Here is a 57,671-nt window from a genome sequence, read left to right as displayed (position 1 = left end):
CATCACGTACCGAGTTACCATCTGTAGTTACAACCGTTACATTGGCAACCGTTGGGTTAGATGGAGACACTTGCTCGGTAGAAGAACCTTTAACACCATCAGACTCAAAGCCATTGTTACCCATGTTAACTACAGTGCCGTCGTTTAGTGTTACAGTACCGTGTTGAATAAATAAGTACTGAGCTTTACCTTGCCAACCTGCGTCAAAGTCAAACGAATCATCTTGTGTATCTGTTACCGCTACGTGTTTTAGCGTTGTAGCACCACCAAAAATTTCAATACCGTCATCAAAACCTTGGTGAATGTGTAGGTAATCAAACTCAGAACCAGAGCCAACTGCATTTAGTGTTAGTGAATTCAAATCATCGCCTTCACCACCAACGCGAGGGCCTGAACCTGCGTACCAAATTTTAGCCCATTTAATATTACCGCTAGAGTCTGCATTATCGTTACCACCAAAGTAGCTTGTAATACCTTCAGAGGCTACGTTACACGTACCACCGTCACGCTCTGCATCAGTACATTGGTCAGTAATGCCGTTACCATTAATGATGATACCGCCCCAATCTGCGTAGCGTGCGCCTTCGCCTGCTGTATCAAAACGGTCAAACGCATTTGCAGAAGTAAATACAACCGGCTTTTCTTCAGTACCTACCGCTTGAATTTTTGCACCACGTGCAATGCGTACAATTGCTTCACCTGAGCCAAATGCTAAAACGGCACCTGGTTCAACAGTCATTGTTGGACCATTTGATGGTACTTCAAAGCCATCTACAGTGCTGCCATCTTCGCCAATTTGTAATGCATCTTCAAAAACGTGAACACCGCCATCAGGTAGCTCAGCGAAAGTAATGTTGCTTGTGATAGAAATTGTTTTGCTTGCAAACGAGTCGTTGTATAAACAATCAATGCCACTTACTACGCCTGTTACCGTACCTGCATCTGATTCGTAGCTTGCACAAACAGCTTCTTCTTCAGTTGTTGAACCAGTTGTATTGTTTGAATTATTAACACTGTTATCTGTTGACGAGCTGTTATCGTTTACAGTAGGTGTAATTTCGATATCGCCGCCACAGCCAGCTAGTGTCATTGCAGTTGCTACTAGGCTGACCTTAAATAAATCAGATAATTTCATTGTTCACTCCGTTAAAGTATTTAATTATTTTGTTAGTGCATTAAGTAAAAACTTAAGTCACTTTAAGGCACGATACTCATGCATTAAGGTGACCTGAGTTATCGGATGCAAATAAGATACTGTAGAGATATGACAAACCAGTTACAGTTTAGTAACCATAAGATGACAATAGTAATTAATTTAAATTCAACGACTTAAATATTTTAACAACGAAAAAAACCGCCCTAAGGCGGTTTTGGTGTTGCGATTATGAAATAGGTAAACGCTTTATTATTTGTAAAATAGCGTTAGGGTATAAAGTTAAAGTAACGCGGCTTTAAGTGTTTGCGCATGCACTTTTTCACGCTTAACATATTTAATCCACTGCTTTGCTAAACGTTGTGATTTATCATGCTTTTGGGCTTGTTCAAACGCTAAAATAGACGCATCAAAATTTTGCATATTGTACTGTGCCATACCTAGCGCAACGTAAGCGTTTGATTCAAAATCAAGGCCGCCTTTATCAAGCGCCTTACGCGCAGCATCAGCCGCTTCTTCGTATTGCTCAGTGTTAACAAACACTTCTGCTAGGCGTTGATCGTACATACCATGCTCTGATAGGTCAGCCGCTTTTGCAAAGTAGCTAATCGATTTTTCATCTTCTTTAGCTTGGATCATGGCCTCTGCAATAAAGGCATAGTTTTTCGCTGATTTTTCTACAATGCCTTTTTCTATCGCATCACTCATTGTTTTAGCTGCTTTGTATGCCAGGCCGTTATAAAGGTAAGTTTGCGATAATTGTCTTAAATCAGACTTGGTTTTTAAAAAGCCTTGTTGATACGCCGCTTCGATTACTGCTAGTTGCTCTTTTTCTTTGCCGGTTTCTCCGTACATACCAGCTAGCTGAACCCAATACTCTGGTTTATTGTAAAGTTTAACCATGCGCTCAAGCACTGCAACTACTTTATCTGTTTGATTAAGTGAGTAATACATAGCGCGCTGTAGTACCAGCCAGTTTTCTTTAGGGGTTTTACCTTCGCTGTCGCTAAGAGCAATAACTTGATTAATGTACTCAAGCCCCTTTGGGTATTCTTTTAACTGGTAGTAAGTTTGCGCTCTAAGTAAGTAATACCCTTCTGTAATAGGTTTGGTATTTATTTCATCCCACTTATCTAAAAACGCGATAACTTTTTTATACTCGCCGTTGGCCATTGCAAGCTGCGCTAGGCTAAACGTGGTACTTAAACGTAATGATTCAGGAATAGCCTCCTCGGCTACCACTTTTTCAAACGAGGCTATGGCTTTTGGTAAATCATTTTCGTTGTAATAAATAAAGCCATAAAAGTTATGCATCATGGCAATTTCGTACGAGTTCATACTTGAAGCTCGCTCTTGAATGCTATCAAGTGCTTCAAGGCCGCCTTTTACATCGCCATCATCAGCGAGCTTTTGCGCACGAGCAAGCTGGCTATAAACCTTTTCGCGCAGTGCGGGTACACGCTTTGTTTTTTGCTCTTGCTCTGCATGGGCAGTTGCTACGTTTAGCCCCGGCACAAGGCTTAGCGTACTTGGCACAACAATACTTGCACTGATCGCGGCAGTGCAAAATAATGCCAGTTTTAAATTTTTAGCTGTAGGTAGTAATTTCATAATCGCCTCGCTATTTCATCCAATTAAGATAAGTTAACCATTAATTTGGAAAGATATTTTGTTTTGAACACCCGCCACTTCAACGGCTTCACCATTTACTACGCGCGGTTTATATTTAAATTTAAGTGCGGCATCCATCGCTGCTCTATCAAACAGTGACTCAGGAACCGCTTTTACTACTTGCGGGTCACGTACAGTACCTTGCTTAGTTACTGTAAATTCAACAATTACATAGCCTTCAATACCACGCGACAAAGCACGACGTGGATACACTGGAGCTACTTTTACAATGGGTAGGTATTCACCATCACTTGTTTCAAGCGCTAAGCCACCCGCTAGGTCAACGTCGCTGCCTACATCCGCACCAAAATCAAAATTATTACTGGCCGCGTTTGCATCATTATTTTGAATTTGCGGCGACTCCATAGGCGGTGGTGGCTCTTTTGGTGTAGGTGGCTTTTGCGGTTTACGCTCTTTCTTTTGTACCGTTTCTTCTTTTTTCAAACGTACAAAGTCTAAAACGTTTCCTTTTACTGGCTCCGACATGGCACCTTCACCACCGGTGATCAGTGCCTGCATGCCTAAAAACAGCATAAAGGTCACTACACCCGCTACTATTAATGCTACTAAATATCGCAACATGGCTAACCCTTAAGACGCATCTTGTGCAGCAATTGAAACATCAAACGCACCTGCAGCACGCGACGCATCCATTACTTTGATTAACATATCAGTGGTGGCTTTTTTATCAGCTTGAATAACCACGCTCCCTTGTGGGTTTTCTGCTTTTAAGCGTTCGATATTGGCTTGCACTGCACGTACATCGATTTTACGTTTATTAATCCAAATCTCGCCTGTATCAGAAATAGCCACTAAAATATTAGCGCGTTCTTTTTTAACCGCTGTTGCGGCTTCTGGGCGGTTTACATCAATACCGGCTTCTTTAACAAACGAGGCGGTAACGATGAAGAAAATAAGCATGATAAATACAACGTCTAACATTGGGGTCATGTTAATTTCTTCTGCTTCGTCTTCTTGTAATAGGTTTCCTAACGGGGCTCTCATTTTTATTCTCCTAGGATGAGCGACTCTATAAGCCGCTTATCAAAATGTTACTTAATGGTCTAAAACCATGCTGTCTTCAAGTAGTTCAACTTCGCGCTTGGCTCTGCGCTGTAAAAACGTAGAGGCAAATACACCAGAAAGTGCACCAACCATACCTGCCATGGTTGGAATAGTTGCTTTAGAAACACCTGATGCCATAGAGCGCGCACTACCCGTACCGGTAATTGCCATTACATCAAATACTTCAATCATTCCCGTTACTGTGCCTAACAGGCCAAGTAGCGGACACAATGCAACCATTACATTTATCAGTGCTAAGTTGGTGTCTAAACGCATTGAAGCACGTGAAATCATCGCCTGGCGTATTTGCTCAGCATTCCAGCTATTGCGCTCTGCACGGTTTTTCCACTGCGCTTTTACGTTTTGCTTGTAACTACGAAAACCTTTGAAAAAATAAATAAATCGCTCGAGTATCAATAACCACATCGCGAAGATTAACACCCCGATGACCAAGAGGACTTGGCCACCAGTGTCGAGAAAATCACGGATAGCATTGATTGAGTCAATCAATAGCACCATGGTTTATGCTCCCTTCTCGCTTCGCTGTGCGATAATACCTGCGCTTTGCTCTTGAATAGTAAGCAAAATGTTTTTAGCGCGTGTATTAAGTAGGGTGTATAAAAATACCGTAGGAATTGCCACAACTAAGCCTAGCACCGTTGTTACCAATGCTTGCGAAATACCACCAGCCATTAGTTTAGGGTCACCTGTACCAAATAATGTGATTGCTTGGAAGGTGTTGATCATACCGGTTACTGTACCTAGTAAACCTAGCAGCGGCGCCACCACCGAGATGATTTTAATAAGCGTTAAATTACGCGTTACTTTTGGCATTTCACGTAAAATAGCTTCGCTTAATTTAAGCTCTAATGTGTCGTGGGCAACATCAGGGAATTGATCTTTAACTTTCATTACGCGGCCAAGTGGGTTGTCATCCCGTGCTACATCATCTTTAAGTTGACGACGAATTTTACCGCCCATAATCAGTAATGAGAAAAAACGTTCAAGTGAGATAAGTAAAGCAATAACACCTACACCTAAAATAACGTAACCGACTGTGCCACCTTGGTGTACGCGCTCTTCGGTATCTGGTGCTTGCACTAATAAACCTAAAATTGAGCCACCCGTTGGGTCAAGTGCAAACTGCACAACACCATTTTTTGCATTTTGTAACTCTTCTGCAGTTGCAGTAAAACGTGCTACAGGCTGGCGATTTAACTCGCTTAAGGTATTTGTTACTGGGTTAAATTCTAGGTATTTACCGTTAGAGATTAAGTTAAAAGCACCTACACGTACCACTTCTTGCTGTGCTTTTTCACCACCTTGTACAATTACATCGGTAGTAAAGCGGCTTACTTTACCTTGCTCTGTCATTTCGCGTTGTAGCTCAAACCATACTTTTTCAATATCTTCGATAGAGGCAAGCTTTGAAGTAGAGCCCATTTTTTGTGCTAGCTCATCCATAAATGTGCTACGACCCGCAATTTCAGCTGATACCACAGAGGTAGCGAACTTATTGCTAGAATCACCAGCAACTTGCTGAAGCACACCAAATAGCTCTTTTAGAGAACCCATTCGTTTAGACAGTGTATCTGTTAAGTTAGCAAGTTTAATTTCGTTTTCTTCAAACTGTGTTTCTAAGCGCTCAGACTCAGCAAGCATTTGATTACGTTTTGCTTGTGTGTTGTTAAGCATTTGCACTTGTTCGTTTTGGCGCGCCATAAATTCTTGTTCGCGTTGCTTGTTTTGCGCGCTTTGAGCCGATTTGCCTTCTTCAAGTGTTTTTAATAGTGAGTCTAAGTCCATAGGCTCAGCTGCCACACTTGCGCCTGCAAAGCTTAGGCTTGCAGCAAAAAGGGCCATTTTTGTCATTTGAGTAAACAGTTTCATCTTCAACCTCTTATTCTGCTGCGTGTACTGGCAGAGTTAACATATCTGGGGCAAGTTGCTTACGTGCGATACGTAAACCTTTGTTGATTTGGCTAATTGTTGAGTCTGGTAAAGTAACAAACGATTTTGTTTCTTCATCCCAGCTACCAGCTTGCTTACCATCACGTGTTAAATAAATAAGCTCTAAGCGGCCAATGCGTAAAAAGTCTACTTCACGCTCTTTACCGTCTACCGTTAACAGTGAGGTGTAGGCTTCAATAGTGCGTCCATAATCAACTTCTACTTGGTATGCTTCTAATACGCGGCGGAATTTTTCGCTTGAGTTAATATCTGCACGGTCCATCATGGCGTTTAAAGAGCTAATACGCTTAGTGCGCTCTTCTTGCAAAAATGGCACATCAAGTGCTACAAATTGCTCAAGCCCTTCAATCATGCGCAGCATTAGTGGTGTGATCTGACGCTCAATAATAGAGACCTGATCCATTGAAAGGTTAAGTGACTCCATTTCTTCAATTTGGTTATTTAACTGTTTAGTTAATTGCGCGTTATAAACAGTTAAACCATCAATTTCTTTATTAAGGGTTTTAAACTGTTGAAGACGTCCTTGCATTGAATCAGCAATCTTGTCTATTTTTGTTTGTGATTGCGCAGCTGATTTATTTATTTCACTGCTTTTATCGATAACCTTTTCTAAATCATTGGCATGTACTGCAGCACTTGCTGCTACAATACCAGCTAAGATCAATGGTTTAACGCCTTTCATCGCATACACCTTTACTCGTTAATTAGCGGATTTGCTAGTTTGTTGTTTTAGCCTAAACTGACTTGTTTTAGGCTAAAGATTTTCAATGAGTGAAATTGTATAGATGAATAATGACAGGCATGTTGCGCAAAAAAGTCTATTTTGTTACAGCTGTAACATTTGCGTCTTATATCGGAGTGTTTATATGCAAAGCGTGTATTAAAGCAGCAAATACACGCATTTTGGCTAGTTGTTAAGCTAATAAAGCGCTAATTGTGTTTAGTGTTTGCTGGTGATCGGTGTAATTTATTTTAATTGCAATGGCTTTATTATCAGTTATTAATACTAACGAAGGAAAGCCTTGTATTGGCAAGCTTGCACTAAATGCTAACTCCTCATGTAATTTTTGATTCAAAGCCTCAGAGCAAAGTTCCTCGGTAAACTGTTGTTTATCTATGCCTATTTTTTCAGCTAAGGTAATTAGAGTACTTTCATCAGATGGGTTTTGAGCATGTAGATAATAAGCATGTTGAATTGCCTCTATCATTTGTGGCTCTTTATTATGCGCTCTGGCAATAATCGCCGCTCTGCAGGCTGGGTAAGTAGAGCGCCTTGGCTGACAAACCTGCCAAAAATCAAAATTAAACTGTGTGCCCAACATCGCACTAATTTTATGCCACGTGCTTTGGAGCATGGCGCGCATATTTTCTGGCATGGGCTCTTGGCTATCTGGAGCAAGCCCCCCTACTTTGTATTCTATAGTCAGCTGCGAAGCTAATGCGGCTTTTAGTTTTAACCACGTCGGTTTATATCCCCAGCACCAACTGCACATAGGGTCGTGTACATATATAAGTTTAGTTTGAGTCATAGTGTTCCTGTGTGATTTGATACAACTTTGTTACGCCCTTGCTCTTTAGCTAGGTACAGGTATTCGTCTGCTTGTTTAAGTGCACGGCTGTAATGATCCACATCATCAACCTGTGCCACCCCAATACTACAGGTAATAAATACCCGTTTATTATCGCTGGTTAAAATAGCTTGTTTTGCGACACATTGTCTAAAATCATCGGCTAATTTTATAGCCACTGGGGCTGTTTCTTTAGGTAAAATCACCACAAACTCTTCGCCTCCATAACGGGCTTTAACTGCGGAGTTTGGAAATTGTGAATCAAGTAATTTGGTAAATTCTATCAACACTGTATCGCCAAAATCATGACCATAGGTGTCGTTTAGTCGTTTAAAATAATCTAAATCAAGTAATAAAATAGAAAACGGCAGGTAGTTTTCGGGCGTTTTAGCGGCTAATTTTAAAAAGTGAGCGGTGATGAAACGCCTGTTCGCGCCACCCGTTAACTGATCTGTATAAGCATCTTGCGTTTGCGCAAGGGTTATATCAGCAATTGCCAGGTGACTTTTATGCCTGAAATATTCACCTATAAACGAAAAAATAAACACCAGTGTAAAAGAGGCTAAAAAACGAGACTTTTCAATACTGCCATAGTTAACTTGGCCAAAATCAGGCCCGTATAAAATAATACTGCAGCACAGTAATAAGCATAAGCCAAGCCTGCAGCCATGCTTTACACCTAAAGAGGCAAAACACACTACAGGGTAAAACATTAGCCAATAAAGCGCGGTATTTTCTTTTCCGCCGGTATACGTAAGGGCCACACACATAATAAACACTATACACATACTTATAAGTGCAACCATTTCAAGCTTGGCTGTTTTTATAAAATAAAAAGTGCCGCTAATAAGGGTAATATCAACCGCGATTAACGACGCGGTAAGAATAGGCGAATACACCGTGTAGTTAAACACCACCAACATAGAGATAACAATAATAGCAATGGCTATCATGGTGAATAGTGAAAATGCTTGGCGCTGTTTATCCGAGCTATACACCTTATCTATGTTAATAAGGCTTAACCAACTTTGTCCTGTAATCGATTTTTTTGGCATATTTTAAACTCTAAACTTTTGAACCATTTGCTCTAAATCACTAAATTGTTGTTTAAGTTTAGTACATTCATTGAGGGTGTTTTTTAAATTTTCTTGGCTTTGTACCGATAACTCACTCATGCTTGTAATGTCTGCGTCGAGCACTTTAACAAGGTCGTTTTGCTCAACAGTGGCATTGGCAACACTATGATTAGCATTGCTAATTTGTTTTATTGACTCTATTATTTGGCCCATTAACACGCTCACACCTTCAGCGTGCTCTACGCTTTTTTCACTGTCTTGAATGCTTGTTTTCATCAGCTCTACCGCTTGGTTTGAGCCTCTTTGTAATTGCCCTACGGTATCTTCAATCTCTTGGGTTGATTGCTGAGTACGATGAGCTAACTGGCGTACCTCATCAGCAACAACAGCAAAACCGCGCCCAGCTTCGCCTGCTCTTGCAGCTTCAATTGCCGCATTTAATGCAAGTAAGTTGGTTTGCTCGCTCACACCTTTTATCACCTCAAGCACTTGCCCAATGCTAATTGTATGCGCGTTAAGGCTATTAATAGTGTGTTGCGCTTGTTCCATATTGGCTGATAACTGATGAATACTATTAACGCTGTGCAATAAGGTTTGCTGGTTTTGTGTTGAATGCTCATCTGCATTTTTAGCAATTACAGAAGCGTCACTGGCGTTATTAGCAATAGCCATAGCCGATTGTGAAAAATTATTAACCGCCATGGCAACACTATCAGTACGTTTTGTTTGGTCATGGTGCATGGCTAGTGAAGAATGTGTCTGCGACACCACGCTGGCTATTACGCTATCGAGTTGTTCGGTCGTTAATTTAACGTGTTCTATAGAGTGCTGAATTTTTTCAATAAAAATGTTAAACGAGTGACTAATTTGGCCAAACTCATCATTGTTTTCAACCTTTAAACGTTTGGTTAAATCGCCTTCGCCTTTTGCAATATCTTCTAGTGCATCATTTAGGCGCGCCATAGGTTGCATTAAGTAACGCAGTAAAAATTGCATAAACACAATAATGGCCACAATTCCCACTAACATATAAATAAGCGCGTTAATACCAAAACGAGACACCTCTGCATAGGCTTGGTTTTTATCAATAACGACACCTAAATACCAGTCAACATTGTCTATGCCACGTATTTTAGTAAACGATATCAACTGCGGCTCACCCGCTATATCATATTGTGTAAATTCACTATTAAGCGCGGTAGGTTGGCCAAATAATTCGGCGGTGTTTTTTAAATTAAGTTCGCTATTAGGATGGCTCAGCACTTGGCCATTTTTATCTACTAAAAAAGCATACCCTAACCCTAAAAAATCAATATCGTTAATTATTTCAGTTACTGTGTGCATGTCTATATCTGCACCCGCTACACCACTAAAGCGGCCATTGCTTTGAATGGGCACAACGGCAGATATAGTCAGCTCGTTGGTGGTTACATCAATATACGGGGTGGTAAATGCGGTATAGCTTTTATTTTCAACTAACTTATACCAAGGGCGCGAGGTGGCATCAAAATCAGAGGGCAATACAATGCTTTGATCGTTAAGTATAAATAAACCACTTGGTTTACCTATATACGTATTTTTAAAGCCACCAGCGTATTTAGCAGTATTAAGCTGGGCAAGGGTTAACTGTTTTGGATCACTGTTTTTGTGAGTTTGCGCAATCGATTTTACTATGGTGAGTTTGGCGTTAAGCCAGCTTGCAATGTTTTGTGAGGTAGATTCTGAATTTTGCTTAAGGACTAAATCGAGCTGCTGTTGCGTTTGGTTTCGCATGGCGATGTAATTATTTATAGCAAATAAACCCAGTACAATAACCAGTACCATAGATGCTGCAATAGTCACTTTTGAGGTGAATTTAAGTGAGTTAAGCATGACTGCCCTTTTTTATTTTTTTGTTATTAATTATATTTTTAGCAAAAATTTAAAGGTATGTCGTCGTTAATGAGGTAGATAAGCAGGTTATGTACTTAAAATAAGAATAAAGAACCAGCTCTGTTCGGTATATAGTTGTAACGACTCTATTTTTTTAAAAAACAAGCCATCGTTTGGAACGTTCCTATAAAATGGTAATAAAAAAGCGACTGAATACGTATTCAGTCGCTTTTTCATCGGGGAGTATTTACCACTTTTTAGCTAAACGAACCACGTTTAAGCCATACCAAGCAATAAATACATAACATACTAGCGGAACAAAAAAGCTTTGCTGAATATTAACAACATCAGCAATGTAACCTTGTAATAAAGGCACCAAGGCACCCCCTACTATTGCCAAACACAACCAACCAGAACCTTTACTAGTTAATGAGCCTAAGCGCTCTATCGCTACAGAAAATATAGTCGGGAACATAATTGAGTTAAATAAACCAATGGCCAATACCGCGTACAGGGCTACATTGCCCTGCGTAAATATAGTCACAAGTAACAAGGCAATTACCATGCAGGCATTAAATGCCAATGCTTTAGATGGCGCTATTTTTTGTAGCGCAGCAGAGCCAATAAAGCGGCCAACCATTGCTCCGCCCCAATAGTAGCTGATCAGTGCAGCAGCAGTGTGCTCTTCAAGCCCAGCTATATGTGCTTCACCAAAAAAGTTAACTAAAAAACTACCTATAGCTACTTCACCACCGACATAACAAAATATAGCAAATACGCCCATTGTTAAATGAGGTGCCTGTGTTAGTGAGCGAGTTTCATTAACCGGGTTATTTTCTTCTTTATGGCCCTCTATTTCAGGAAGCTTAATAAAGGCAAATACGATAGCAATAATAAGTAAGGCCGCTGCTAACATTAAATAAGGTACTTTTACAGATTCAGCAGTAGCAGCACTTGCCGCTAATGTACCTGCGGTACCAAAAAACAGGATACCCCCAACATACGGGCCTACTGTTGTCCCTAAGGCATTAAGTGCTTGCGCTAAATTTAGCCTAGATGAGGCGGTTTTTTCTGGCCCTAAAGCAGCTACATACGGGTTCGCAGAAACCTGCAAAACAGTTACACCAGCAGCCAATACAAATAAAGCACCTAAAAACAACCAGTATTCATGCACCACCACCGCAGGGTAGAACAACATACAGCCAATTGAGGCAACCACTAGGCCAGTGAGTATGCCTTTTTTATAACCTAATTGTTTAACCAAAATTCCAGCTGGAATAGAGACAATAAAATAGGCGCCAAAAAAGCAAAACTGTACGAGCATTGCTTCAAAGTAAGTTAGGTCAAAAACGCCTTTCAGACGAGGGATTAGTACGTCGTTTAAAACGGTAATAAAACCCCATAAAAAAAACAGTGTGGTCATTGCAGTCAGCGGTAACAGGTAATTTTTATTTTGTTGCTCTTTGACCGCAAATGATTGATTGGTATTTATTTCACTCACGTCATTTTCACTCCATTAACAAGTTGAAAATGATTTTACACGTTTGCGACATAATATAAGTACAAAATAATTGGAACGTTACAATTAATCACATTCATTTAATAAGGCCTGTTTCATCCTTTGGGTTTCGCCGCTATTTTTAAATTTGTATAAAGCTGTATTAATATCTTCTAAAACAGTGAGCCAGTTTGGTGTTTTTTTACTTATCGCAAAATATAAAGGGTTATATTGAATTACCTTACTTTCTGGCTCTACGGCACTGAGTAAAGCGCGTTTTTCATTTTCCGCTAAAGAGGCATACTTTACAGAGTAAGTTAGCACTTCAGGGTCACCTATAATTAAATCTACACGTCCTGCAGCGAGTAATTTTACAAGTTGTAAATCGTCTACGGCATGAATAATAATAAACTCATTATTATCCATCATAGCATCAAACTCAGGGGTGTTTTGGTACCCTCTTACAACACCAATACGCGAGCCTTTAAGCGACTTTAAATTGCCATTGAACCTGTTGGGCTCGCCTTTGCGTTTTAAAAAACCGATATTGCCGCCCGAAAACGAATTTGAAAGGCCAAGTAATTTTCGACGAGTATGATTTGGTACGTAATCAGAAGGGGCTGTATCTTCAATAAAGTACTCTGGCAATAAAATATCCGCTTTGCCTAGTTCAACGGCTCTAACAGCTCTAGCCCAGGGTACAAATTCAATATAAATATTATAGCCAGCACTGTTAAATGTAGATACCGCAAATTGGTATACCCACCCTTTGTTACAAAGTTTGTTCCCAATGTAAGGCGGCCAATCTTCGGTTACCACATGGATAGTGCCTTTACTGTTAGGCGCGCTAAATAGGTAACCCGATTTATAGCGCTCGCCTATTACAGTGTGACGAGTATCATCTTGCATGTAGGTCACAGGAACCTCAGCAAAACAATAAGATGAAAAGAGTATGAGGATTAAAAATAAACGCATAATTAAATTTCATTTACAATATGTTCCTAAAGTGTAGAACTTAGTACATAAAGTAAAAGAAATTTTAATTAAAATTACAGCAGTGGGTGCTTAAGCTTTTACCCACTTCATTTTATTATTGGTATCGCGAGAATTAATAATAGTTGAGTCGCTGCTCTCCACCCCGCCAAGTTTGGCTAAACGGTCGTAAAGTACCACATTACAGGTGGCCGCAAGGTTCATACAACCAATTGTAGGTACGTAAACCACTTCATCGCACCATTTTAAAACCTCTTTTGGTACTGAGCCGTCTTCTGGCCCAAATACATAAAATGCGTTTTCAGGGTGTTTAAAATCAGGTAACGCCGTGGCGCCTTCAATCAGCTCAATAACCACAACCTTTGCGCCTTCAGGTTTTACACTGAGTAGGTTATCTGTGCCGGTAAGTGCAATACGCTCAACAACATTTTTAGTATCGGTATGAAACTTTTTAGCATTTAAGTAGCGACTACCGGTAAAAAATACTTGTTTAGCGTCATAGCAACCCGCGGCACGTAAAACGCCGCCAACATTTGTCGGGCTTTTTGGGTTAATTAAACCTATTACAGCCTTAAACTCGCTCATTAGTCGCAATCCTTTGTTGGCCACTCAGCAATGTATAAATCAAAGTCATCGAGCTTTACGTCACAGTCTTTTACGGTTTTATCTTTAACAGAAATACCAAGCGCATGCATTTGGGTTTTGTCACCCTGATTTAATAGCGGATGCCAAGAGGCTAAACCTCGCCCCTCGTGAAGACGGCGATAACTACAGCTTTGCGGCATAAAAAAGATATCTTTAAGGTTGGCTTTGGTCAGTTTAACGCAAGAAGGGACTAGCGTTTGGCGGTTTTCGTATTCGCTACAACCACAGGTATTGTTATCAAGATATTGGCAAACAATATTGGTGAAAATAAGCTCTTCGCCTTCACGTAGTTGATCGGTGGCGGTAAATTCATCTTCATCTTCACTGTCAATAAAGGTATTTAAACAGCATTTTCCGCAACCATCACAAATCGCTTCCCATTCGTTTTGGTTCATATTGGCTAAGCTTTTTTTAAGCCAAAACTGTGTATTTGCTAACTCTTGATCAAACATAATTTACTCGCGCCCCTAAAGAGCGCGCATTCTAACGTATTGCTACAGCGTGCGCAAAGCCCGTGCCTTTATTTGTACGGGCTTTGCGCATTTTGCTATTTACTGGCAGTAACCCAACGTTTAATTTTTTCCTCTAAAATAGGCATCGGCAAGGCACCATCAATCAATATTTGCGTATGAAACGCTTTAATATCAAACTTATCACCTAACTCTTTTTTAGAGTAGTCACGTAATTGTTGAATTTTAAATTGCCCCAATTTGTACGAAAGAGCTTGGCCAGGCCATGCAATATAACGCTCAACTTCTGCTATCACATCGCTTTTAGCCATTGACGAATTTGCCAGCATGTAATCGATACCTTGCTTTCGAGTCCAGCCTTTTGCATGAAAGCCAGTATCAAGCACTAAGCGCATTGCTCTAAGTTGCTCATCGGCCAAACGCCCATACCACATATAAGGGTCGGTAAATAAGCCCAGCTCTTTTCCTAGGCTTTCTGCGTACAACGCCCAGCCCTCTGCAAATACCGTGTAGCCGCCAAACTTTCTAAAATCTGGAAGGCCATCTATTTCTTGCTGTAAAGCAATTTGAAAGTGGTGACCTGGCGCGGCTTCGTGTATAGAGAGTGTTTCTAATAAAAATTTTGGCTGCGCTTTAAGGTTATAAGTATTGATGTAAAAAATACCTGGTCGAGAGCCATCAGGTGCCGGCGCTGCATAAGATGCACCCGCTGCAGATTGGGCTCGGTAAGGTTCAACCGCTTTTACAACATAAGGGGCTTTAGGCGCAACATCGAACAGTAAAGGGACGCGCGCATCTATTTTTTGTTTTATATCTTCATATGCTGCAATTAATGCCTCTGGCGTATCGTAATAAAATTGGTCCGAATCACGTAAGTGCTGAAAAAATTCATCCAAAGTGCCGTTAAAACCTACCTCGTGTTTTACTTTTTTCATCTGGCTTAAAATACGCGAAACTTCACTTAAACCAATCTCATGTATTTCATCTGCAGAAAGGCTCAACGTGGTATTTTTTTTAATTTGATATTCATACCAAGCTTTACCATTAGGCAAGTCACTATAACCTACCGTTTCTCGGCTTTGAGGAATGTATTGATTGGCTAAAAAGTCGCTCATACTTTTATATGCAGGCACTAATTGCTGCATAATAAGTGCTTTATATTGCGCCGTTATTTGCTGCTTTTGCTGTGCAGTAAATGAGGCTGGTAAGTTTTTAATTGGCCCCCAAAATAACGAATCCTCTGCATTTTTAACCACATGCGCAGCAAATTGTGGCTGAAGCTTTTTAGCTAATGGTTTTGGTAAGGTAATGCCCGCTTTAATCCCTTTCGCCATCGCGCGCTCTACACTGCTGAGCCACGAAATAAAGCCTTCGCTTCGTTTTATAAAATTATTGTAACCTTCTACGGTATTAAATGGCTGCGCACTTTGTCCCGAGCCAAAACCTGCAAAGGTATTATGCGCTCCCGCCATTTGGTTAATAGGCAGCATATAGCTTGGAAATTGCATTCCCTCTAAATTAAGTGCTAGGTCTCTTTGTAATATTTCATAGCTGAGTAACGCTTGCCCTGTTAACTGCGACTTATCAATAAGTGTTAAACGTTGTTGATACTTTTTGTAAAACGCGGCTTTTTTTGCCCTATTCTTTTGGGTAATAGCGGGGGTATACTTATCATTAAATTCACTGCGACCACTATAAGTTGCATTAATAGGTTTAAAGCTGAGTAACTCGTTGTAGTACTGTGCTACAAGTACATCTAATTGCTGCTCATAAGAGAGCTCTGAAACAATAGCTGCAGGTGCGGTTGACGTGTTTAGCTGTGCACTATTGCCAGTGTTATTACTGGTTTGTGTGTTCATACAGCCACTTAAAGCAAACATAACGCCACTGGCAACTAAGGCTAATTTAATTGATTTCATGGTAATCCTTTTTAGTATCGTCAGCCGATTATGCGCATTTAACCTGCGTTAATAAAGAAATTACGATAAGTGGCGATTAACCTATTATATTTACACTTTTATATTAGGTTGTTACATTTCAATTAATTAAACCGCCACCAGAAGAAAAAACAATGAAAAAAAAGCTACTCAGCGCCTCCATTGCAGTTATGTGTTTAGGAAGCTTTAACGCGCAAGCCCTTACTTATATATCTGCTAAAGCCATGATAGATGTACACACAGGCGAGGTTGTTCAATCGCCGCTGATCACCATTGATAATGGGGTGATCACTAACGTTACACAAAACAAAAAGCCGAGCATGAGCAAAAACGATCAGCATATTGATTTACCCGAGCTCACTTTAATGCCGGGCCTTATGGATATGCATGTACATTTGACCAGCGACCCTACGGTATCTCGAAGTGAGCGTTTAAGTCAGTCGGTACCGCGCATGGCCATTAAAGCCGCGCACTTTGCTAAAAAAACATTACTTGCTGGTTTTACAACCCTCAGAAATGTAGGGGCCGAGGGCTATAGCGTGATTGCAGTGCGTGATGGTATTAACGCCGGAGATATTGTAGGCCCGCGTATTTGGGCAGCTGGCCCTTCGCTTGGGATCACAGGCGGACATTGCGATAATAACCGTTTACCACCGGAGCTAAAATACACTTCAACAGGGGTAGCCGATGGCCCATGGGCTGCACGAGTAAAAGTACGAGAAAACATAAAGTATGGCGCTAATGCCATTAAGTTTTGCGCCACGGGGGGCGTTTTTTCTAAAGGTACAAAAGTGGGTGTACAGCAGTATTCATTTGAAGAAATGAAAGCCATTGTAGATGAAGCCCACATGCGTGATTTACCTGTAGCCGCTCACGCACATGGCACAAGTGGTATTAAAACAGCTATAAAAGCCGGCGTAGATAGTATTGAACATGCCAGCTTTTTAGATGATGAAGCCATCGCACTTGCTAAAAAACATGGCACGTGGTTATCAATGGACATTTATAATACAGAATACACACTGAGTTTTGGTGAGCAAAATGGGGTAGATGAAGAAAACCTCAATAAAGAACGTCAAGTGTCTAAAAAGCAACGCGACAGCTTTAACCGCGCAGTAAAAGCCGGTGTAAATATGGTATTTGGTACCGATGCTGCTATTTACCCTCATGGCGATAACGCCAAACAATTTAGCCGTATGGTTAAATTTGGCATGAGCGAACTACAAGCAATACAGGCTGCCACCATTAACAGTGCAAAGCTATTAAAAATGGATAATAAACTGGGTCAGCTAAAATCAGGGTTTGCAGCCGACATTATTGCCGTAAAAGGTAATCCACTTAAAAATATCTCTGTGCTTGAGCGCATTCCTTTTGTTATGAAAGCAGGCGTTGTTTATAAAAAATAGTCATTAATTAATGTATTATTTTACAAAAGCATGAAAGCTTACACTTTCATGCTTTTTATTTACCGCATTAATTTAACCTTAAATTTACTTTTTAGAACAATAACTCACCTACTACGCAATTAATTTCACTTTTTTAGAATTTTTTATTCACTTAACGAATAATAACTATTACTATTCGCACACTTTATGGAATGCGAATAATTATCAATATGAAAAAGTTCAAATACTCTCTTGTTACACTTGCGTGTTTAAACGCATCATTAGTGGTTGCTGCAACAACGGCTGAAAAAGACATTGAGCGCATCAGCGTTTACGAAAAGCAAAACCAAGTTGTAATGAGCTCAGGCCTTGCAACTAAATCAGACATGTCGTTAATGGAAACACCGGCACCGGTTGTTATTATTGACCGTGAACTTATAGAGTCACAAGGTGTAGACAGCCTACAAGAGCTTGTACGTAATGTAAGTGGTTTAACTCAAGCCGGTAATAACTACGGTATAGGCGACAATTTAGTCATTCGTGGTCTTGATGCTAATTACACTTACGATGGTATGTATGGCGGTGCAGGCTTAGGTAATACCTTTAACCCAACTCGTTCACTCACTAATGTTGAGTCGGTTGAAGTACTTAAAGGCCCTGCTACCGGTTTATATGGTATAGGCAGTGCTGGTGGTGTTATTAATCTGATTGAAAAAAAGCCTGAGTTTGAAGAAAAACATAAAATATCTGCCGAACTTGGCCAATGGGATAGTTATTCACTTGCCTTTGATAGCACCAATGCGATTACCGATGACCTAGCGTATCGCGTAATGGCTAAAACGGCCTCAAGCGATGGCTTTCGTGATTTAAAAGAAGACCGCGACGAAATTTATACCTCGCTTAAATACATACTAAGCGACAAGCAAGATATCATGCTCTCTGCTGCCTATATTAAAGACTCAATTGCAGTAGATTCTATTGGCCACCCTATTCGAATTTATAATGCAGAAACCGCCAATGGTTTAACTGCAGGTGAAGTAACTGGCGCAGATTTAGTAAATGACCCATCTGGTAATGGTGTGCAATTAACTGCGGCTCAACAAACACAATTGGCAGATTCGCTTTCATCAACCGATGGCCTTACCCCGTACGATTTTGGTACTAACGGTATTATCTCTCCTATGGCGGATGATAATGAAGGTGAAGAGCTTCGCTTTAAGCTAACCCATAATTACTTTATTACAGATGATTTATTTTTAAATCAGCAGTTACAGTACCGTAACTACACATCAAGCTTTGCTCGTCAAACTGGCGCGTTTAATTACGTGTATTCAACACGCGATGGCATTATAAATAACGACCCGCGCGCCCCGTTAGTTGAAGACGGTGTGCTTTACCCATTTGCAGCGCGACGCCAAGAATACCGCCAAGTAGAAGCTGATGAAAAGTCATGGCAGTATTTCTTAGATTTACGCTATGACTTTATGTTAGGCGACGTGGATAACGAATTACTGGTTAATGCAAACTACGAAGACAGAGACATTCGCTTTAAACAGTATTCTATTTACGATGCAGACAAAGTTATTTACGATAGCGAAGGAAATGTACTGTATCAAGGCACGCTGCCATATATTTATGATATGCGCTCGCCAAATTGGCCAACAGGCAGTTTTGATGACTACGACCCGCTAAAAACCAGTGACTACAACAAAAAAGTACAAGCGTGGGGCTTAGGTATTCAGCACGTAGGGTATATTACTGAGCAGCTTACAACTCGAGTTGGTGTTGCTTATAATCGCATTAAGCAAACATATGAGCACTATGGTGTAGATGAGCGTTATAGCTCAAGCCGCGCTGAGCCAACGCCTGAAGCAAACACATCAGACAGTGGCTTAACTTATAACTTAGGCGCAACCTATCAACCTACTGAAAACTTTAGCGTGTTTATAAACCACGCGAAAGGCCGTACTGCCTACAGTGTATTAGGCTCAGTAGCAGGTACAGAGGCCGACCGTGAAGACTCTGAGTCTATCAGTAACGATTTAGGCTTTAGATTTAAAGCATTTGATGATCAGCTTTTAGCATCACTGGTAGTATTTGAAAGCGCGCGTACAAACCTTGAATACACAAACCCACTGTATGAAGCCGGTGTGTCTGGGCCTGATGTAGTAGAGAGCTACTACGATGGTGAAGAGCAAACCAAAGGCGTTGAACTCGATTTAAATGCGCACTTAAACGAGCAATGGAAAGTAAATGTAAACGGCGTATACCAAGATGCCCGCGATAAATCTAACCCAAATAGCAGCAGTTACGATACACGCCAAAAAGGCGTACCGTATGTAACGGCAAGTACGTGGGTTACCTACTATGCCGATATGTTTAACCTACCTGAAGCTGTTAATATAAGTGGCGGTGTTACTTTTGTAGATAACAGAAGCACAAACTCTAGCTCGTTTAGTATTCCTGATGGCTATGTACCAAGCTACACGGTGTACGACGCAGCAGTTTCGTACACCACTGATAAATGGCACATGCAGCTTAATTTAAACAATTTGTTTAATAAAAAGTACTACTCTAAAGCCATGTTTTTAGGTGGTATGCCAGGCGAAGAGCGCAACGCTAAGCTCAGCTTTAGCTACACACTTTAACCCTGCCTAAGCAATTAATTTACTCCTACAAAAAGTAGGAGTAAATTAAACCTAATCTTGATTTAATACTCTACAAAAGATACCAGGCTAAACGTTGCTATAATTTATAAGCGTGCTAGCATTACTTTCTGAATTTACTGAAACTTAAAAAGCTATGAGTCTATCTGAAAAAAACTTAGCCTTTGTTATGCACTGTGGTGAAATGGGCAGCCGTTGGGGTTTCAATCGTACGATTGGCCAAATGTGCGGTTTGCTGATCATCACCAAAGAGCCCATGACCGCAAATGAGATTGCCGATGCGTTAAGTATCTCGCGTGGCAATGTAAGCATGGGAATTAAAGAGCTCCAGTCATGGCAATTAATTAAAGTGCATCATATCCCTGGTGATCGTAAAGAATATTACGCCCCAGCGGGTGAAATTTGGGATATGGCTAATCGCGTATTTGAAGAGCGTAAAAAGCGTGAAATAGACCCTACCCTAAGTTTGCTGCGTGATAACCTTTTAGACGAAGCAAACAACGAAGAAGAGCGCTATGCACAAAAGCAAATGGGCGAAATCCACAACTTACTCGAAACGGTCACTAAGTGGTCTTCAGAATTACAACGCTTAAGCCCAGAGCAACTTAATAAGTTAATGAAGCTTGGTTCAGGAATTGGCAAGGTTATCGATTTAAAAGATAAAATATTTAAAAAAGAACATGATTAAACAAATAAAAAAGCCGCATAGCGGCTTTTTTTATTATACAACAGCGTATAAATTATATTTTTGGATACCCAATTCTATCTGATAGATAGCCCACGCTGGTGGCAAAGTAATATGAGCGGTTCCAGTGCATAAACACTTTGTAATTATCGTACGCTAAGTACATACGCCCATTAATGTCATCTGGCATTACCAGTGCAGCGCGTACATCAACATTAGGTAAGTCAGAGCCGTCAGCTTTACGCACACCCAGAGCCTGCCAGTCTGCAAGCGAGCGCTCTGAGTCGTTCCAATATTCTAACCATTGCTTACGTGTTTTAGTGCCACGTTTTAGCACGTATTTACTGTCAAAATTTTCAGGTAATTTTACCTGGCGACCCCAAGTTAGTGAGTCATTCCAGCCTTCTTGTTTTAAATAATTGGCAATAGATGCAAATGCATCCTCTTTTGTGGTCCAAATATCTTTACGGCCGTCGTTATTGTAATCAACAGCGTAGGCGTTAAAAGAGGTAGGCATAAACTGAGTTTGGCCCATTGCTCCAGCCCAAGAGCCTTTAAATTTATCAAGCGTAATATGGCCTGACTTTAAAATATCTAATGCTGCCCAAAGCTGGCGCTTATAAAGTGCTTCACGACGACCATCAAAGGCAAGCGTCACAAGCGATGAAATAACATTATGGCCACCTTGTATTGTGCCAAAGTTACTTTCAAGGCCCCATAATGCCACTATAAAGCGTGCTTGTACGCCAAACTCTTTTGCAACTTGTTCAAGTACATCTTTATTTTCTGCGTAGAGTTTACGTGCACGATCAATTTTCCATTGCGGTACACGTTTCGGTAAGTAGGTTTCGAGGGTTTCTTTAACCTCTGGCTGGTTTTTATCAGCCGATACAACTTTTTCTTTGTATGAGGCAGTCGCAAATGCATCGTCTATTAACTTGCTATCGTACCCTTTAGCAATGGCCTCTTGTTTTAAGTCACTTAAATAAGTTTGAAATTCGGCCTGCGTTTTAGCAACTACAGAGCCACTTAAACACACTGAGCATAAAATTACGGCTAACTTTTTAATCACTATCAACTCCGTTTTCTTTTCGTAATTGGCTAAGTAAATTTTCTTCCGGCGGTGGAATTTGCAAATAGTAACCCTTGTCTGGGTCAGCTAACGCTGCTTTTACTGTTTCAAGGTCGGCACCGCCTAAATGATCACGCTTTGCTAAATTGATAATCATTACATAAATAGGTTGACCAAACATAGCCAGTAAAGGTTCAGGCACTTTACTAAAATCATCTCTTTTTTCAACAAATAAGAAGGTATCCGCTTTTTTCTTACTTTTATATACCGCAGTGAGCATAATGGCCCTATTTAATCTTGCTTAACATTGCCGCACACTATAACATGAGAGTAATAATAAGTTAGAAAAATTAGATTAGAAATTTCATTAAAGGCCTTATTCAGCCTACGTTTATCTAAAATTAATTTCTAATCAGACAAATCAATTGAGCGTGTATGTCGGAACAAATTTTTGAGCTAAAAGGGAACCTTTTCACGTTGTCAGTATTGCATCTTTATAGCACTGATATCGCCCTTCTAGCAGAACAGTTGTATGTAAAAATAGCCCAAGCTCCTCGTTTTTTTGAAGGAGCGCCTATTGTTGTTAATTTAGAAGAAATTAAAAACAGCTCACTTGATTTTGTACATTTAAAATCTCTCATTGAGCGTATGAGCTTTAATGCTGTAGGTGTTTGTAATGGCTCAGATGAGCAACACACGCAAGCTAAAGCCGCTGGCCTTTCTGTACTAAATTACTCGCAAGATGCTAAAAGTGCACCCGTTAAACAAGAGGCGCCAAATACCTCTATTGTTGAAAAAAACGTGTACCTACCTGCGCAAGTAATTAATGGCACGGTACGCTCAGGGCAGCAAGTTTATGCAAAAGACAGAGACTTAATTGTACTTGGTGCAGTTAGCCATGGTGCAGAAGTAATAGCCGATGGTAATGTGCATATTTATGGCACCTTACGCGGGCGTGCTATTGCAGGTGCAAAAGGGATTAAAGACGCCTGCATTTATTGCCAAAAACTCGAAGCCGAATTGGTTTCAATTGATGGCAATTACTGGATCAGCGACTCATTACAAGGTGAGCACTGGGGCAATGCAGTACAAATACAACAAAAAAACGAATCATTAGAAATTTCAGCTTTGGTTAAAGGATAAATCTCATGGCAAAAGTAATTGTCGTTACCTCTGGTAAAGGCGGTGTTGGTAAAACAACATCAAGTGCTGCAATAGGCACCGGTTTAGCTTTAAAAGGCTATAAAACAGTTATTATCGATTTTGATATTGGCTTACGTAATCTAGATTTAATTATGGGGTGTGAGCGCCGCGTAGTATACGATTTTGTAAACGTAATAAACGGCGAAGCCAACCTTAATCAAGCGCTTATTAAAGATAAACGCGTTGAAAAATTATTTTTACTACCCGCATCACAAACACGTGATAAAGACGCCCTTACCCGCGAAGGCGTAGAGCGCGTTTTAAACGAACTAAAAGAAGACTTTGACTACATTGTGTGTGATTCACCTGCAGGTATTGAAGCCGGCGCAATGATGGCGATGTACTTTGCTGATGAAGCAATTGTAACAACAAACCCTGAAGTATCTTCGGTTCGAGATTCAGACAGAATTTTAGGTATTTTACACAGCAAATCAAAACGTGCTGAAGAAGGCCTAGAAAATATTAAAGAACACTTATTATTAACACGCTACAACCCTGAGCGAGTTGAAAAAGGTGAAATGTTATCGGTAGAAGATGTTAAAGATATTCTGTCGATTCCTTTACTTGGTGTTATTCCTGAGTCGCAAGCGGTATTAAGTGCGTCTAATTCAGGCCAGCCAGTAATACTTGATGGTGATTCAGATGCAGGGCAAGCATACGCTGATGCAATCAATCGCTTACTCGGTGAAACAGTCGATTTTCGCTTCTTAGATGTTGAGAAAAAAGGCTTATTTAAACGGATTTTTGGAGGTTAATGTGTCTTTACTTGACTACTTCCGCTCAGAAAAGAAAAATAGCGCGTCATTAGCAAAAGAGCGATTGCAGATCATTGTCGCGCACGAGCGTTCGCAACGCGGAACACCGGATTACTTACCACAATTAAAACAAGATATTTTAGATGTGATCCGTAAGTACGTGAATGTAAACACTGATGCAGTGCAGGTACAGTTTGATCAAAACGAAGATGATTTAGCGGTACTTGAGCTCAACGTGACATTACCTGACGAAGAAAAAAAGTAGCACAACTAAAAGCGGCATTTTAAATGCCGCTTTTTGCTTTACACACTTACTACACGTATGTGGTGCAATATTTTGTGTTTTAAATTTAAAAGTTTACACGTAAACCAAGTAAAAACTCATGGCTTGCTGCACTGTCAATTTTAAAGCCATCGGTAAATGCATCTTGCCCCGTTTGCACGTCACCAAATTCAATGTATTGATACTCAGTGTATAACGACATAGTTTTAGTTATTTGATAGTTAACCCCTGCACCAATATTCCATGTAAATTCAGTTGAATCGTCATCAGCATACGCATCGTAATAGCCATCAACATTTCCATCGAATGCGTCAAAGGCGCTAATGCCTGCACCACCTAATTTTGCAGAATAGCTGTTATCAGCAACCCCTAACCCTGCTTTAATATAAGGCGTAAACGCGGTGCTGTTATCAAAATCGTAAAAGCCTTCAATTGTATAAGTGGTGGTTTTTAAATCCCCCTTTAATACATACTGCTCACCTTCGCGTGCACCCACACCTACTTTTGTATCGCTATAGTCAGTATTATGATAGCTAATACGCGCCTCTACTCTAAACTGAGGATTGAACTGATAACCTAAACCAATACTGCCTACACTGCCCTCACCGGCATCAAATTCAGATGGAAAATCGGCATCTACGGCAATATTGTTACCAATGGCTTGAGAGTCATTTGCTTGCGAACTATAGCCTACATGTGCAGTTCCATAAACCCCCTCTGCACTAGCTAAAGTAGGCGCGGTACACGCTAAAGCAATTGCGGCAACTATAGTTTTTTGTAATGTGTTCATTGTCATTCCTGATTTTTTTAACAACCAAATTATTGGGCTGTAAGGCTAATGTTGAATTCGCGGTTAATATAACTTTTAGATACACAAGCGAATAGATACAATAACGGCACAATACAATTCCGACTTTCAGAACAATGATTAACTATTTACGACACATGGCTATTTTTGCCAAAGTGGTTGCTGGCGGTTCATTTCGTATTGCAGCTAAGGAGCTTGGCATAGCACCTTCACGTGTTAGCCATAGTGTTTCTGACTTAGAACAGTTTTTAGGCGTCACTTTATTACATAGAACAACCCGTAAATTGTCGCTTACCCCTGAAGGTGAAAAATTTTACGCCCACGTAGAAAACATAACAAAACACGCAGAGGCAGGTTTGAACGAAATTAACTCTGTGGGTGATGAGCCTATAGGGTCTTTAAAAATATCGCTGCCCGCCTTTTTAGCAAGCTCCGAAATTTCAGCCGCGATAGCAGAATTTGTGCAAACCTACCCAAAAGTGAACTTGTCTCTTAATTACACAGACCAAGTAATAAATATAATGGATGAAGGACTCGATTTAAGTATTCGAGTTGGCTGGCTAGAAGACAGCTCACTCATGGCGCGTAAAATTGGAGAGAGTAAACGCTTTTTAGTTGCCTCAAGTAAGTACGCGAGTAAGCATCAACCCCCTACGCACCCAAACGATTTAAAACAGTGGGATTGGGTTCATTTTAGTATGCGCGGCAGCACTGTAGATTTTACATCCCCAAATGGCGAAGTGGTGTGTATTTGTGAAAAGTCGCGCGTAAATGTAAATAGTGCGCTTGCAATAAGTCACTTTGTATCTGAAAACTTGGGCCTTGGCATATTGCCCGAAAACCTAGTAAAAAAACAATTAGCACGAGAAGAGTTCATTCACATTTTACCTAACTGGCAACTCAAGCCGCTTGGTTACTATGCGGTATGGCCAAATAATGCACGCAGAGAAAACCTAACACTATTATTAGTGCGCTTTTTAGCTAAGCGCGGTTTAATAACCGCAGAGGATTAAGCAAGTACCCCTTAAGTGAATATGTTATTATGGGCCCATTACTTTGCTTTATGCCTGCTATTACTTTGCTATGTTAAATCACGCTTCTTGTTTTACTTTATTTGATTGCTCTGTAGATTCTATAGCGCTTCCAGATAAATTTACGTTTCCGTTTTACTACCAGCCTCATCCGTTATCTGTTTTAGCCGCAACACAATTGCAGCAGCAACTTGAAACGCATTTACCGTATAACGAAAATGACAGCAGTAATACAGCAACGAATGATGGCAAAATGTTTGGTGTACTGGTTGTACAAAACCAGCAACAACAACTTGGCTTTTTAGCGGCGTATTCAGGCCAGCTTGAAAATTTAAATACCGATATAAAATGCGTGCCTAATGTATCTACAATGGCACTGGAAGATGTGAGTTATTTAAAAGAAAGTAAAATAATTAACGACATAAATGCGCAAATACATGCCCTAGAAAATGCAAGTACATTGAATAAATTAACAGCGTCATTAAATGCGGATAAAGCCGCGTTTGATCAGCAGTTACACGCTCAACAAAGCGTAATGCAAGCCAATAGAAAAGCACGTAAAAAGGCGCGCAGTGCACTTGCAATTAAGCAAAGCCAAGCGATAACGCCTGAGCAACAAGCAAACTTGAATGAATTGGCCAAACAAAGCATAGAAGATAAAAAACACTATCAAAGCATAAAAGATCACTGGCACGATAAAATAACTCAGCAACAGCAGGCACTTAATGCCCTACACGACGAAATAAAACAGTTAAAAAAACGACGTAAGGTTTTATCTAAAAACCTACAAAAGCAAGTGTTTGCACAGTACCAGTTTTTAAATGCAGAGCATGAAGTTAAAGATCTCAATGCCATATTTGCAGCATTGCCAGAGCATACTCCGCCATCAGGTGCGGGAGATTGCGCTGCGCCCAAGCTATTACAATACGCTTACCTTAATAATTTAAAGCCAGTGGCTATGGCTGAGTTTTGGTGGGGGGCCGCACCTAAATCGGCAATACGCCAACATAAAAACTATTACCCTTCTTGCTACAGTAAGTGCCAACCTATTTTATCGCACATGTTAAAAGGCCTCAGCATAGAAGATAACCCGCTACTCGTTAACCCTGCTGAAGGTAAAACGCTGCCGATAGTCTATCAAGACGCTGATATTGTTATTGTAAACAAGCCCAGCGAGTTTTTATCTGTACCAGGTGTCAATATAGAAGATTCTGTGTATTTACGTATTCAAACGCAATTTCCACACGCTACAGGCCCGTTAATTGTGCACAGACTAGATATGTCTACATCAGGTTTATTAGTGGTGGCGCTCAATAAACGAGCCCACAAAGCACTACAAAAGCAATTTATTGCCCGCACTATTGATAAACGTTACATTGCGCTGGTTGATGGTATTGTGCCTAAGGACAGTGGCAAGATAGAGCTGCCATTGCGACTTGATTTTGACGATAAACCACGCCAGCTTGTTTGTTATAAAAACGGCAAACCCGCACTTACTACATGGCAGGTGCTTGAACGTAAAGACAATATTACACGCCTACAGCTCTACCCTAAAACGGGCCGCACTCACCAATTAAGGGTACACTGCGCTCATCACTTAGGGCTGAATATGCCTATTATTGGTGACACACATTACGGTAAAAAAGCCAACAGGTTACACTTACATGCCGAGTATTTGGCGCTAGATCACCCAATTACACATAAGCGTTTAACGTTCAGCGTAGCGCCCGATTTTTAATACCAATTCGCATAATTAAGTGATCTATTTTGAGGATGGAAAAACGTGTTGATAGCAAGGCAAAAAAATCGCTATTTAGTTGTTCTAAATGAGAATTTTTTAACGCAGATAGCGACACGTTTAGCCCCTAAAAATGATTAAATATTATTGCGAATTGGTATAACATAGCCTGTTAGCTTAAAAAGTGGGTTTAATTATCCCACTCTTTAAGCGCGTCTTTAACAAAACTGTAGCGCCAAGAATTAAGTAAATCAGGTTTAATATGATTTACCTTTTGCTCATCGGTGAGTTTCCAATTCCAGCTAATAAGCTGATTAATTTGCTTTTTAGAGGCCATTACATCCTCTGGTATACCCTGCTCTTTTGCCACTTTAGTGATTTTTTGCTTAATATCTTTAGCTACTTTTTTATAAGCCGGAAAATCAATTAAACGTTTAAGCACTGGCGGATGCTCATCAACCGGGAGTGCTTTGGCCTTTTCAATACACTTTAGTATTTCGACTCCAGAGCGGTTTACTTCCATTGACTCAACACCCGGAATTTGTCTCAGCGTATTTAAACTCGAAGGCCCACGTTTAGCAATTTCCGTCATGTTGTGCTCTTTAAGCACAAAGTTAAGCGCTAAATTTTTACGAATAGCTTTATTACGACGCCATACAGCTAATTCTTTTAATACCGCGAGCTCGTGCGGTTTTAGTTGCCATGCGTTTTTTATATCTTTGTAAAGCAGCTCATCTGGGGTTTGAAAGGCGCGTTTATTTGCAATTAACTCGCTCTCATTTATTACAATATCAAATAACTCAGCTTTATTTATACGCTCAATTATTAGTTCAAAACAAGGCAGTAAATGAAACGTATCAGCGGCTGCATAATCGAGCTGCTTTTTAGTTAATGGGCGCTGTAGCCAATTAGTTCGCGATTCACTTTTGTCTATTTCTATGCCTAATAGCTCTTTTACCATTAGTGCAAAGCCCATACAGTTGCCTTCGCCTAAAAGCTGAAGAGCAAATTGTGTATCAAACAATGGAGCAGGTACAAAGCCTGCATATTTTTGAAATACTTCAATATCTTCTGAGGGTGAATGCAACACTTTCAGTACTGATGGATCGTGTAATATTTGCCAAAATTCAAATAACGACAGTTCCGCAAGTGGATCTATAAGGGCGAGATGCTCACCATCATATACTTGAATAAGTGCAACTTCAGGGTACAAAGTACGGCGGCGCATAAACTCTGTGTCTATGGCTAAAATAGGCTTGTTTTTTATTTGCTCAACAAAGGTATTGAGTTGATTTTGTGTTTCGATCAATTGGTATTGCACTTAATCTCCTACAATAAAAAAGCCGGCTAATGCCGGCTTTTTTATAGTTTACTAATCTTTTAGGGCTCTTCTGAGAATTTTACCTACATTTGTTTTAGGTAACTCATCCTTAAACTCAACGAGTTTAGGCACCTTATAATTAGTTAAATTATCACGACAGTGATTTATTATATCTTTTTCAGTTAAAGAAGGGTCTTTTTTAACAACAAAAACTTTAACTTGTTCGCCACTTACATCGTGCGGGATACCAATAGCCGCGACTTCTAGTACGCCGTCGTGCATGGCAACCACTTCTTCTATCTCATTTGGGAACACATTAAAGCCCGATACAATGATCATGTCTTTTTTGCGGTCAACAATATAGAAGAAACCTTCATCGTCGTATGTGGCAATATCGCCGGTAGCAAACCAGCCATCTTGCAAACATTCTGCGGTTGCATCTGGGCGGTTATAGTAACCTAGCATAACTTGTGGGCCTTTAACCCATAGCTCACCGGGTTCACCTTTTGCCGCTTCTTCACCGTTTTCAAGCATTAGCTTAATTTCGGTATTAGGAGCAGGTAAACCAATAGAGCCATTATAAGCTTCTAAATCGTACGGGCTTACAGTTACAAGCGGTGCACACTCAGTTAAACCGTAACCTTCCATTAATTTAGAATTAGTCACTTTTTGCCATTTTTCAGCTACAGGACGTTGTACCGCCATACCGCCACCTAATGACATTTTTAAATGACTAAAATCAAGCTCTGCAAACCCTGGTGTATTAAGTAACCCGTTAAACAGGGTATTTACACCGGTAATAGCAGTAAATTTATGCTGATTAAGCTCTTTAACAAATGCTGGCATATCACGTGGGTTTGTAATTAATACATTCAAACCACCGTATTTCATAAACGTTAAGCAGTTAGCCGTTAACGCAAATATATGATAAAGCGGTAATGCAGTAACAACAACTTCAGTACCACGGTCTAATACTTTATCTAAACAGCCCGATACTTGCTCAAGGTTACCAACCATGTTGCCATGACTTAACATCGCCCCTTTAGATACGCCGGTTGTACCACCCGTGTATTGTAAAAAGGCCAGATCAGATAAGCTCATTTCTGGACGCGTATACTTTGCAGGGTCACCTGCTAACACATCTGAAAACTTAATTGTATTTGGCAGGTTGTAGCTGGGTACCATTTTTTTTATGTATTTAACCACAAAATTAACGATATGCTTTTTAATACCACCCACCATGTCGCCCACTTGGGTAACAACAATGTGTTTTACATCAGTTTTTGCAAGTGCTTTTTCAAGCGTGTCTGCAAAGTTAGCCAATATAAAAATAGCTGACGCGTCAGAGTCTTTTAATTGATGCTCAAGCTCTCGTACTGTGTAAAGTGGGTTTACGTTAACCACCACACAACCTGCACGTAAAATACCTAAAATAGCGATAGGCGTTTGTAACAAGTTAGGCATCATTACGGCAACTTTGTCGCCTTTTTTAAGACCTAAATCATTTTGAATATACGAGGCAACACGTTGTGTCGCTGTATCTATTTCATCATACGATAATGTTTTACCCATATTCGTAAATGCAGGTAAATTTTTGTAATCGGTAAAACTTTTTTCGAACACTTCGAGTAACGAGTTGTAATGCTCAGGATCGATTGTTTCAGGCATACCTTCTGGGTAGCGCTTAAGCCAGATTTTTTCCACTCTTAGCCCCTGTTTATAATTATATTTTTATTAACCTTAATCTAAGTAAGGCACTTTAACAATTGAGCAAATACTCTAATGCAGGAATAATCCCACATTTGGCGCTAATTTACAATTAACATGCACCATTTTGCAGCATAAAGGCTTGAATATGCTCAAAACATAACCCACTGCTTTGCATATGGCAATGATGCCCGCCATCTACATTAATTACCTTCAAGTTGTTGTAATAGCTAATATACTTGGCCAAATTTTGTTTTACAAACGAATAACCTTGGTTACCTAAAATTAATTGGCTTGGTGCAATTAATTGTTTTATTGCACCAATACATTGCGCTTCATCAAACCTAAAACCTGAGTGATTTTTAAGCTTAGGGTCTGTTGTTAACTCATACCCTAGTTCACTTTGCTTAATATTACGACTCATCAATAAGGTGATCAGTTCGTTATTTAAATCGGTTGTATTTGCACGCGCTTCGATAATCGCTGATTGCGATTTATAAACGCGCTTTTTTTTATTGTAGGCGCGCTCTCTGTTCAGTATCGCCCCTTTTAATTGCTCACATACTTCATCACTGGGGGTTGTAACACAGCCAATCCCTTCAATAAAGGTAACTGAATACACATACTCACTAAAACAACTTGCAAATAAACCTGCCACCATTGCGCCCATTGAATGGCCGACTAAATGTACCTTTTTTGCCCCTAAGCTCTTTATAAGTTGGTACACATCGTCAATATAATCAACAAAATAATAATGAGCGTCCTGTGCGCGCCAATCAGATAGCCCATGCCCAGCAAAGTCAACACAATACCAAGTATGCTGCGGATTAACTTTATCTAGCATAGGTGTAAAACTATTACTGTTATCTAGCCACCCATGCAAGGCTATAATCAGCTCATCGCCAGTGCCTTTTTGTAAGCCACGCAATGTTATATTTCTTGTTTTTATTTCAAATGGCTGCAACAGACACCTCTTTTTTACGTGCGACATTATTTATAACATACTAGTTGTCAGACCTCTAATACCAAAAGTTTTTATATTTTTTATATTTATAAAGACCACTTGATTTGTAAGGTTAACTTTCGAACTTTAATTATATATTTAATTTCAATAACTTAACCTATTTTAAGTTTCATTAATTCAATAAATAATTACAAACAGAGCTTAAATACTCTTCAGGTAAGTAATGTATACCACTATATTCATTACACTATAATTAACATAAGCTAAAAAAATGGCTGTATTGTTTTAGTGACAATTAGCCAAACCTGTTTATCTACTTTGCTTTTTATTCTTACTTCATTTCATTATTATACGAGGGCGTATTGAACTTTGTGGATTGAAACTTGTTCAATCTACGGGCGGTTAAATCATGTTACGAGGTTTGTAACCTTGTGGGCTAAGTAAAAACCTAGCAAAAAACTTAATCGCCTTAGAAAGAATTTTTGGGCAGCGCATGTTTGGTATTTATGCTGCAAATTCAACACGCCGTAACCATATACAATTGTGGTGCTATTTAAACAGCACATTCATAGGGATAAAAATGAAAAACCAACTTAGCTTATTAGCGCTTTTATGTGCATCTACCAGTGTTTATGCAAGCGATGCACCTAAAAATGTAATTTATATGATTGGTGACGGAATGGGTCCTGCCTATACAACCGCTTATCGTTATTTTAAAGATGATCCAACCACCAAGCAGATTGAAACTACCGTATTTGATACTATTTTAACCGGCATGGCGCGTACTTACCCTGACGATCACACTTATGTTACCGACAGTGCTGCAGGTGCAACCGCACTGAGTAGCGGCCACAAAAGTTATAATGGTGCTATTGCAGTCGATACAGACAAAAAGCCCGTTAAAACCATGCTAGAAATAGCAAAAGAACGCGGTATGACAACAGCATTAGTCGCTACCTCGCAAATTAACCATGCCACCCCAGCAAGTTTTGCTACACATAACGAATCACGTCGAAATTACGATGCGATTGCTAATGAATACATAGATAACAAAATTGCCGGTAAACTCCCTGTTGATTTAATGCTAGGGGGCGGTACGCAGTATTTTATTAGAGAAGACCGTAACCTCGTTGATGAATTTAAAGCAGCTGGTTATCAATATAGCGATAATATAAAAAACCTTGGTCAGATCACACAAGTACCGGCACTTGGCTTATACGCCCCAATGGGCCTGCCATTTGCACTTGATGCTAATTCAAACCACTTAACGCAACTAACAGCTAAAGCATTTGATTTACTCGACGGCCAAAATAAAGACGGCTTTTTTGTCATGATTGAAGGCAGCCAAATTGATTGGTGTGGACATGCTAACGATGTAGCCTGTGCCATGGCCGAAATGGATGACTTTGCACAGTCTATTGAAAAAGCAAAAGCCTATATTGATAAAAACCCTGATACTTTATTAGTGGTTACTGCAGATCATTCAACTGGTGGGTTAACCCTCGGTGCGCACGGACAATATAAGTGGGATACAGAAGTTATTAAAGGTGTTAAAGCAACAGCCGTTGAGCTAACAAAGCAATTACTCGCTGCTGATGACCTAGAGCCTATTTGGCGCGCCAACACAGGTATTGAATACACACCGGCTAATAAAGTAAAACTTGAACAAGCGAAAAAAATGGGCGAAACAGCGCTTAATTTAGCCATTAAAAGTATTATTAGTGACGCCAGCTTTACTGGTTGGACAACAGGCGGACACACCGCTGTAGATGTACAAGTATTTGCCTACGGTAAAGGCAGTGAACACTTTAACGGTGCTCAAAATAATACAGATATTGCCGATAAACTAATTGGCTTTATTAAACAGTAGCTATAAGCTTACGAAAAAGCCCGAACCTGTGTTCGGGCTTTTTATTTTTTACTATTACTGGGGCTAAGCGTATATATCGACGCCTATTAAATCTTGTACTTCGGCGCGACGCTCTAAATTTGCAAATTCAGTATATGTTGAAATTGCTTTACTCACCGTTGGGCTTGGTTGGTCATAAATAGTTTGGCTGTACTTTGCGTTACTAGTGTTTTGACTAAAGTATTGATTAGCAAGCTCTACACCCGCTTTACTAGTTTTTACATAATCTGTGTTTGTTTTTTGACTGGCGCTATCATCCGCTAAACCTTGTGGTTTAGAGGGTATAATTTTTGTAGAGGTAACCTTTGCAGGAATATCCCCCGTAAAAAAACCAGCGCCAATTGGCAAAGTCATAGATAACTTCCAACAACAAACATATTAAAAATTATGATTTAAAAACACCCAATTTGCAACTCTTGTGCTTATTCGCGACCCGGTAGTTTTTTCCATGTTACTGTATCGCGCACATATTTAGGTTGCGCATCACTTGCTTTAACAACCTCGCCCTTTAAAAAGGCCGTATCTACATGGCTAAGCATATAGCGAGCATCTGGCAAAGTAATGGCTGTATTTATGGTTATATTGCTAACGTTTTTAAGTGCATCAGGGTAACTTTTAAATCCCGTGCCAACGGCAATCGCGTGTAACTCTTCACTGCTTATATGCTCTTTGCTTAATAACTCTGGTTTTATAACACACTCTTCATTTACTAACTCCATGCGTGCGTTATTTACCTGGCATCGGGCAAAATAAATTTCTCCCATGCGCGCATCTATAGCTGAATACACGACTGGCGCCTGCGTTTGTTCGTACGCTTGCTGGGCCATAATTGCCAAGGTTGATACGCCCACTAATGGTAAATTGGCCGAATAAGCTAACCCTTGTGCAATAGCAACACTAATGCGTACACCGGTAAAGCTACCTGGCCCTTGGCCAAAGCCAATAACGTCTAAGTCTTTTAATTTACACTGTGCTTTATTAAGAAGCTCATCAACTAAAGGGAGTATTTTTTGACTATGTTGCTGTGGGCATTCTTCAAAATGATGAAATGTTTGGCCCTCAAAGTGTAAAACTATAGATAACGCTTCGGTTGAGGCGTCTAGGGCAAGAATATTACTTTTAATCATTTTAGTACTCTAGTTAATGTGTTTTAAAAATGTGTTTGCATCTTCTAAGCTTCGCGTGCGGCGCATCGGCGGTAAGCTTTTTAAAAATACTTGGCCATATTGGCGCGTTACTAATCGGTTGTCGCAAATAACCAGCACGCCTTTATCTTTGTTATCTCGTATTAAACGCCCCACGCCCTGCTTGAGCGCAATAACAGCTTGCGGTAACTGTATATGAGCAAACGGGTCTATGCCTTGCATTTGGCAATCTTGCATTTTGGCTTGCAGTAATGGGTCATCCGGTGCTGCAAAAGGTAACTTGTCGATAATAACACAGCTTAGCGTGCTACCACGTACATCAACCCCTTCCCAGAACGTGGCAGTACCTAACAATACCGCATTACCATGGCGCGTAAATTTTTCCAGTATTATACGCTTAGACATTTGCCCTTGCATATAAACTGGGTAGTCCATTTGTGTGGTTAACCCCTCAGCCACCAAATGCATCATTCGGTAACTTGTAAACAGCACAAAGCAACGCCCTTTAGCCGATTTAATCAGCTCTAGGGTTAATTTTATAATTGCATGAGGCATGTTCTCTGCGTGCGATTCTGGCAAATATCGTGGTAAGCATAAAAGCGCCTGATTAGGATAATCAAAGGGGCTATCAACCATCATACTTTGCGCAGGAGTAATACCTAAGCTTGCATTAAAGTGATCGAGCTTATTATCAACCGATAACGTGGCTGAGGTAAATACAAACCCTGCGCCGGTGTCTTTCATCATTTGAGCAAATTTAGCAGAGACATTAAGGGGCGTAATATTAACCGTTAAATAGCGCCGCGTGGTTTCGTACCAATAGCTAAAGCCCGTTTGTGCGGTATCAAAAACACGCTCTAACTGACCTTTAAACGCTAATGTACGCTCAAACGGATGCTCTATTTTATCACTTCGCTCTAGGCACAGTTTTAATACCTGATAAACAAAGTCTAAATCGCTAATTACCCGATGCAGCGCTGCGCAAATTAATTTATCACTGAGCTTTTCGCGCCAATCACCTCGGCTACCATCTACACCAAACTGTAAACGTAAATCAGCCACACTGGTTTCTAGCTTATTAAGGCTTTTCCCAAGCTGCAGCATATCGGGAATTTCTGCACGGTAAATAGCGCGTAAATCGTTAATTAAATCCACCAGCTTTTTAGTGCTAATACTTTCACCAAAGTAGTCACTGGCAATTTCGCTAAGCTGGTGTGCTTCGTCAAAAATATAAGCGTCGGCGGTGGGCATAAGTTCGGCAAAACCGGAGTCTTTTACTGCCATATCAGCAAAAAATAAATGATGGTTTATAACCACTACATCCGCTTCGGCTGCATTTAAACGCGCTTTGCGTATATAACATGATTGAAAGTCTGGACACTCTTTGCCTAAACAATTATCGGCTGTCGAATTAACATAGGGCAGTACCTTGGCGTCTTCTTCAATACCAATACAATCAGCTAAATCACCCGAGTGTGTTTCACTGGCAAATTTTGCAACCATAGCAAGTTGATGCATTACATCAGGATCGTCTGTTGGTACATGGGCTACATGTTGGTTTAGCCTATAAGTGCACAGATAATTAGCGCGCCCTTTTAACAATGCGGTTTTTTTAGAGGCATTAAGTGCTTTTACTAGCTGAGGTAAATCGCGGTGGTATAACTGCTCTTGCAAGGCCTTAGAGCCTGTAGAGATAATTGTTTTACCATTAGATTTAAGGGCAGGCGCTAAATAGGCAAACGTTTTACCTGTACCAGTGCCCGCTTCAACCACTAACTGCGTGCTATTTTTTAATGCATCGTTAACGGCAACGGCCATATCAATTTGAGGTTGGCGAGGCGTGTATCCATCTAAAGATAACGCTAACGGCCCGGTTGCACTAAACAGCTGTTTGATAATACCAGTCACTTTACAAAAAATAATAGCGAGATTTTACGTAAGCCTGGCTATAAGGGCAAGCCAATTGAAATTAGAGTGTCTTAAAAAATGAAGAAAAAACCAACCACACAATTTGTATACATATATTTACACTAAATTACACTATTACACCCGCAAAATAGCCGCGTTTACTTTATTCAATTAACGGCATTAATTAGCCACTACGTTGCCTAGGCAACTTTGTATTAATCTCTTCATTACAAGCAATAACACCAGTAAATTTGCATTAACTATATGTCTCCTAAAGACATAAAAAAAGTGCTAAAAGCCCCATAAATACTGTGACACAGCCTAGTCACAGGAGTAATATACGGCTCGTTTAATTCGCTCTTTTTTGTTCTCTAAAATAAATTTAAGGTTAGCCAATGAATGCTTGGTATCTCATTTGTTTTCTCTCTGCTATCGCAATTTTTATTGCTTATGCAAACCAGTATGTTCTTAAAATGCAAACAACGATTGCTATAACAACGGGCTCGGTTGTTATATCGTTGTTATTAATTATTTCAGTTAAGTTATTAGGCGATACAACTGCATTAGAAATGACGCAAATTGTAGCCAGTATAAATTTTAATGAATTGCTTTTAAAAGGCATGCTTGGATTTTTGTTATTTGCAGGTGCTTTAGAAATTAACCTGTTGGCACTGCGTAAACAACGATGGGAAATAACCGCTTTAGTTTTGTTCTCTACCGTAGTCTCTACTTTTTTAATTGGCTATTTAAGTTTTTATATTTTTGCCGCTCTTGGCTGGCCCGTCCCTTTTATTTATTGTTTACTTTTTGGCGCCTTAATAAGCCCAACCGATCCAATTGCTGTACTAGCAATTATTAAACAATTACGCGCCCCTGAAGGTATTTCGGTACAGGTAGAAGGCGAGTCTTTATTTAACGATGGTATTGGTTTGGTAATTTTTACTACGCTGTTTTCTGTTGCATTTTTTGGCACCGATGCCAACCCAGCCGACATTGCAGAGCTGTTTTTTGTTGATGCCATAGGCGGGATCGTGTTTGGCTTAGCAATGGCCCTTGTGGGTCACTTTTTAATTATTAACTGTAAAGATGTAAATATACGCCTATTAATAACCTTAACCATTCCAACTGCGGGTTTTGCCGCTGCCAATGTATGGGAAATATCTGGTGCGCTTGCCATGGTAACCAGTGGTATTATTTTAGGTAATATTACTCGCGCAAAAGCAACCGAGCGCACAGGGCCTGAAAACACGCGCTATATTAAAGACTTTTGGCACGCCACCGACAGCTTTTTAAACGCTTTGTTGTTTTTGATTATTGGTATGCTGATTGTCACTATGCCAGTAACAATGGGTGAAATTGGCTTAGGCCTTGTTATGATCCCTGCTATTTTATTAGCACGTTTTATTAGTGTTGGTGCGCCATTTGTAATATTTAAGCGCTTTAAAAACTACGACAAACACAGCGTTAAAATTTTAACATGGGGTGGTTTACGTGGCGGTTTAGCATTAGCTATGGCTGCAGCTATTCCTCGGGATCAAGTATTTATATCAGGCAGTGATCTGCATGATTTAATCGTTATTGTGACCTATGTTGTGGTTATATTTTCTATTATTGTGCAAGGTTTAACTATCTCTCCTCTCATTCAAAGTAGTATTAAATCTGCCGAGCAAAGTCACTAAGTTTTCTTTATTAAACCCGCAGTCTATTCACTGCGGGTTAGTTATTTATGGGGGATTATTTTTAGCACGGTTTTATTTATTTTAAGCGTAATAAAAATAGTTTTAATTTTAAATATTTTTTATAGGGCTAATTATGTCCAGTAAGTATACAAGTGTTTTTTCGTTATTTTATGGCATTACACGTCGCCACGTTTTTCTCTTTCCTTTGTTCTTACTCACTTTTTTATGTTTTTCTGCTTTTGCCTCAACACCTGCTGAGCAAGCTAAGATTAAACAAATATCACAACTTGCAGAGTACGTAGGGGTTGATTACGTTGGCGCGGTGCAAAAAGGCGAGGTAGTCAGTAAAGACGAATTTCAAGAAATGTCTGAGTTTGCAAATTTAATAAGCACGCTAGCCACACAGTTAAGCAGTGCTAATAATCAATACAGTCATATAAAAATACAAGCTGGCGCCTTACATAACGCCATTATAAATAAACAAAGCGTACAAAGTGTACGTGCTGCGAGCTCAAAGCTTAGGGAGTCTTTGCTTGAATTTATGCCGCAGCTTTCTTTGCCTTCATCTTTATTACCCCTAAAACAAACAAAGGCACTTTTTTCAGAAAACTGCTCTATGTGCCATGGCATAAATGGACAAGGTGATGGACCACTTGCTAAAGGTTTAACACCACAGCCCACCAACTTTATGGATAAAGAGCGAGCCACAAATCGCACAATTATGGGATTATATGAAGCTGTATCCAATGGCATAGACGATACGCCAATGGTTGCTTTTAGGCAATTTAATGAGCAACAACGTTGGTCACTCGCCTTTTATGTAGGCAGTTTAGCTTTTCAAGATATAACTAAGCCGCAACACAATAACCAGACAATCAGCACTTCAGACATCATTAATCTTAACCCTGCGCAGCTTTCACAAAATCAATCCCCTGCCCAAGTTCAATTTATTAAGTGGCTACGCGGTAATCCAGAACACTTATTTAAAAACAAAGCTCAGCCACTTAGCGTTGCACGCTCGCAACTTATTGCAGCGCAAAATGCACATGCTAATGGTGAATATGCAAAAGCCAGCGAACTGGCTATCAGTGCCTATTTAGATGGTTTTGAGCTGATAGAAAATAACTTAAATGCATACGATGAAAGCTTGCGTAAAAGCATTGAAGTACAATTGATGAACTTACGTAACACATTCAAAAATGAAAAAAACACCGAGCTTGTCGGTGCGCAAGTTAATGCTGTACTTGCACAATTAACAAAAGCAAACAACCTACTTAATGACACCACACTTAGTGATGGCGCCTTGCTATCAACCAGTTTACTTATTTTGCTGCGCGAAGGCCTAGAGGCACTATTAGTTGTTATTGCGCTAATGACGGTGCTTATAAAAACCAAACGCCAGGATGCGCTTAAATACGTTCATATTGGCTGGGTAATGGCCCTCATAGCAGGTGGTTTAACATGGGCAGCAGCGCAAACATTAATACAAATAAGTGGTGCCAGCCGCGAAGTAATGGAAGGGATAGGCGCCTTATTTGCAGCTATTATTTTGCTATATGTTGGGGTATGGATGCACAGTAAAACCAGTGCTCAGCAGTGGCAGGCATATATTCAGCAAAATATTAATACGCGATTAGAGTCTGGCACACTATGGGGGCTCGCGGGCCTCTCGTTTATAGCGGTATATCGTGAAGTGTTCGAAACGGTATTATTTTATCAGTCGTTATTAACGCAAAGCTCGCAAGCACAGTATTCATCGGTTGCGATGGGCTTTGCATTGGGTGTGGTTTTATTAGCGCTTATTGCATGGGTGTTAGTTAAATATTCGATTAAGTTACCTATTGCTAAGTTTTTTGCTTATACAACTTATTTATTATTTGCACTTGCCTTTGTATTAATGGGTAAAGCTGTCATTGCATTACAAGAGGCTGATTTAGTCGCGATTAGTGTAATGCCGATAAACTTTGATATTGCACTACTGGGTTTAAAATCTACGTGGCAAGGCTTTATAGCGCAACTTACCGTAGCTGTTATATTTAGCTTTTACATTATTAAAGCTAAAAAACACTAAAAAATGTATAAAACGTAAAGAACAACACGCCCTTAATAGTGAAAAGTTGTGCGTGGCTTTTTACTATTAAGGGTTTAGCTCATGCCCACGTATCTAAATGTTTATTCCCTTCATCATCTACGGTGATTGCTTTTTCATTAGCTGCACTTGCACTTTTTTTGCCCTGCGCCTGCGCTAATCTTTTTTTGTTGAGCGTCTGCTTTTTTTCATTTTCAAGCTTAATTTTTTGCGCTTGTGGCATATTTTGCACACCTGCAATATGAAATGTACTTTTTGGTTCAAGCTCTAACCGTGAAATTTTCCCTAAAAAAGGGATCATTATATCCATACTCCCCTCCTTAACTTGTTTATTAAAAATTAGATAAATTGACCAATAAAGCCCAATTTGCCTACAATTTAAACATTAAAACAACTAAAAATACTGTTTAGCTCTCAATATTATCGGCAGTTATAAGATATGCTTTAATTTGGTAAAAAAAAACTTGCCTAAGCTAGGCGGTTTATGTTTTTATGAATGCGAAATTTATTGAAACAGATTAAAGCTTAACGCTCACTAAATAGCGGTAAGTAAAATAGGATACAAAAATGCGCTTAAACCTGACAACAGTACATCATCACCACCATTCACCGGAATAACCTGTCAGGTCTTTCGCTGAGAGGTTATTCCTAAAAGGAACCTCTGGCGATTCAAAACACATTGATTCATTTTCGCCCTGAGGTTCCCCTCGGGGTTTTTAGTTTTTAAATTAAAGGAAAATGAATAATGAGTAACACAAATCGTCTACGTATCGCCATCCAAAAAGGCGGTCGCCTGTCTAAAGATTGTCAAGATTTACTAAAGCAACTAGGTGTTAAATTAAACCTACGTGAGCAACGCTTAATTGCACACTCAACCAATATGCCAATTGACGTGCTTCGTGTGCGCGATGACGATATTCCGGGCTTAGTAATGGACGGTGTTTGTGATTTAGGTATTGTTGGCGAAAACGTACTAGTAGAAGTACAAGCAGAACGTGAACGCCAAGGTGTACCAAGCGAAGTTAGCAAACTAGCAAAACTAGACTTTGGTTACTGCCGCCTTGCACTTGCATGGCCACAAGAGCTTGGCCCACGTGATAAAAGCTGGTTTGAAGGCAAACGTATTGCAACAACCTACCCAGAAATTTTAACGCAGTGGTTAAAGCGTGAAGGCATTAATGCAAGCACTGTAATGCTTACAGGCTCAGTAGAAGTAGCCCCACGTGCCGGTCTTTCAGATGCAATTTGTGATTTAGTTTCAACCGGTGCAACGCTTGAAGCGAACGGCTTGATTCAAGGTGATACAATTTTAGAATCAAACGCGTGTTTAATTCAAAATAAAGACCTGCAAGATGAAGACAAACTAGCGCTAATCAATAAGCTTATGCCGCGCCTTCGTGGTGTTAAACAAGCTAAAGAAAGCAAATACATTATGCTACACGCGCCAAAAACTAAACTTGATGAAATTTGCGAAATTTTACCAGGCTCTGGCCAACCTACTCTACTTGCACTTGCTGGTAACGAAGAGTACGTAGCGCTTCACATGGTAAGCAGCGAAACATTATTTTGGGAAACAATGGAGCAGCTTAAAGCCCTAGGCGCTAACTCTATTTTAGTAATGCCAATTGAAAAAATGATGGAGTAAGTACCATGCTTCGTTGGAATGAGGAATCTTCACAAGTACAAGCAGCGGCGCTAATGCGCCCTGCGGTTTCTGCCAGCGCAAAGGTTGAAGCTATATGCCAAACAATTATGAGCGATGTGAAAGAGCAAGGTGATAAAGCCTTACTTGATATGGCTAAAAAGTTTGATAATAGAGCTAACCCTCGTTTACGTGTACCGCTTGATGAAATAAACGCATCAGAGCAAGCACTAAGCGCAGAGCTTAAATACGCAATTGACACCGCTTATGCAAACGTTAAACGTTTTCACGAAGCGCAATTGCCTAAAGATATTAAGTTATCAACCCAACCTGGCGTTGAATGTGAACTGAAATATCAGGCCATCGAAGCTGTGGGTATTTATGTACCTGGTGGCAGTGCTCCACTTCCATCATCGGTTATTATGCAAGGTGTACTTGCACAATTAAGTGGTGCCAAAACCGTCGTACTTGCCACCCCTGTGCAAGGTGATGAAAGCATTAACCCTGCGATATTATATGCAGCTAAGTTATGTGGCATTACAACTTTAATTGAAAGTGGTGGCGCAGGTGCTATAGCCGCAATGGCCTACGGCACCGAATCAGTCCCTAAAGTGAACAAAATTTTTGGCCCAGGTAATAGCTTTGTAACGATGGCAAAACAGCTTGTTGCGCAAACAATTCCTGGTATGGCAATCGATATGCCAGCAGGTCCCTCTGAAGTATTAGTGATTGCAGATGAGCGCGCAAACCCAGAATTTATAGCCGCAGATTTACTCTCGCAAGCTGAGCACGGCGCAGACTCGCAAGTTATTTTATTGTGTAACAGCGAAAGTATCATTGAGCAAACGCAGCAGGCACTTACACGCCAACTTGCTAAGTTAAGCCGCAAAGATACAGCCGAGCAAGCTCTGGCTAATTCATCACTTATTTTAGTGGACTCTGTTGAGCAAGCATTTGACGTATCAGCGCAATATGGCCCTGAGCACTTAATTTTACAATTAGCAGATTCAACACCTTACTTAGATAAAGTAAAAAATGCAGGCTCGGTATTTGTTGGCGACTACACGCCAGAATCAGCGGGCGATTACGCATCGGGTACTAACCACGTGTTACCTACCTACGGTTACAGTGCAACCTATTCAAGCTTAAACTTGCTTGATTTTTTCCGCACTTACACAGTACAAACTATAAGTAAAAGTGGCCTAACACAGCTGTCAAAAGCTATTTTGCCACTAGCAGATGCAGAAGGCCTTGATGCACACGCAAATGCGGTTTCAATTCGTTTAGAGGCAATTAAAAATGAGCAATGAGAGCGCACAAGCGACTAGCTTATTACCACAAAATATTGCAGCTCTTGCTGCCTACAGCTCTGCTAAAAGTGAAAAGCTAACAGGGTCAACGTGGTTAAATGCCAATGAAAGCCCGTACGCTAAAAATATTAAACTGAGTATTGAAGATTTAAATCGCTACCCAGATCCACAACCGCAACTGGTTATTGACCGCTATGCTGCGTATGCAGAGCTTGAAAGCGAAAACGTATTAATGACGCGCGGCGCCGATGAAGGCATTGAGCTTTTAGTACGTACCTACTGCGAACCTGCAAAAGACAGTATCGCGTTATTTTTGCCAACCTACGGTATGTACAAAGTAACCGCTGATACGCACAACGTTGCAATCAATGGCTTAACCCAAGCGTTATTACTTGATGGCAGTGTTGATGAAATAGTTGAGGCAGTGGGCAGCTCAAAATTGGTGTTTATTTGTAATCCAAATAACCCAACCGGTAGCTTAACCCCCCTTGAAAAAGTAAAAGCAATTGCAACAGCGCTTACCGGTAAAGCTTTAGTTATTGTTGATGAAGCCTATATTGAATTTTGCCCTGAGCAAAGTGCTACAGCGCTGATTAACGAATATAGTAATGTAGTGGTACTGCGCACTTTATCTAAAGCGTTTGCGCTTGCAGGGCTAAGAACCGGTTTTACACTTGCACAAGAAACTGTACTTGCACCTATTCGTAAAGTGATTGCGCCGTATCCGGTATCGGGTGTGGTAGCAAGTATTGCAGCACAAGCCATAGCACCTGATGCAATTACATCAATGCGCCGCCAAGTGACTATTTTAAATAGTTTAAAAGCTAAACTTGTACGGTGGTTAAACGCATCCCCTGCTGCATTAAAAATTCTCACTGGTGAAGGTAACTTTGTTACCTTAAAATTAGCCGACAAAAACTACTTTAAAGTAGCACTTGAACAAGGTTTAGTGATGCGCGCGTTTGCCCTATACGGTGAAGACGATTGGCTACGTATCTCCATTGGTAATGAGCAAGAACTTGAGCAAGTAAAAATTTGGTTAGATGGCCTTGATAAGCCAGCAACCTCACCTCTTTTATCAGGACAAGAAGTATCATGAGTAACCCCTATTTATTTATTGACCGTGACGGCACCATAATTGAAGAGCCAATCACCGACAAACAGGTAGACAGCCTAGAAAAATTAGCGTTTTTACCTGGTGTTATCCCGGCTTTATTACAATTACAAGCCGCAGGGTATCGCTTAGTAATGGTATCTAACCAAGATGGCTTAGGCACAGACAGCTTCCCGACTGCTGACTTTGATATAGCTCAAGATAAAATGATGGACATACTGCAAAGCCAAGGCATTAGCTTTGACGAAGTATTGATTTGTCCACACTTTGACGAGCAAAACTGTGATTGCCGTAAACCTAAAACAGGTTTATTAACTGAGCTTATGCGCTCTGGCAAAGTTGACTTAGCTCGCTCATACGTGATTGGCGATCGTCAAACCGATATTGGCCTTGCTCAAAACTTATGTTGTGAAGGCATTTTGTATGATGGCAGCTGGCCTGCCATTGTTACAAAGCTTACAACTGCCAACCGTGAAGGTCGTGTTACGCGTAACACCAAAGAAACCCAAATTGATGTAGCCATAAACCTAGATCAAACTAAAAACGGTAGCATTGAAACCGGCCTTGGCTTTTTTGATCATATGCTTGATCAAATTCGTACCCACGCCAACATTGGTCTAAATATTAAAGCGAAAGGCGATTTACACATAGACGAGCACCACCTTGTTGAAGACATTGGTATTGCCCTAGGTGTTGCGCTTAAACAAGCGCTGGGTACTAAATCGCAAATAGCGCGCTATGGTTTTGCGCTGCCAATGGATGAGTGTAAAGCAGAGGCACAAATTGACTTATCGGGCCGCGCTTCATTTGTATTAAACGCTAACTTTAGCCGCGAAAAAGCCGGCGATTTAGACGTACAAATGGTTGAGCACTTTTTCAAAAGCTTAAGCGATAATGCCGCTATTAGCCTTATTTTATCGGTGAGCGACGGTAACTGTCATCACCAAGTAGAAGGCTTATTTAAAGCGTTTTCACGTGCCCTTCGTATGGCAGTAGCACAAGACACGACCCAACAAACAGCCAGCTCTAAGGGATGTTTATGATTGCCATAATTAATACCGGGTGTGCCAATATAAATTCAGTTCGTTTTGCCTTTGAACGCTTAGGTCAAACGCCAACAGTCATTACCTCGCCAGAGCAATTAGCCGGCTTTGAGCGTGCTATATTACCAGGCGTTGGACATGCATCTGTTGCCATGAAACGCCTTGTAGATAACGGCTGGCAACAAGCTATAAACGAATACCAGCGCCCTCTTATGGGAATTTGCTTAGGTATGCAGTTACTGTGCGAAAGCACCGAAGAAGGTAACGTACAATGCTTAGGTAAAATACCAGGCCAAGTAAAAGCCCTTGATGTTGGCAGTTTAACGTCGCCGCATATGGGTTGGAATAACTTAAGCATTAATAAAGAGCATGCACTTACTAAAGGGTTAACACAAGACGAGCAAGTGTACTTTGTACATAGCTTTGCGCACACCGTAAACGATGCAACACTTGTAAGCGGCGAATACGGCCAAACCTTTTCAGCCATAGTTGCAAAAGACAACTACGCTGGCATGCAATTTCACCCAGAGCGCAGTGCAAAAGTAGGCACACGTTTATTACAAAATTTTGTTGATTGGCAGTTATAAACGGCCCATTAACCAACATTAAAGAGATTATTTGTGATTATTCCAGCATTAGACGTATTACAAAATCAAATTGTTCGTTTATACCAAGGTAAGTACGACACCGCTCAGTTTTACCCTTTTGAGCTTGGCGCACGTTTAAAAGAATACGCCGACAGCGGCGCAGGTAAATTGCACCTTGTAGATTTAGAAGGCGCACGCGATCCAAGTAAAAAACAGTGGCAACATATTCAAGCTGCAACTAAAGCGCTTAACGTACCGTATCAAGTGGGCGGCGGTATTCGCTCAGAGCAAGATGTAAGCGATTGGCTAAAAGCCGGTGCTAACCAAGTTGTTATTGGTTCTATGGCGGTAGAAAAACGCGAGCAAGTAAAAGCCTGGATTGAACAATTTGGCGCCGAGCACTTTGTTATTGCCCTTGATGTAAATAAAACAGCCACTGGCTGGGCACCTGCTACGCACGGTTGGTTAAGTGAATCTGAGTTTGGTTTACTTGAGCTTGTAGATTTTTATGTAAGCTTGGGCGTTATTGACTTTTTATGTACGGACATCAGTAAAGATGGCACCATGACCGGCCCATCGTTTGAGCTTTACGAAGATTTAACTCGCCATAACAGCAGCATTAAAGTACAAGCTTCGGGTGGCGTAAGCTCACTTGATGACATTAAAAAGCTTAAAGAGCTGGGCGTAGGTGGTGTTATTTTAGGTAAGTCACTACTTGATGGCGCATTTAGTGTTGAGGAGGCGTTGGCATGTTATCAAAACGCATAATCCCGTGTTTAGATGTAAAAGACGGCCAAGTAGTAAAAGGCGTTAAATTTAAAGGCCACGAAATAGTGGGCGATATTTTAACAATGGCAAAAGCATACAGCGATGCCGGCGCCGATGAACTGGTTTTTTATGAAATCAGCGCAAGTGTTGAAAAACGCCTACTTGATGTAAATTGGGTAGAGAGCATTGCCCGCCACATCGATATTCCATTTTGTGTGGCTGGCGGTATTAAATCGGTAGCCGATGCAGCACGTGTACTAGAGCGTGGCGCTGACAAAATAAGTATTAACAGCCCTGCTATTGCCCGCCCTGAGCTTATAAAAGAGCTACACGATGAATTTGGTAAGCAATGTGTTGTTGTAGGTATTGATAGCTTTTACGATGAAGTGACCGGCGAGTATTTAGTGTATCAATTAACCGGCGATCCTAATGCATCAAACCGTACACGTTACAAAACCGAAGAATGGGTTAAACGCGTACAAGACTTAGGCGCAGGCGAAATTGTTTTAAACTGTATGAACCAAGATGGCGTACGTAACGGTTACGACAATGAGCAGTTAAGTAAAATGCGCGCATTATGTAATATTCCTTTAATCGCATCAGGCGGTGCAGGCAGTATGCAAGACTTTGTTGATGTATTTAAACAAAGCGAAGTCGATGGCGCATTAGCAGCAAGCGTTTTTCACAAAAATGTGATTAACATTGGCGAATTAAAACAATTTTTAACTGATAACCAAGTGGCAGCAAGACTATGCAAGTAACACAACAAAACCAAACTCAAGTAGATTTTGCTAAAAGCGAAATGATCCCTGCGATTGTTCAAGATGCTCGCTCTGGTGTTATTTTAATGCAAGGCTTCATGAACAGCGAAGCACTAAAGGTAACGCTTGAAAGTAATAAAGTAACCTTTTACTCGCGTTCAAAGTCACGTTTATGGACCAAAGGTGAGTCATCAGAAAACTATTTAAACGTAGTATCGGTGCATACCGATTGTGACTACGACTCAATTTTAGTACTGGCTAACCCAGAAGGCCCAACATGTCACTTAGGCACACAAAGCTGCTTTGGTGATGACGCAAAACCTAGCCTAAGCTTTTTAGCGCAATTAGAAGATGTGATTGTTGAGCGTAAAAACGACGACCCATCAAAAAGCTACACAGCTTCATTGTTTGCTAAAGACTTAAGCCGTAGCTGTCAAAAAGTAGGTGAAGAAGGCGTAGAAGTAGCGCTTGCTGCAATGAAACACGATAACGATGAACTTACTAACGAATCGGCTGATTTAATTTATCACCTTACTGTATTGCTACAACGCCAAGGCTTAGCCCTAGAAGACGTTGTAAAATGCCTGCAAGGTCGCCATAAATAATACAGCTGCTTTATTTTAGCGCATTTACAGGCCCATATTTTATGGGCCTTTTTACGTTATGGTATTTATTTTTTTACATAGGTTGCGTATGGTGCAGCCTATCGAATTCTTTTAGCGTTGCTTATGAATAAATCAATTATCACAGCTTTATCCTTATTGGTACTAACAGGCTGTGTAAGCCAAAAAGCCCCTGCGCCTAAAATAGTAAAAACGCAAAACGCATGTAGCCCACTAAACACATTACTTAATGCGAACACTAACGGCTTTAATGCAGTAAAAGCAAATAAAGTGGGAAATGATTTTATAAACCAGTGGCATGCTAATACTCATTTTATAGGTAATACCTGCACCATTACTCAACATAATAAGCAGTTTAGTTATCAATGCACGAGTGAAAACAAACAAGCCCATGCCACAAATCTACATATACAAACAGTGGATAAAATACGTCAATGTGTAGCGTCACAAGGCTGGTACGAAAATACGAAAGAGTCAGCAACCTCAATGAGTAGTAACTTTGTTTTGGATGAAGCTCACCCAGTTATCACCTTATTTACCTCTCAAAGTAGAACGCGCTATATTACCCGTTTTGAAATTGCTCCACCGCTAGGAAATTAAATGCAAAAACCCACACACTCAAACACTAAGTTAAAAACAGACTGTTTAGGCATATGTGAGCGCCGCAGCGGTTATTGCACTGGCTGCGGGCGAACTAATGAAGAAATATTTGATTGGATCATCCTCAGCCAAGAAGAAAAAAACGCCATTTTAGCGCAGCCGCGAGCTGACTTAAAAAAGCCATAAATTTGCCACTTGCGTGTAACAGCCCCCCTTTAGTATTGCTAAAAACGATAGGGGGTGAACATCATGGCAGCATTATTTGTAATAAACTTAGCGCGCTCCGCGCAGCGACTCGCAAATACTCAAACGCAACTGGCACGTGTTAACTTGCCATTTGAACGGATTGATGCCGTAGATGGCGCACAATTAAGTACACAACAAAAGTTCCTACATTACAGCCCGCAATTGAATAAACAGCAGTATCACTATCCGCTAAGCAATGGCCAAATTGGCTGCTATTTAAGCCACCGTAAAGCATGGCAAAAAATAGTTGATGAAAAACTAGATTACGCGATTGTGCTCGAGGATGACTTTTATATTGATGAGAGCATTCATAACGCGATTAAAAATATTGAACAGCTACAGCAGTCTTGGCAGCTTATTAAACTCGCCGCTTATGAAAACCGCACTCGCCCTATTGCCTATCAACAAAACCTAAACAACCACCAGCAATTAGTCATACATAAAAAGCTAATGACCGGCTGTTGTGCTACGGCAATAAGCTATGAAGGGGCTAAGCAATTACTTAAAGCCACAGCTAAATTTGGCCGCCCTGTAGATTGCGACTTACAGCATATTTGGGAAACCCACGTAAATGGTTTTTCGCTTATGCCATACCCTGTTTCGCAAAATACAGACATACAGAGCGATATTGCAAGCTGCGCAACTAAAACCAAGGTTAAAAAAGCTTTTTTTAAACGTAAGTTTCAACAATTACACAGCGGCGTTTTAAATAAACTTTATACAAATGCATTTATAAAACAAACCAAGCAAATTAAACTTAATAAAAAAGGCGCTTCAAAAGCACCTTCCTTACTTACGCAAGGTTCTTAATTTTATAACTATGCTTTATCGAGCGCTTGGCTTACATCGGCAATAATATCGGCAATGTTTTCAATACCGACTGATAGGCGAATTAAATCACGGCTCACACCTGCGCTTGCAAGCTCTTCATCATTTAATTGGCGGTGTGTAGTTGACGCTGGGTGACAAGCCAGCGATTTAGCATCGCCAATATTAACTAAACGCAAGATCATATTAAGCGCATCAATAAAGCGCGTGCCTGCTTCAAGGCCGCCCGCAATACCAAAACTTAAAATGCCTGAGGCTTTACCACTGGTGATTTTTTGGCTCATTGCATTATATGGGCTTGATGTTAAACCAGCGTAGTTAACCCAAAGTACTTTAGGGTGATTTTCTAAGTATTCAGCCAGTTGCTGCGCGTTTTCGCAGTGACGATCCATTCGTAAACCTAAGGTTTCTAGGCCAATTAAAATGTCAGATGCGTTTTTGGGCGCAAGTGCTGCACCGGTATTTCTAAGTGGCACTACTCTACAACGACCAATAAAGGCTGCTTCTGCAAAGGCATCGGTATAGACCACATTGTGATAAGACGGATCGGGCTCATTCATCATTGCAAAGCGTGTGGCATTGGCTTTCCAATCAAATTTACCTGAATCAACAATCATACCGCCAATAGCTGTACCGTGTCCGTTTATATACTTTGTCAGTGAATGAACCACTATATCGGCACCTAACTCAAATGGGCGGCATAAATAAGGTGTAGCCACAGTATTATCAACAATAAGTGGCACCCCTTTACTATGAGCAATGTTAGCTAAACGCTCAATATCGACAATATTACCTGCAGGGTTACCAATGGACTCACAAAATACTGCGCGGGTATTATCATCAATCGCGTCTTCAAAGGCGCTAAAATCATCAGCTTTAATCATGCGTGCTTCAATACCTTGGCGCGGTAACGTATGAGCAAATAAGTTATATGTACCGCCATATACTTGGCTGGTGCTCACAATATTAGTGCCTACTTCACACAAGCATTGAATAGCATAGGTAATAGCAGCCATGCCCGAGGCTACCGCTAGCGCGCCAATGCCCCCTTCCATTGCGGCAATACGCTGTTCAAGCACCGCATTGGTTGGGTTCATAATACGAGTGTAAATATTACCAGGTACTTTTAAGTCGAATAAATCAGCGCCATGCTGCGTATTATCAAACGTGTAAGATGAGGTATTATAAATAGGCACTGCTGCTGATTTAGTGGTTTCTTCAGACTCGTAACCATGGTGCAGTGCTAATGACTCTAATTTCATAATTATTTCCTTCAATATTGTGATGATTAAACCTAGCATTATTAGCTTATAAAATGCACATGAATTAAATTAATGAATTATGAGTGTCAGGGGTATTAAAGTTTGCGGGATGAGCTTTACTCAATCTAGTGGGTGTTGTATTTCACTGCATAGGTTTTGTTTTATCGAAATACCAAAGCAGTAGCAGTAAAGCCTATCATATTAATGCGTAGCGTTATTTGGCTAAAGGGTTTAAATACTAAATGCGGTGGGCGCCTCAATTTACGCTATTTACAGCTCAATGGGTTTTAGGTTAACACTTATAATAAATGTACTTATAACGCTTTAAAATCAAGTAACTGTAGCGCAGGCAGCGGTTTACTAAAATAGTAACCTTGAATCAGATCGCAATTTAGCTCGGCTAGTAGTTTTTGTTGTGCTGATGTTTCTACGCCTTCAGCTACCACACTTAAGCCTAAGCTATGCGACATTGCAATTGTGGCTTTAACTAAGCTGTAGTCTTCTTGGTTTTCGGTAATACCACAAATAAAGCTGCGATCTATTTTTAATACCTCAAACGGATATTGCCTTAAATAGCTAAGCGATGAGTAGCCTGTGCCAAAGTCATCCATAGATAGTTTAATACCGAGCTTATTAAGTGCATGCAACGACTCTGTTATATTGGTTTGTACGCTCATTAACACGCCTTCGGTTATTTCAAGCTCGACATTTTTAGCACTTACTCCGGTTTTTTCTAACGTGCTTGCTATAAAACTTAGCAGCTCTGAATCTCTAAATTGGCTTGGTGATAAATTAATTGCCATACTGTAGTTTTGTTGAGAGCTTGCCTGCCACTGCGTTAAAAATGCTAATGCCTGCTCAATAACAAACTTTCCAATAGGAATAATTAAACCTGTTTGCTCTGCTAACGGAATAAACTCATCGGGCATAACCTTACCAAGCACACTATTGTTCCAGCGTAATAGCGCTTCAGCCCCAATTATTTTAAGTGTTTTAGCATCGCATTTAGGTTGGAAATACAATTCAAATTCGTTTTTTTCAAGAGCAACATGCATCTGCTCTTCTATTGCTAACCGCCTTTTTATGGCGGTATTCATTTCGCTGGTAAAGCAGGCGTAGGTGTTTCTGCCAAGCGCTTTTGCTTGGTACATTGCTGTGTCTGCATGGCGTAATAAATCAGAGGCTGTTACCCCATTATCAGGGTACAAAGCCACGCCAATACTTAACGTTAATAACAATTCGCGGCCATCTATTTCAAAGGGGGTTCTAAAGCTTTTAAGTAAGCGTGTAACAATCTCATCTAGCTGTTTTTTACTGTGTAGCTCTGGTTGTAAAATAATAAATTCATCGCCCCCTAACCTGCCTACGGTCGCGTTTTCATTAACTATTTGGCTCAGTTTATTAGCGGCGCTGATAAGTAATGAATCGCCAATTTCATGCCCGAGTGTGTCGTTTACTTTTTTAAAGTCATCTAAGTCGATAAAAATAACAGCGGCTAAAGTGTTTCGTTCGCAGTGTTAATTAGCTGAGTAAGTCGTTTTAAAGAATAAAAACGATTAGGAAGTAGCGTTAAGCTATCGTAATAGACTTGTTTACGTATAAGTTTGTTTGACTCATGCTGCTCTGTTATGTCGCGAATTATCACCATTACTTGGTCTGAATGATGTAAATAACTCACCCGCGCTTCGAAATACAACACGCCTTTGGGTACTAAAAGTTCGTATTCAAAGCATACATTACCTTTGTGAATTAACAGCTCTTGAATATTGTCTTTAAACATTTTGGCTACAGTATAGGGCAATACGCTAAACATCGATTTATTTAAAAATTGCTCAGGCTGTAAATGTAAGTTGCTCAAATCATTAGCATGGTAATCAACTATGGTGCCATCCGGTTTGAGTAAAAAGTACAAATCAGGAATGGCTTCAAATACTTTTTCGAGCATCTGCTGTTTATCCATAGCTTGCGCTTGTGCTTGTTTTACATCGCTCAAGTCTATGTCGATGCAGTACATCTGTTTTACCCCATGCTGATTTGTAAACATAACATGGCTTGAAAACACAGTAACATTGCTGCCATTTTGATGCTGTAATGTAAGCTCAGCCGCGGGTATTTCGATATCGTTTATGAGCCACTCACGATGAGCATCTATAACCGCATCTTGCATTGGGGGCGGAATAATTAAATCTTCTAGGTTTTTTCCGGTTGCGTACTCTTTTGTATAGCCATAAAGCAGCTCACAGCCTTTATTCCAATAAATAACGCGGCGCTGCTCATCGTATCCTTGCACAGAAATACTGTGTATCGCATCAAATAACTGATGCAGCGGATCGTTAAGCACAAATTGATGTGAGAGGATCTGAGTGGTTTTTAATGACTTCATTTATACGCAACCTAGAGTCGTTATTAACACAATAATAGGACGTACTCTTAAAATTAGCACTTTTAGGTTGGTTTTTAAGTGATATACCTTTGCATAAGATATAAAAAAGGAGCCAAAGCTCCTTTAATAAAACGCTATTATGTTAATCAGCTTGCACATTAATCGGGTGCTCTACCCCCATCCATGCTTTAAATAAGGCCCGTTGAGATAAAGTTGCATTTTTATCAGCAACCACCTTTTTAGGTTTATCATAATCTTGCGATAAAACGAGGGTTGTCGATTGAAGTGCATCGCGACGAATAAAATCGATAGTGACTTTTTCACCCGCTTTAAATACTTCTAAGCTCGATTTTAAATCTTTTCCAACATGCTGCTTGTTAACCGCCACAATTTTATCGTCTGTTGTGAGGCCCGCCTGCCATGCTGCTCCGCCTCTGCGAACGTGGGTAAGCGTTAATAACTCACCGCTATTTTTTGCAGTGGCATCAATGCTTGCTAATGGCTTAGCTCTCTCAGGGCGAGTAAGCTTTAAGCCAACTTTACCTAATAAAGCATCAAAATCTATATTAGCTGGGGTGCTCACGTTATCGTGCCACCACGTTGTGTAGTCTTCACCTGTTAGCTCTTTTAATATTGCCAGTACATCTTGCTCAGTAAACCCTTGTGGTAACGTGTGCTTGTTGTATAAAGCATTGTGTACTTGGCGGTAGTTAACTTTTGCCTGGGTTGTTTCTAATAAATGTATATCTAACAACATAGAAAGCAATGAGCCTTCTAAGTAAATATTGGTGCTGTAATTACGCGCGTGGTCGCCGCCTTGGTTTATCCATTTATCAAAGCTTGTTTCGCTGGCACTTTGTACTTCTCGACCTGGTGTTTGTAAGTGGCGATTAATCGTTTTACTCATCACTTTAAAAAACTCATCGGTGGTTTCTATGCCTGAGCGCACTAATAGATGATCTTCAAAGTAGCTAGTAGAACCTTCCGAAATCCATAATAAATTTGAGTAGTTCATGTTGGTGTAATCATAAGGCGCCAGCCCTTTAGGGCGGTAAGCTTTTACATTCCAGGTATGAATAAATTCATGCGCAGCGGTACTTATAAAGCCTAAGTAGTCTTCGCGGCTACCAAAACGATTCCGTGGGCGCTGTATAATGGTTGAGTTTAAATGCTCAGTTGCCCCGCCAGCACCCGATGTAGCATGCACCATAAATACATAACGCTCATACGGGTAGCTATTCCAAATAACATTACCTGTGGTCACTAATTTTTTTAAATCAGTAAGCATTAGTTGCTCATCGTAGTTGCCTTCGCCCCATATAACTAACTCGTATTGGCGGCCATCTACTTCAAATTTATGAAGTTTGTTAATTCCTGTTTCTATTGGTGAGTCTACCAGTACATCGTAATCTGCGGCTTTAAAACTGTGTTTATTACTCGCATTTTCCATGCCTGATACAGAGCGCCACGCTTTAGGCACCTTTAAATCTACGGTAACTGGTTCTTGGCGAAATGATTCACTAAACATAAAAAAGCCAGATGCATCAATAAAAGCATGGCTATCGTCTATGTGGCGTGCACGTTTTCCTAACTCGTTTGCATAGACTTGGTAATCAATATTCACGTGTGTTGGCTCAGCTAAATGCACTCGCCATGTACTGTGATTAATTTTTTCCCATTTTAATGCATTGCCATTGTCGTCTGTGGCCGCAAAGTAACGTACCCCATTGGCTAAATTTAATATTTCGTAGCGACCAGTACGCCATGCAGGCAATTTAACATCGATATGCGATTGCGCCGACTTTGGAAACTCTACACTTACATTACCTAAATGATGTTGTGGCTGTGTAATACTTAAAGAATAATTTACATCGGCTAACGCAGGGGCTGCACAACAGGCCGCTAACATTGACAGGACTAAACGCTTTTTCATAATGACTCAAGGTTACTTATTATTTGAAATAAGCCTAACAAGGCATAAATTAAAAGTGAATTAAAAACGACAAACAACCTAATAGCTCAGTTTACATGCAGGGTCTAAGTAAAAATGCTAAGTTTTTAATTAGATAACTACACTTAATATGATTTTGTTGTAAACTGAAGGTAATGTAATTAATACGATGGCGGTATGCTTAGGTGTCTGAAAACTCTAACGCTGTAGATAAAAAGTTAAAGCAAGCAATTGAAGCAAGGATAGCCATTGAAAATGCGCGTAAGCTCCAAGTTGATACTTTATCAAATCTAACTGCAAAATTGTCTTTAAGCTGTAAAGGGCTTGATATTGAGCTTGATAATAAACTCGCCAAATTTAGAAGTTCGCTAAATAAAGGTGTCGGGTTTGAAATATTATCCCCTTTAATAGATGACATTTTATTATTACTGCAAAACCAAGAGGCGTTACAAACAGCCCATCAGCGAGAGCTGTTTTCGAGCGTACAAACAGTCGGTAAGCTTTTACAAAAAACCAAAGGGTTACCAGACGATACCCGCCGCACCTTAAGACATTTACTCGACCACGAAATTAATAATGTACAGTCTACGCACGACTACATCCCGATATTAAATCAGCTTATTAACTTTTATCACCATGCTTTGCATAGCAAGCTTTCAACCACGGATGAAACAAGCACCAATGCTTCTCCTCGTATGGCTAAAAAGCTGTTAGAGCTTGCAAATGAGCTGGTGTTAGAGGATGAATCGACTGAACAAATTAAACAAATAAAAAATACAATTACCGAAAACGATAATGTAGAAGCCCTGTTGCAAGCTGCTTTAAATATAATAAGCGTCGTGGTCAAAAATATCAGTAAAGAGCGCCAATCGGCACAAAGCTTTTTAGTCTCGCTTAACCAAACATTAGAAGAGTTGCACTCATCAATTGTATCTACCAGCCAGCACTCTAAATCAATGGGGGAAGAGTTCGATACACTAAATAAACGTATTGAAGGAAAAATAAAACATTTAAACGAGCAAACCCAATCTGCTACGTCTATTTCCTCTTTAAAAGAATTAGTTGATAACGAGCTAAAATCTCTCAGCCAAGACTTTATAGCTAAAGAGCAGCTAGAAAGAAAAGACCGCGAAACGCTGATTGCCAGTTTTGATGAAATTAACCAGCGAATTGGCAGCTTAGAAGGCAAACTAACCAAATATAAAAAACGCCTAAACGAGCAACGCTTTAAAAGCTTACTCGACAGCCTTACAAAACTTCCTAATAGAGCGGCTTTTGATGAACGTTACAATCACGAGCTTCACTTATTTAATGTCCAAGCCTCGGATGTTACCCTAGTGGTTATTGATGTGGATCACTTTAAGTCAATTAATGATAGATTTGGTCATACTGCAGGCGATATAACCTTACAAGTTATTGCAAAGGCGCTGCAAAAATCAGTAAGGCAGTCTGATTTTATAGCCCGCTACGGCGGAGAAGAGTTTGTATTACTAATGCCTGGGCTTTCGTTGTTAAACGCAGCGCAGCCGCTTGAAAAACTGAGAAAAGTGATTAAAAATATTCCTTTTAAATTTAGAGAAAAAGAAATAGAAATCACCATTTCGTTAGGCGCTACACAATTTAAAAAAGGCGATACACCGCTCAAAGCATTCGACAGAGCAGATGACGCCCTTTATGAAGCAAAGAAAACGGGTCGGGATCGCCTTTGTATGAGTAAATAATGTCATAATTCTCAATTAGTTTGAGTGCTAAAGTAGATGACATGCAGTTTTTACATTTTAAGCAGCAAGGAGAATGCCGATGTTAATACAGTTAAACCCGACTGGGGTTTTAGATTTACTGTCACAATTGGAAGTTGATTTATTAGAGCAATCTTCAGCCAGTGAACGTTATCGACTTTTTAGAAACTGTGCCTTAGCCGTCCTTAACGTAGGCAGCCACACAGACGCAAGTAATGAAATTTACGACAAATACCAAGACTTTGATATTCGTTTAGTCAGTCGCGAGCGCGGCATTAAAATTGAATTAGAAAACCCTCCCGAAACCGCCTTTGTTGATGGCGAAATAATTACCGGTATTCACGAGCATATTTTTTCGGTGATCCGCGATATTTTATTTATTTGCCAAAAATACGAAAAAGATCTTAAAGAACAAAAAGCCATTACCCACATGGTATTTGATATGCTTAGAAACGCCGGGGCGCTGCGCGTTAACAGCGAACCAAATATGATTGTGTGTTGGGGTGGACATTCAATTAACGAAATAGAATATAAATACACAAAACAA

The 57,671-nt window shown here is 40.3% G+C and carries 51 protein-coding genes and 1 pseudogene (2 of these 52 cut by a window edge); 24 read left to right on the top strand and 28 right to left on the bottom strand.

The window, feature by feature from the left end; translation table 11 throughout:
* From MSC25_RS12390 to MSC25_RS12320, 15 genes are all read right to left on the bottom strand, one after another.
* Nucleotides 1-1,135, bottom strand: the 5' portion of a protein-coding gene (locus MSC25_RS12390) for a hypothetical protein (RefSeq protein ID WP_121638538.1). It extends 467 nt beyond the left edge of the window; the window shows 1,135 of its 1,602 coding nt (coding positions 1-1,135); its start codon is at nt 1,133-1,135; the stop codon falls past the left edge of the window.
* 300 nt (nt 1,136-1,435) lie between these two features.
* On the bottom strand, nt 1,436-2,764 hold the full coding sequence (locus MSC25_RS12385) for a CDC27 family protein (protein ID WP_248443583.1): 1,329 nt from the start codon (nt 2,762-2,764) through the stop codon (nt 1,436-1,438).
* A 33-nt stretch (nt 2,765-2,797) separates the two neighbouring features.
* Nucleotides 2,798-3,403 carry an energy transducer TonB gene (locus MSC25_RS12380; RefSeq protein ID WP_248443652.1) on the bottom strand — a complete coding sequence of 202 codons (606 nt, stop codon included), beginning with the start codon at nt 3,401-3,403 and terminating at the stop codon, nt 2,798-2,800.
* Nucleotides 3,404-3,415: 12 nt separating this feature from the next.
* Complete coding sequence (locus tag MSC25_RS12375) at nt 3,416-3,829, bottom strand: biopolymer transporter ExbD (protein ID WP_121638536.1); 414 nt, start codon at nt 3,827-3,829, stop codon at nt 3,416-3,418.
* Nucleotides 3,830-3,880: 51 nt separating this feature from the next.
* Nucleotides 3,881-4,408, bottom strand: coding sequence for a MotA/TolQ/ExbB proton channel family protein (locus MSC25_RS12370; protein WP_029772985.1), 528 nt, complete (start codon nt 4,406-4,408; stop codon nt 3,881-3,883).
* Nucleotides 4,409-4,411: 3 nt separating this feature from the next.
* Nucleotides 4,412-5,779: a MotA/TolQ/ExbB proton channel family protein gene (locus MSC25_RS12365; protein WP_064387264.1), complete on the bottom strand. Its 1,368-nt coding sequence runs from the start codon at nt 5,777-5,779 to the stop codon at nt 4,412-4,414.
* Between the two features lie 10 nt (nt 5,780-5,789).
* The gene (locus tag MSC25_RS12360; RefSeq protein ID WP_004586345.1) at nt 5,790-6,542 is read right to left on the bottom strand and encodes a DUF3450 domain-containing protein; all 753 of its coding nucleotides are present in this window, start codon (nt 6,540-6,542) and stop codon (nt 5,790-5,792) included.
* A 232-nt stretch (nt 6,543-6,774) separates the two neighbouring features.
* Nucleotides 6,775-7,389 (bottom strand): DsbA family protein, encoded by a 615-nt coding sequence (locus tag MSC25_RS12355; protein ID WP_024031704.1) that lies wholly within the window; start codon nt 7,387-7,389, stop codon nt 6,775-6,777.
* A complete protein-coding gene (locus MSC25_RS12350) occupies nt 7,386-8,483 on the bottom strand; it encodes a GGDEF domain-containing protein (RefSeq protein WP_248443581.1) in 1,098 nt (365 codons plus the stop codon). The genes MSC25_RS12355 and MSC25_RS12350 overlap by 4 nt, the downstream gene beginning before the upstream one ends.
* 3 nt (nt 8,484-8,486) lie before the next feature.
* Nucleotides 8,487-10,376 (bottom strand): methyl-accepting chemotaxis protein, encoded by a 1,890-nt coding sequence (locus MSC25_RS12345; RefSeq protein ID WP_248443580.1) that lies wholly within the window; start codon nt 10,374-10,376, stop codon nt 8,487-8,489.
* A 247-nt stretch (nt 10,377-10,623) separates the two neighbouring features.
* Nucleotides 10,624-11,877, bottom strand: a complete 1,254-nt coding sequence (locus MSC25_RS12340) for a sugar MFS transporter (protein WP_248443578.1) — start codon at nt 11,875-11,877, stop codon at nt 10,624-10,626.
* 84 nt (nt 11,878-11,961) lie between these two features.
* Nucleotides 11,962-12,849, bottom strand: a complete 888-nt coding sequence (locus MSC25_RS12335; protein ID WP_039972139.1) for a transporter substrate-binding domain-containing protein — start codon at nt 12,847-12,849, stop codon at nt 11,962-11,964.
* Between the two features lie 90 nt (nt 12,850-12,939).
* Nucleotides 12,940-13,452: an RNA methyltransferase gene (locus MSC25_RS12330; protein ID WP_126008849.1), complete on the bottom strand. Its 513-nt coding sequence runs from the start codon at nt 13,450-13,452 to the stop codon at nt 12,940-12,942.
* On the bottom strand, nt 13,452-13,964 hold the full coding sequence (locus tag MSC25_RS12325; protein WP_248443576.1) for a YcgN family cysteine cluster protein: 513 nt from the start codon (nt 13,962-13,964) through the stop codon (nt 13,452-13,454). Before MSC25_RS12325 ends, MSC25_RS12330 begins: the two co-directional genes overlap by 1 nt.
* A 95-nt stretch (nt 13,965-14,059) precedes the next feature.
* Nucleotides 14,060-15,901 (bottom strand): DUF885 domain-containing protein, encoded by a 1,842-nt coding sequence (locus MSC25_RS12320; RefSeq protein WP_248443575.1) that lies wholly within the window; start codon nt 15,899-15,901, stop codon nt 14,060-14,062.
* Nucleotides 15,902-16,053: 152 nt separating this feature from the next.
* Here MSC25_RS12320 and MSC25_RS12315 point away from each other — a divergent pair, with 152 nt between their 5' ends.
* The 3 genes from MSC25_RS12315 to MSC25_RS12305 all read left to right on the top strand — a co-directional run bounded on the left by MSC25_RS12315 (nt 16,054) and on the right by MSC25_RS12305 (nt 20,658).
* A complete protein-coding gene (locus MSC25_RS12315; protein ID WP_248443574.1) occupies nt 16,054-17,325 on the top strand; it encodes an amidohydrolase family protein in 1,272 nt (423 codons plus the stop codon).
* Nucleotides 17,326-17,534: 209 nt separating this feature from the next.
* Nucleotides 17,535-19,952 (top strand): TonB-dependent receptor, encoded by a 2,418-nt coding sequence (locus tag MSC25_RS12310; RefSeq protein ID WP_248443573.1) that lies wholly within the window; start codon nt 17,535-17,537, stop codon nt 19,950-19,952.
* A 154-nt stretch (nt 19,953-20,106) separates the two neighbouring features.
* Nucleotides 20,107-20,658 carry a MarR family transcriptional regulator gene (locus tag MSC25_RS12305; RefSeq protein ID WP_004586357.1) on the top strand — a complete coding sequence of 184 codons (552 nt, stop codon included), beginning with the start codon at nt 20,107-20,109 and terminating at the stop codon, nt 20,656-20,658.
* 52 nt (nt 20,659-20,710) lie between these two features.
* Here MSC25_RS12305 and MSC25_RS12300 read toward each other — a convergent pair whose 3' ends face one another.
* A complete protein-coding gene (locus tag MSC25_RS12300) occupies nt 20,711-21,727 on the bottom strand; it encodes a lytic murein transglycosylase (RefSeq protein ID WP_004586358.1) in 1,017 nt (338 codons plus the stop codon).
* Nucleotides 21,720-22,007 (bottom strand): YcgL domain-containing protein, encoded by a 288-nt coding sequence (locus tag MSC25_RS12295; RefSeq protein WP_004586359.1) that lies wholly within the window; start codon nt 22,005-22,007, stop codon nt 21,720-21,722. The genes MSC25_RS12300 and MSC25_RS12295 overlap by 8 nt, the downstream gene beginning before the upstream one ends.
* Nucleotides 22,008-22,162: 155 nt before the next feature.
* On the opposite strand from MSC25_RS12295, the gene minC reads away from it, so the two are divergent.
* The 3 genes from minC to minE are packed head-to-tail and all read left to right on the top strand — an operon-like array spanning nt 22,163 to nt 23,950.
* On the top strand, nt 22,163-22,870 hold the full coding sequence (minC, locus tag MSC25_RS12290) for a septum site-determining protein MinC (protein ID WP_004586360.1): 708 nt from the start codon (nt 22,163-22,165) through the stop codon (nt 22,868-22,870).
* A gap of 5 nt (nt 22,871-22,875) precedes the next feature.
* On the top strand, nt 22,876-23,685 hold the full coding sequence (gene minD, locus MSC25_RS12285; protein ID WP_024031716.1) for a septum site-determining protein MinD: 810 nt from the start codon (nt 22,876-22,878) through the stop codon (nt 23,683-23,685).
* A gap of 1 nt (nt 23,686) precedes the next feature.
* On the top strand, nt 23,687-23,950 hold the full coding sequence (gene minE, locus MSC25_RS12280; protein WP_004586362.1) for a cell division topological specificity factor MinE: 264 nt from the start codon (nt 23,687-23,689) through the stop codon (nt 23,948-23,950).
* 85 nt (nt 23,951-24,035) lie between these two features.
* On the opposite strand, the gene MSC25_RS12275 is transcribed toward minE, so the two are convergent.
* Nucleotides 24,036-24,758: an outer membrane beta-barrel protein gene (locus MSC25_RS12275; RefSeq protein WP_248443572.1), complete on the bottom strand. Its 723-nt coding sequence runs from the start codon at nt 24,756-24,758 to the stop codon at nt 24,036-24,038.
* A 134-nt stretch (nt 24,759-24,892) separates the two neighbouring features.
* Between MSC25_RS12275 and MSC25_RS12270 the strand changes: the two genes are divergently transcribed.
* Nucleotides 24,893-25,789, top strand: coding sequence for a LysR family transcriptional regulator (locus MSC25_RS12270; RefSeq protein ID WP_039972141.1), 897 nt, complete (start codon nt 24,893-24,895; stop codon nt 25,787-25,789).
* Nucleotides 25,790-25,859: 70 nt separating this feature from the next.
* Nucleotides 25,860-27,545 (top strand): pseudouridine synthase, encoded by a 1,686-nt coding sequence (locus MSC25_RS12265; RefSeq protein ID WP_248443571.1) that lies wholly within the window; start codon nt 25,860-25,862, stop codon nt 27,543-27,545.
* Between the two features lie 190 nt (nt 27,546-27,735).
* Here the strand turns inward: MSC25_RS12265 and rnd are convergent, their stop codons facing one another.
* The 3 genes from rnd to MSC25_RS12250 all read right to left on the bottom strand — a co-directional run bounded on the left by rnd (nt 27,736) and on the right by MSC25_RS12250 (nt 31,537).
* Complete coding sequence (rnd, locus tag MSC25_RS12260) at nt 27,736-28,866, bottom strand: ribonuclease D (protein ID WP_248443570.1); 1,131 nt, start codon at nt 28,864-28,866, stop codon at nt 27,736-27,738.
* A 51-nt stretch (nt 28,867-28,917) separates the two neighbouring features.
* On the bottom strand, nt 28,918-30,570 hold the full coding sequence (gene fadD / locus MSC25_RS12255) for a long-chain-fatty-acid--CoA ligase FadD (RefSeq protein WP_248443569.1): 1,653 nt from the start codon (nt 30,568-30,570) through the stop codon (nt 28,918-28,920).
* 115 nt (nt 30,571-30,685) lie between these two features.
* The gene (locus MSC25_RS12250) at nt 30,686-31,537 is read right to left on the bottom strand and encodes an alpha/beta hydrolase (RefSeq protein WP_248443567.1); all 852 of its coding nucleotides are present in this window, start codon (nt 31,535-31,537) and stop codon (nt 30,686-30,688) included.
* Between the two features lie 580 nt (nt 31,538-32,117).
* On the opposite strand from MSC25_RS12250, the gene MSC25_RS12245 reads away from it, so the two are divergent.
* A complete protein-coding gene (locus MSC25_RS12245; protein WP_248443566.1) occupies nt 32,118-33,407 on the top strand; it encodes an alkaline phosphatase in 1,290 nt (429 codons plus the stop codon).
* A gap of 63 nt (nt 33,408-33,470) precedes the next feature.
* Here the strand turns inward: MSC25_RS12245 and MSC25_RS12240 are convergent, their stop codons facing one another.
* From MSC25_RS12240 to MSC25_RS12230, 3 genes are all read right to left on the bottom strand, one after another.
* The gene (locus MSC25_RS12240; RefSeq protein ID WP_054981945.1) at nt 33,471-33,800 is read right to left on the bottom strand and encodes a hypothetical protein; all 330 of its coding nucleotides are present in this window, start codon (nt 33,798-33,800) and stop codon (nt 33,471-33,473) included.
* A 68-nt stretch (nt 33,801-33,868) separates the two neighbouring features.
* Nucleotides 33,869-34,573, bottom strand: a complete 705-nt coding sequence (tsaB, locus tag MSC25_RS12235; RefSeq protein WP_248443565.1) for a tRNA (adenosine(37)-N6)-threonylcarbamoyltransferase complex dimerization subunit type 1 TsaB — start codon at nt 34,571-34,573, stop codon at nt 33,869-33,871.
* A gap of 9 nt (nt 34,574-34,582) precedes the next feature.
* The gene (locus tag MSC25_RS12230; protein WP_248443564.1) at nt 34,583-36,499 is read right to left on the bottom strand and encodes an ATP-dependent DNA helicase; all 1,917 of its coding nucleotides are present in this window, start codon (nt 36,497-36,499) and stop codon (nt 34,583-34,585) included.
* A 395-nt stretch (nt 36,500-36,894) separates the two neighbouring features.
* Here MSC25_RS12230 and MSC25_RS12225 point away from each other — a divergent pair, with 395 nt between their 5' ends.
* Both MSC25_RS12225 and MSC25_RS12220 read left to right on the top strand, forming a co-directional pair.
* A complete protein-coding gene (locus tag MSC25_RS12225) occupies nt 36,895-38,178 on the top strand; it encodes a sodium:proton antiporter (RefSeq protein ID WP_004586375.1) in 1,284 nt (427 codons plus the stop codon).
* A gap of 133 nt (nt 38,179-38,311) precedes the next feature.
* Entirely contained in the window at nt 38,312-40,249 is a 1,938-nt protein-coding gene (locus tag MSC25_RS12220) for a cytochrome c/FTR1 family iron permease (protein WP_248443563.1), read from the top strand.
* Between the two features lie 79 nt (nt 40,250-40,328).
* On the opposite strand, the gene MSC25_RS12215 is transcribed toward MSC25_RS12220, so the two are convergent.
* Nucleotides 40,329-40,577 (bottom strand): hypothetical protein, encoded by a 249-nt coding sequence (locus MSC25_RS12215; protein WP_004586377.1) that lies wholly within the window; start codon nt 40,575-40,577, stop codon nt 40,329-40,331.
* 435 nt (nt 40,578-41,012) lie between these two features.
* On the opposite strand from MSC25_RS12215, the gene hisG reads away from it, so the two are divergent.
* The 11 genes from hisG to MSC25_RS12160 all read left to right on the top strand — a co-directional run bounded on the left by hisG (nt 41,013) and on the right by MSC25_RS12160 (nt 49,771).
* Nucleotides 41,013-41,912: an ATP phosphoribosyltransferase gene (hisG, locus tag MSC25_RS12210; protein ID WP_004586378.1), complete on the top strand. Its 900-nt coding sequence runs from the start codon at nt 41,013-41,015 to the stop codon at nt 41,910-41,912.
* 5 nt (nt 41,913-41,917) lie between these two features.
* Nucleotides 41,918-43,219: a histidinol dehydrogenase gene (gene hisD / locus MSC25_RS12205; RefSeq protein WP_055019036.1), complete on the top strand. Its 1,302-nt coding sequence runs from the start codon at nt 41,918-41,920 to the stop codon at nt 43,217-43,219.
* Nucleotides 43,209-44,318, top strand: a complete 1,110-nt coding sequence (gene hisC, locus MSC25_RS12200; RefSeq protein WP_248443562.1) for a histidinol-phosphate transaminase — start codon at nt 43,209-43,211, stop codon at nt 44,316-44,318. Before hisD ends, hisC begins: the two co-directional genes overlap by 11 nt.
* Nucleotides 44,315-45,376, top strand: coding sequence for a bifunctional histidinol-phosphatase/imidazoleglycerol-phosphate dehydratase HisB (gene hisB, locus MSC25_RS12195; RefSeq protein WP_024031732.1), 1,062 nt, complete (start codon nt 44,315-44,317; stop codon nt 45,374-45,376). The genes hisC and hisB overlap by 4 nt, the downstream gene beginning before the upstream one ends.
* A complete protein-coding gene (hisH, locus tag MSC25_RS12190; RefSeq protein ID WP_064387245.1) occupies nt 45,373-45,963 on the top strand; it encodes an imidazole glycerol phosphate synthase subunit HisH in 591 nt (196 codons plus the stop codon). The genes hisB and hisH overlap by 4 nt, the downstream gene beginning before the upstream one ends.
* 33 nt (nt 45,964-45,996) lie before the next feature.
* Nucleotides 45,997-46,731, top strand: coding sequence for a 1-(5-phosphoribosyl)-5-[(5-phosphoribosylamino)methylideneamino] imidazole-4-carboxamide isomerase (locus MSC25_RS12185; protein ID WP_004586383.1), 735 nt, complete (start codon nt 45,997-45,999; stop codon nt 46,729-46,731).
* Entirely contained in the window at nt 46,713-47,492 is a 780-nt protein-coding gene (gene hisF / locus MSC25_RS12180) for an imidazole glycerol phosphate synthase subunit HisF (protein WP_248443561.1), read from the top strand. Before MSC25_RS12185 ends, hisF begins: the two co-directional genes overlap by 19 nt.
* On the top strand, nt 47,483-48,097 hold the full coding sequence (gene hisIE, locus MSC25_RS12175) for a bifunctional phosphoribosyl-AMP cyclohydrolase/phosphoribosyl-ATP diphosphatase HisIE (RefSeq protein WP_054981937.1): 615 nt from the start codon (nt 47,483-47,485) through the stop codon (nt 48,095-48,097). The genes hisF and hisIE overlap by 10 nt, the downstream gene beginning before the upstream one ends.
* 123 nt (nt 48,098-48,220) lie before the next feature.
* Complete coding sequence (locus tag MSC25_RS12170; protein ID WP_248443560.1) at nt 48,221-48,715, top strand: hypothetical protein; 495 nt, start codon at nt 48,221-48,223, stop codon at nt 48,713-48,715.
* Nucleotides 48,716-48,901, top strand: coding sequence for a DUF1289 domain-containing protein (locus tag MSC25_RS12165; RefSeq protein WP_024031736.1), 186 nt, complete (start codon nt 48,716-48,718; stop codon nt 48,899-48,901). It abuts the gene before it with no gap.
* 63 nt (nt 48,902-48,964) lie between these two features.
* Nucleotides 48,965-49,771 carry a glycosyltransferase family 25 protein gene (locus MSC25_RS12160; protein WP_248443559.1) on the top strand — a complete coding sequence of 269 codons (807 nt, stop codon included), beginning with the start codon at nt 48,965-48,967 and terminating at the stop codon, nt 49,769-49,771.
* A gap of 8 nt (nt 49,772-49,779) precedes the next feature.
* On the opposite strand, the gene MSC25_RS12155 is transcribed toward MSC25_RS12160, so the two are convergent.
* The 3 genes and pseudogenes from MSC25_RS12155 to MSC25_RS12145 form a co-directional block, all read right to left on the bottom strand.
* A complete protein-coding gene (locus MSC25_RS12155; protein ID WP_064387241.1) occupies nt 49,780-51,051 on the bottom strand; it encodes an aminotransferase class I/II-fold pyridoxal phosphate-dependent enzyme in 1,272 nt (423 codons plus the stop codon).
* Between the two features lie 314 nt (nt 51,052-51,365).
* A pseudogene (locus tag MSC25_RS12150) lies at nt 51,366-53,434 on the bottom strand (EAL domain-containing protein).
* 142 nt (nt 53,435-53,576) lie between these two features.
* The gene (locus MSC25_RS12145; protein ID WP_248443558.1) at nt 53,577-55,367 is read right to left on the bottom strand and encodes a M61 family peptidase; all 1,791 of its coding nucleotides are present in this window, start codon (nt 55,365-55,367) and stop codon (nt 53,577-53,579) included.
* Between the two features lie 203 nt (nt 55,368-55,570).
* Between MSC25_RS12145 and MSC25_RS12140 the strand changes: the two genes are divergently transcribed.
* Nucleotides 55,571-57,106 carry a GGDEF domain-containing protein gene (locus MSC25_RS12140; RefSeq protein ID WP_248443556.1) on the top strand — a complete coding sequence of 512 codons (1,536 nt, stop codon included), beginning with the start codon at nt 55,571-55,573 and terminating at the stop codon, nt 57,104-57,106.
* A 79-nt stretch (nt 57,107-57,185) separates the two neighbouring features.
* A protein-coding gene (gene ppnN, locus MSC25_RS12135) for a nucleotide 5'-monophosphate nucleosidase PpnN (RefSeq protein WP_004586396.1) crosses the window boundary here: on the top strand, nt 57,186-57,671 show its beginning. It continues 858 nt past the right edge of the window; 486 of the gene's 1,344 nt are visible here — the first part of the coding sequence; the start codon lies at nt 57,186-57,188; its stop codon lies beyond the right edge, outside the window.

The sequence above is a fragment of the Pseudoalteromonas sp. 1CM17D genome (assembly GCF_023161805.1).
GTDB lineage: Bacteria > Pseudomonadota > Gammaproteobacteria > Enterobacterales > Alteromonadaceae > Pseudoalteromonas > Pseudoalteromonas atlantica.
The sequence above is the reverse complement of the archived record's forward strand: the minus strand, read 5'-3'. Positions and strand labels throughout refer to the sequence as shown.

Excerpts from the sequence above, each read along its gene's own strand:
- MSC25_RS12360 (WP_004586345.1), bottom strand. The coding sequence starts at position 6,542 with ATGAAAGGCGTTAAACCATTGATCTTAGCTGGTATTGTAGCAGCAAGT.
- MSC25_RS12315 (WP_248443574.1), top strand. The coding sequence starts at position 16,054 with ATGAAAAAAAAGCTACTCAGCGCCTCCATTGCAGTTATGTGTTTAGGA.
- MSC25_RS12170 (WP_248443560.1), top strand. The coding sequence starts at position 48,221 with ATGAATAAATCAATTATCACAGCTTTATCCTTATTGGTACTAACAGGC.
- MSC25_RS12295 (WP_004586359.1), bottom strand. The coding sequence starts at position 22,007 with ATGCTCACTGCGGTATATAAAAGTAAGAAAAAAGCGGATACCTTCTTA.
- MSC25_RS12310 (WP_248443573.1), top strand. The coding sequence starts at position 17,535 with ATGAAAAAGTTCAAATACTCTCTTGTTACACTTGCGTGTTTAAACGCA.
- MSC25_RS12145 (WP_248443558.1), bottom strand. The coding sequence starts at position 55,367 with ATGAAAAAGCGTTTAGTCCTGTCAATGTTAGCGGCCTGTTGTGCAGCC.
- MSC25_RS12345 (WP_248443580.1), bottom strand. The coding sequence starts at position 10,376 with ATGCTTAACTCACTTAAATTCACCTCAAAAGTGACTATTGCAGCATCT.
- minD (WP_024031716.1), top strand. The coding sequence starts at position 22,876 with ATGGCAAAAGTAATTGTCGTTACCTCTGGTAAAGGCGGTGTTGGTAAA.
- hisC (WP_248443562.1), top strand. The coding sequence starts at position 43,209 with ATGAGCAATGAGAGCGCACAAGCGACTAGCTTATTACCACAAAATATT.
- MSC25_RS12220 (WP_248443563.1), top strand. The coding sequence starts at position 38,312 with ATGTCCAGTAAGTATACAAGTGTTTTTTCGTTATTTTATGGCATTACA.
- hisH (WP_064387245.1), top strand. The coding sequence starts at position 45,373 with ATGATTGCCATAATTAATACCGGGTGTGCCAATATAAATTCAGTTCGT.
- hisD (WP_055019036.1), top strand. The coding sequence starts at position 41,918 with ATGCTTCGTTGGAATGAGGAATCTTCACAAGTACAAGCAGCGGCGCTA.
- MSC25_RS12270 (WP_039972141.1), top strand. The coding sequence starts at position 24,893 with ATGATTAACTATTTACGACACATGGCTATTTTTGCCAAAGTGGTTGCT.
- MSC25_RS12335 (WP_039972139.1), bottom strand. The coding sequence starts at position 12,849 with ATGCGTTTATTTTTAATCCTCATACTCTTTTCATCTTATTGTTTTGCT.
- MSC25_RS12225 (WP_004586375.1), top strand. The coding sequence starts at position 36,895 with ATGAATGCTTGGTATCTCATTTGTTTTCTCTCTGCTATCGCAATTTTT.
- MSC25_RS12215 (WP_004586377.1), bottom strand. The coding sequence starts at position 40,577 with ATGGATATAATGATCCCTTTTTTAGGGAAAATTTCACGGTTAGAGCTT.
- MSC25_RS12160 (WP_248443559.1), top strand. The coding sequence starts at position 48,965 with ATGGCAGCATTATTTGTAATAAACTTAGCGCGCTCCGCGCAGCGACTC.
- MSC25_RS12265 (WP_248443571.1), top strand. The coding sequence starts at position 25,860 with ATGTTAAATCACGCTTCTTGTTTTACTTTATTTGATTGCTCTGTAGAT.
- MSC25_RS12355 (WP_024031704.1), bottom strand. The coding sequence starts at position 7,389 with ATGACTCAAACTAAACTTATATATGTACACGACCCTATGTGCAGTTGG.
- MSC25_RS12240 (WP_054981945.1), bottom strand. The coding sequence starts at position 33,800 with ATGACTTTGCCAATTGGCGCTGGTTTTTTTACGGGGGATATTCCTGCA.
- hisF (WP_248443561.1), top strand. The coding sequence starts at position 46,713 with ATGTTATCAAAACGCATAATCCCGTGTTTAGATGTAAAAGACGGCCAA.
- MSC25_RS12375 (WP_121638536.1), bottom strand. The coding sequence starts at position 3,829 with ATGAGAGCCCCGTTAGGAAACCTATTACAAGAAGACGAAGCAGAAGAA.
- MSC25_RS12245 (WP_248443566.1), top strand. The coding sequence starts at position 32,118 with ATGAAAAACCAACTTAGCTTATTAGCGCTTTTATGTGCATCTACCAGT.
- MSC25_RS12275 (WP_248443572.1), bottom strand. The coding sequence starts at position 24,758 with ATGAACACATTACAAAAAACTATAGTTGCCGCAATTGCTTTAGCGTGT.
- MSC25_RS12165 (WP_024031736.1), top strand. The coding sequence starts at position 48,716 with ATGCAAAAACCCACACACTCAAACACTAAGTTAAAAACAGACTGTTTA.
- MSC25_RS12365 (WP_064387264.1), bottom strand. The coding sequence starts at position 5,779 with ATGAAACTGTTTACTCAAATGACAAAAATGGCCCTTTTTGCTGCAAGC.
- MSC25_RS12305 (WP_004586357.1), top strand. The coding sequence starts at position 20,107 with ATGAGTCTATCTGAAAAAAACTTAGCCTTTGTTATGCACTGTGGTGAA.
- hisG (WP_004586378.1), top strand. The coding sequence starts at position 41,013 with ATGAGTAACACAAATCGTCTACGTATCGCCATCCAAAAAGGCGGTCGC.
- tsaB (WP_248443565.1), bottom strand. The coding sequence starts at position 34,573 with ATGATTAAAAGTAATATTCTTGCCCTAGACGCCTCAACCGAAGCGTTA.
- hisB (WP_024031732.1), top strand. The coding sequence starts at position 44,315 with ATGAGTAACCCCTATTTATTTATTGACCGTGACGGCACCATAATTGAA.
- MSC25_RS12330 (WP_126008849.1), bottom strand. The coding sequence starts at position 13,452 with ATGAGCGAGTTTAAGGCTGTAATAGGTTTAATTAACCCAAAAAGCCCG.
- minC (WP_004586360.1), top strand. The coding sequence starts at position 22,163 with ATGTCGGAACAAATTTTTGAGCTAAAAGGGAACCTTTTCACGTTGTCA.
- MSC25_RS12385 (WP_248443583.1), bottom strand. The coding sequence starts at position 2,764 with ATGAAATTACTACCTACAGCTAAAAATTTAAAACTGGCATTATTTTGC.
- MSC25_RS12320 (WP_248443575.1), bottom strand. The coding sequence starts at position 15,901 with ATGAAATCAATTAAATTAGCCTTAGTTGCCAGTGGCGTTATGTTTGCT.
- hisIE (WP_054981937.1), top strand. The coding sequence starts at position 47,483 with ATGCAAGTAACACAACAAAACCAAACTCAAGTAGATTTTGCTAAAAGC.
- MSC25_RS12325 (WP_248443576.1), bottom strand. The coding sequence starts at position 13,964 with ATGTTTGATCAAGAGTTAGCAAATACACAGTTTTGGCTTAAAAAAAGC.
- MSC25_RS12155 (WP_064387241.1), bottom strand. The coding sequence starts at position 51,051 with ATGAAATTAGAGTCATTAGCACTGCACCATGGTTACGAGTCTGAAGAA.
- MSC25_RS12370 (WP_029772985.1), bottom strand. The coding sequence starts at position 4,408 with ATGGTGCTATTGATTGACTCAATCAATGCTATCCGTGATTTTCTCGAC.
- MSC25_RS12350 (WP_248443581.1), bottom strand. The coding sequence starts at position 8,483 with ATGCCAAAAAAATCGATTACAGGACAAAGTTGGTTAAGCCTTATTAAC.